General features: G+C 44.1%; 43 protein-coding genes and 4 tRNA genes. 21 read left to right on the forward strand and 26 right to left on the reverse strand.

Annotated elements, in window-relative coordinates; all coding sequences use genetic code 11:
* From N483_RS27275 to N483_RS14065, 3 genes are all read left to right on the forward strand, one after another.
* On the forward strand, positions 1-380 hold a 380-nt coding region (locus tag N483_RS27275), incomplete at its 5' end, for a hypothetical protein (protein ID WP_196764407.1).
* A gap of 301 nt (positions 381-681) precedes the next feature.
* On the forward strand, positions 682-2,748 hold the full coding sequence (locus tag N483_RS14060) for a S9 family peptidase (RefSeq protein WP_023400248.1): 2,067 nt from the start codon (positions 682-684) through the stop codon (positions 2,746-2,748).
* Positions 2,749-2,796: 48 nt separating this feature from the next.
* Positions 2,797-3,198, forward strand: coding sequence for a hypothetical protein (locus tag N483_RS14065; RefSeq protein ID WP_023400247.1), 402 nt, complete (start codon positions 2,797-2,799; stop codon positions 3,196-3,198).
* Here the strand turns inward: N483_RS14065 and N483_RS14070 are convergent.
* Positions 3,195-3,662 carry a Dps family protein gene (locus N483_RS14070; RefSeq protein ID WP_023400246.1) on the reverse strand — a complete coding sequence of 156 codons (468 nt, stop codon included), beginning with the start codon at positions 3,660-3,662 and terminating at the stop codon, positions 3,195-3,197. The two genes, N483_RS14065 and N483_RS14070, sit on opposite strands and share 4 nt — an antisense overlap.
* A 353-nt stretch (positions 3,663-4,015) precedes the next feature.
* On the opposite strand from N483_RS14070, the gene N483_RS14075 reads away from it, so the two are divergent.
* The gene (locus tag N483_RS14075) at positions 4,016-4,225 is read left to right on the forward strand and encodes a hypothetical protein (protein WP_023400245.1); all 210 of its coding nucleotides are present in this window, start codon (positions 4,016-4,018) and stop codon (positions 4,223-4,225) included.
* 1 nt (position 4,226) lies between these two features.
* Here the strand turns inward: N483_RS14075 and N483_RS14080 are convergent, their stop codons facing one another.
* Positions 4,227-4,832 carry an alpha/beta hydrolase gene (locus N483_RS14080; protein WP_023400244.1) on the reverse strand — a complete coding sequence of 202 codons (606 nt, stop codon included), beginning with the start codon at positions 4,830-4,832 and terminating at the stop codon, positions 4,227-4,229.
* An 8-nt stretch (positions 4,833-4,840) separates the two neighbouring features.
* On the reverse strand, positions 4,841-5,377 hold the full coding sequence (locus N483_RS14085; RefSeq protein ID WP_023400243.1) for a YaeQ family protein: 537 nt from the start codon (positions 5,375-5,377) through the stop codon (positions 4,841-4,843).
* A 103-nt stretch (positions 5,378-5,480) separates the two neighbouring features.
* On the opposite strand from N483_RS14085, the gene ylqF reads away from it, so the two are divergent.
* Positions 5,481-6,425, forward strand: coding sequence for a ribosome biogenesis GTPase YlqF (ylqF, locus tag N483_RS14090; protein WP_023400242.1), 945 nt, complete (start codon positions 5,481-5,483; stop codon positions 6,423-6,425).
* Here ylqF and N483_RS14095 read toward each other — a convergent pair whose 3' ends face one another.
* Positions 6,426-7,835, reverse strand: coding sequence for a sensor domain-containing diguanylate cyclase (locus N483_RS14095; protein ID WP_036976682.1), 1,410 nt, complete (start codon positions 7,833-7,835; stop codon positions 6,426-6,428).
* 1,507 nt (positions 7,836-9,342) lie between these two features.
* On the opposite strand from N483_RS14095, the gene N483_RS14100 reads away from it, so the two are divergent.
* The 4 genes from N483_RS14100 to N483_RS14115 all read left to right on the forward strand — a co-directional run bounded on the left by N483_RS14100 (position 9,343) and on the right by N483_RS14115 (position 14,631).
* Entirely contained in the window at positions 9,343-10,644 is a 1,302-nt protein-coding gene (locus N483_RS14100) for a GntP family permease (RefSeq protein ID WP_023400240.1), read from the forward strand.
* Positions 10,645-10,762: 118 nt separating this feature from the next.
* Positions 10,763-11,551: a TIGR00266 family protein gene (locus N483_RS14105; RefSeq protein WP_023400239.1), complete on the forward strand. Its 789-nt coding sequence runs from the start codon at positions 10,763-10,765 to the stop codon at positions 11,549-11,551.
* Between the two features lie 163 nt (positions 11,552-11,714).
* On the forward strand, positions 11,715-13,802 hold the full coding sequence (fusA, locus tag N483_RS14110) for an elongation factor G (protein ID WP_023400238.1): 2,088 nt from the start codon (positions 11,715-11,717) through the stop codon (positions 13,800-13,802).
* A gap of 403 nt (positions 13,803-14,205) precedes the next feature.
* Complete coding sequence (locus N483_RS14115; protein WP_023400237.1) at positions 14,206-14,631, forward strand: hypothetical protein; 426 nt, start codon at positions 14,206-14,208, stop codon at positions 14,629-14,631.
* Positions 14,632-14,666: 35 nt separating this feature from the next.
* Here N483_RS14115 and N483_RS14120 read toward each other — a convergent pair whose 3' ends face one another.
* From N483_RS14120 to N483_RS14175, 12 genes are all read right to left on the reverse strand, one after another.
* On the reverse strand, positions 14,667-17,396 hold the full coding sequence (locus N483_RS14120) for an ExeM/NucH family extracellular endonuclease (RefSeq protein WP_036976669.1): 2,730 nt from the start codon (positions 17,394-17,396) through the stop codon (positions 14,667-14,669).
* 145 nt (positions 17,397-17,541) lie between these two features.
* Positions 17,542-18,549 carry a porphobilinogen synthase gene (gene hemB / locus N483_RS14125; RefSeq protein WP_023400235.1) on the reverse strand — a complete coding sequence of 336 codons (1,008 nt, stop codon included), beginning with the start codon at positions 18,547-18,549 and terminating at the stop codon, positions 17,542-17,544.
* Between the two features lies 1 nt (position 18,550).
* Positions 18,551-20,437 carry a sensor domain-containing diguanylate cyclase gene (locus N483_RS14130; RefSeq protein WP_023400234.1) on the reverse strand — a complete coding sequence of 629 codons (1,887 nt, stop codon included), beginning with the start codon at positions 20,435-20,437 and terminating at the stop codon, positions 18,551-18,553.
* Positions 20,434-21,225 carry a TatD family hydrolase gene (locus N483_RS14135; protein WP_036976667.1) on the reverse strand — a complete coding sequence of 264 codons (792 nt, stop codon included), beginning with the start codon at positions 21,223-21,225 and terminating at the stop codon, positions 20,434-20,436. Before N483_RS14135 ends, N483_RS14130 begins: the two co-directional genes overlap by 4 nt.
* Positions 21,226-21,726, reverse strand: coding sequence for a protein of unknown function (DUF3121) (locus N483_RS14140; RefSeq protein WP_023400232.1), 501 nt, complete (start codon positions 21,724-21,726; stop codon positions 21,226-21,228).
* A complete protein-coding gene (tatC, locus tag N483_RS14145; protein WP_023400231.1) occupies positions 21,719-22,465 on the reverse strand; it encodes a twin-arginine translocase subunit TatC in 747 nt (248 codons plus the stop codon). Before tatC ends, N483_RS14140 begins: the two co-directional genes overlap by 8 nt.
* Positions 22,466-22,491: 26 nt before the next feature.
* Positions 22,492-22,809 carry a Sec-independent protein translocase protein TatB gene (gene tatB / locus N483_RS14150; RefSeq protein WP_023400230.1) on the reverse strand — a complete coding sequence of 106 codons (318 nt, stop codon included), beginning with the start codon at positions 22,807-22,809 and terminating at the stop codon, positions 22,492-22,494.
* A gap of 5 nt (positions 22,810-22,814) precedes the next feature.
* A complete protein-coding gene (tatA, locus tag N483_RS14155; RefSeq protein WP_023400229.1) occupies positions 22,815-23,051 on the reverse strand; it encodes a Sec-independent protein translocase subunit TatA in 237 nt (78 codons plus the stop codon).
* Positions 23,052-23,114: 63 nt separating this feature from the next.
* Positions 23,115-24,728: a ubiquinone biosynthesis regulatory protein kinase UbiB gene (ubiB, locus tag N483_RS14160; RefSeq protein ID WP_023400228.1), complete on the reverse strand. Its 1,614-nt coding sequence runs from the start codon at positions 24,726-24,728 to the stop codon at positions 23,115-23,117.
* 16 nt (positions 24,729-24,744) lie between these two features.
* Positions 24,745-25,344, reverse strand: a complete 600-nt coding sequence (locus N483_RS14165; RefSeq protein ID WP_023400227.1) for a ubiquinone biosynthesis accessory factor UbiJ — start codon at positions 25,342-25,344, stop codon at positions 24,745-24,747.
* Positions 25,345-25,364: 20 nt separating this feature from the next.
* Positions 25,365-26,120 (reverse strand): bifunctional demethylmenaquinone methyltransferase/2-methoxy-6-polyprenyl-1,4-benzoquinol methylase UbiE, encoded by a 756-nt coding sequence (ubiE, locus tag N483_RS14170; protein WP_023400226.1) that lies wholly within the window; start codon positions 26,118-26,120, stop codon positions 25,365-25,367.
* Between the two features lie 107 nt (positions 26,121-26,227).
* Positions 26,228-27,235, reverse strand: coding sequence for a GGDEF domain-containing protein (locus N483_RS14175; RefSeq protein WP_023400225.1), 1,008 nt, complete (start codon positions 27,233-27,235; stop codon positions 26,228-26,230).
* 310 nt (positions 27,236-27,545) lie between these two features.
* On the opposite strand from N483_RS14175, the gene N483_RS14185 reads away from it, so the two are divergent.
* Complete coding sequence (locus N483_RS14185; protein WP_023400224.1) at positions 27,546-29,312, forward strand: DUF885 domain-containing protein; 1,767 nt, start codon at positions 27,546-27,548, stop codon at positions 29,310-29,312.
* Positions 29,313-29,348: 36 nt separating this feature from the next.
* Here N483_RS14185 and mtnK read toward each other — a convergent pair whose 3' ends face one another.
* Complete coding sequence (mtnK, locus tag N483_RS14190) at positions 29,349-30,551, reverse strand: S-methyl-5-thioribose kinase (protein WP_023400223.1); 1,203 nt, start codon at positions 30,549-30,551, stop codon at positions 29,349-29,351.
* 124 nt (positions 30,552-30,675) lie between these two features.
* Between mtnK and mtnA the strand changes: the two genes are divergently transcribed.
* Positions 30,676-31,683, forward strand: coding sequence for an S-methyl-5-thioribose-1-phosphate isomerase (mtnA, locus tag N483_RS14195; RefSeq protein WP_023400222.1), 1,008 nt, complete (start codon positions 30,676-30,678; stop codon positions 31,681-31,683).
* Between the two features lie 55 nt (positions 31,684-31,738).
* Here mtnA and N483_RS14200 read toward each other — a convergent pair whose 3' ends face one another.
* Genes N483_RS14200 through N483_RS14210 form a run of 3 tightly spaced genes read right to left on the reverse strand, consistent with a single transcriptional unit; the run spans position 31,739 to position 33,578 of the window.
* Positions 31,739-32,281, reverse strand: coding sequence for a 1,2-dihydroxy-3-keto-5-methylthiopentene dioxygenase (locus N483_RS14200; RefSeq protein WP_023400221.1), 543 nt, complete (start codon positions 32,279-32,281; stop codon positions 31,739-31,741).
* Entirely contained in the window at positions 32,278-32,964 is a 687-nt protein-coding gene (gene mtnC, locus N483_RS14205; protein ID WP_023400220.1) for an acireductone synthase, read from the reverse strand. The genes N483_RS14200 and mtnC overlap by 4 nt, the downstream gene beginning before the upstream one ends.
* Positions 32,961-33,578, reverse strand: a complete 618-nt coding sequence (locus N483_RS14210; protein ID WP_023400219.1) for a methylthioribulose 1-phosphate dehydratase — start codon at positions 33,576-33,578, stop codon at positions 32,961-32,963. Before N483_RS14210 ends, mtnC begins: the two co-directional genes overlap by 4 nt.
* Positions 33,579-33,675: 97 nt before the next feature.
* Here N483_RS14210 and N483_RS14215 point away from each other — a divergent pair, with 97 nt between their 5' ends.
* Positions 33,676-34,815 carry a methionine aminotransferase gene (locus N483_RS14215; protein ID WP_023400218.1) on the forward strand — a complete coding sequence of 380 codons (1,140 nt, stop codon included), beginning with the start codon at positions 33,676-33,678 and terminating at the stop codon, positions 34,813-34,815.
* Positions 34,803-35,573, forward strand: a complete 771-nt coding sequence (locus N483_RS14220; protein ID WP_023400217.1) for a nitrilase-related carbon-nitrogen hydrolase — start codon at positions 34,803-34,805, stop codon at positions 35,571-35,573. Before N483_RS14215 ends, N483_RS14220 begins: the two co-directional genes overlap by 13 nt.
* 35 nt (positions 35,574-35,608) lie before the next feature.
* Here the strand turns inward: N483_RS14220 and N483_RS14225 are convergent, their stop codons facing one another.
* From N483_RS14225 to N483_RS14245, 5 genes are all read right to left on the reverse strand, one after another.
* A complete protein-coding gene (locus N483_RS14225) occupies positions 35,609-38,917 on the reverse strand; it encodes a methyl-accepting chemotaxis protein (RefSeq protein ID WP_023400216.1) in 3,309 nt (1,102 codons plus the stop codon).
* Between the two features lie 351 nt (positions 38,918-39,268).
* Positions 39,269-42,589 (reverse strand): amidohydrolase family protein, encoded by a 3,321-nt coding sequence (locus N483_RS14230; protein WP_023400215.1) that lies wholly within the window; start codon positions 42,587-42,589, stop codon positions 39,269-39,271.
* A gap of 276 nt (positions 42,590-42,865) precedes the next feature.
* Positions 42,866-45,025 (reverse strand): ATP-binding protein, encoded by a 2,160-nt coding sequence (locus N483_RS14235; protein ID WP_023400214.1) that lies wholly within the window; start codon positions 45,023-45,025, stop codon positions 42,866-42,868.
* 178 nt (positions 45,026-45,203) lie between these two features.
* A complete protein-coding gene (locus tag N483_RS14240; protein ID WP_023400213.1) occupies positions 45,204-45,860 on the reverse strand; it encodes a helix-turn-helix transcriptional regulator in 657 nt (218 codons plus the stop codon).
* A 227-nt stretch (positions 45,861-46,087) separates the two neighbouring features.
* Complete coding sequence (locus N483_RS14245) at positions 46,088-46,459, reverse strand: histidine triad nucleotide-binding protein (protein ID WP_023400212.1); 372 nt, start codon at positions 46,457-46,459, stop codon at positions 46,088-46,090.
* A 155-nt stretch (positions 46,460-46,614) separates the two neighbouring features.
* Here N483_RS14245 and N483_RS14250 point away from each other — a divergent pair, with 155 nt between their 5' ends.
* On the forward strand, positions 46,615-47,202 hold the full coding sequence (locus N483_RS14250) for a DUF2057 domain-containing protein (RefSeq protein ID WP_023400211.1): 588 nt from the start codon (positions 46,615-46,617) through the stop codon (positions 47,200-47,202).
* 64 nt (positions 47,203-47,266) lie between these two features.
* Here the strand turns inward: N483_RS14250 and N483_RS14255 are convergent, their stop codons facing one another.
* On the reverse strand, positions 47,267-49,111 hold the full coding sequence (locus N483_RS14255) for a M1 family metallopeptidase (RefSeq protein WP_023400210.1): 1,845 nt from the start codon (positions 49,109-49,111) through the stop codon (positions 47,267-47,269).
* A 130-nt stretch (positions 49,112-49,241) separates the two neighbouring features.
* Between N483_RS14255 and murB the strand changes: the two genes are divergently transcribed.
* From murB to N483_RS14290, 7 genes are all read left to right on the forward strand, one after another.
* Complete coding sequence (gene murB / locus N483_RS14260; protein ID WP_023400209.1) at positions 49,242-50,252, forward strand: UDP-N-acetylmuramate dehydrogenase; 1,011 nt, start codon at positions 49,242-49,244, stop codon at positions 50,250-50,252.
* On the forward strand, positions 50,245-51,240 hold the full coding sequence (gene birA / locus N483_RS14265) for a bifunctional biotin--[acetyl-CoA-carboxylase] ligase/biotin operon repressor BirA (RefSeq protein ID WP_023400208.1): 996 nt from the start codon (positions 50,245-50,247) through the stop codon (positions 51,238-51,240). Before murB ends, birA begins: the two co-directional genes overlap by 8 nt.
* Positions 51,240-51,947 carry a type III pantothenate kinase gene (locus tag N483_RS14270; RefSeq protein WP_023400207.1) on the forward strand — a complete coding sequence of 236 codons (708 nt, stop codon included), beginning with the start codon at positions 51,240-51,242 and terminating at the stop codon, positions 51,945-51,947. Before birA ends, N483_RS14270 begins: the two co-directional genes overlap by 1 nt.
* A gap of 117 nt (positions 51,948-52,064) precedes the next feature.
* Positions 52,065-52,140: transfer RNA gene (locus N483_RS14275), tRNA-Thr, on the forward strand.
* 44 nt (positions 52,141-52,184) lie between these two features.
* Positions 52,185-52,269: transfer RNA gene (locus N483_RS14280), tRNA-Tyr, on the forward strand.
* A gap of 45 nt (positions 52,270-52,314) precedes the next feature.
* Positions 52,315-52,389 (forward strand) — tRNA-Gly (locus N483_RS14285).
* 12 nt (positions 52,390-52,401) lie between these two features.
* Positions 52,402-52,477 (forward strand) — tRNA-Thr (locus N483_RS14290).
* The last annotated feature ends 156 nt before the right edge of the window (positions 52,478-52,633 follow it).

Genomic DNA, 52,633 nt, shown 5'->3' on the forward strand with positions numbered 1-52,633 from the left:
AAGCAGAAGCAGAAGCAGAAGTCGAGGACGCAACATCTGTGAGTGCAGTGGCTGATTACTTAAAAGCAGAAAGTGGTAAACCTAATGGGAGGGTGAGCATGTTCTTTGTTACTACCCGTCTAGAAGGTGGAAAACAGGTGCCTGTAGGGGCATGTAAATTTTGTCAGATGCAGTATGACGTCAATTTTAGAGAGTTAGTAAATGGAGACACTGCGGTTTCCATGCCTGTGGGTGACGGCTCTAGTACCGTTGAAAATGCTGAATATAGAAACAGAGAGAATTCTATTCGTAATTTATTAGGTGAGCTTGAATTCAAGTGTATCCCTACGTACACCAATTCAGGAAGTGGCCTGATTTTAAAATGGTATGCTCGTATATGAAGCAACACAGAGAATATACGCGTTAGTAGCGCCGTGATGGCAGGCCCAGTCTAGTGCTGGGCTTGTCTGGTTGTCATACCGCTGGCTTATACCTTAACTTAGTTTTGTAGATTAAAGTTATAAAGTAACACTTTTCAAGTTCGTCTCATGCTTTATCAATATTTTTAAATTCACCGATATGACGTATGTCGCACATGTGTAATTTGCCATTTATATATCTGTGTAAGTTAATGGCACAACACTGTACCTCACCTTGAGCTATGTTAAACTGGATGAATAATAACAAATCAGGAACAGATATATGACCAAAGCGCTTACCCCGCCAGTGGCTAAAAAAGTACCACATGAAATGGAAATTCATGGGCATCAAAGGACAGATAATTATTACTGGATGCGTGATGATAAGCGTCAAAATGACGAGATATTAGCCCACTTAAAAGCTGAAAATGACTACTGTGAAGCGGTGATGGCACCGCAAAAAAGTCTTCAAGACCAGCTGTTTGAAGAAATGAAAGGGCGTATCGTCAAAGATGATTCATCCGTGCCAGTAAAAGATGGTCGCTATTGGTATACCAATGAGGTAAGTGGTGAGGAAGAGTATGGCCGTCACTATCGTGCGTTGAATGAAGCGATGGAAGACAAAAGCTTATTGCTCGATGTCAATGAGTTGGCCAAAGAGTTTGAATACTATGAATTGGCAGACTTGACAGTAAGTCCAGATGATAACTTACTGGCGTATAGCGAAGACACCGATGGCCGCCGCATTTATACCGTGAAGTTTAAAGATTTAACCACAGGTCAAATGTTGGAAGATTGCCTCCTTGAAACGGAAGGTGAAGTGATCTGGGCCAATGACAATCGTACTTTATTTTACGTAAAAAAAGACCTTCAAACCCTACTTGGGTTTCAAGTCTATCGTCATGTTCTAGGTACGCCACAAAGTGAAGATGTACTTGTTTACGAAGAGCAAGACAGTCAATATTACATGGGCTTAGGTAAAAGCCGCGACGACAGCCAAATCTTTATTTACTTATCTGCGACAGAAACCAGTGATGTTCTTTATCTTGATGCTGAGCAGCCTATGGGCGATTTCCAGCGACTGTTAGCACGTCAAGAGGGCCATGAATATGGCTTAGATAAGTTTGGCGAATATTATTACCTACTGACCAATAGTGATGCGAAAAACTTTCGCATGATACGTGTTGCATTAGATGCGGTAAATGACCCTAGTCAATGGCAGGAATTAATCGCACATCGTAAACATGTGTTGTTGGAAGGTTTAGAGCTGTTTGACTCGCACTTTGTGATCACGGAACGGGAAATGGGTCAGATCCGCTTTGTGGTCCACGATTACGCGGGGGCGAGCTATCAGCTGGGTTTTGCCGATGAGTGTTATTACGCTGGCTTAGGGTATAACCCGGAGCCGAGTTCCTCGTCGGTGCGCATTACTTATTCAAGTCTAACGACGCCAAGCAGCGTTTATGAGTGTGATTTGGCTACGGGACAAAAAACACTGAAGAAGCAAATAAAAGTACTAGGAGACTTTAAGCCACAGGACTATGCATCTGAGCGTCTACATATCACGGCCCGCGATGGTGAAAAAGTACCTGTTTCTATTGTGTATCGTAAATCTCTTTTCAATAAAGATGGTACCAACCCGTTGTTGCAATATGGTTATGGTGCCTACGGTTATACCATAGATCCGCTGTTTTCCAGCTCGACACTGAGTTTATTAGATAGAGGGTTTGTCTATGTAATTGCGCATATTCGCGGCTCGGAAATGCTCGGTCGCCAGTGGTATGACAATGGTAAAAAGGCCAATAAAGAAAATAGCTTCAATGACTTTGTGGATGTGACGCGTGCTTTAATTACGCAACAGTACGGCGCGACAGATAAGATCTTTGCATCTGGTGGCAGTGCAGGTGGATTATTAATGGGGGCGGTGATGAATCAGGCGCCAGAGCTGTATTTAGGTGTTGGTTGTCATGTGCCATTTTTGGATGTATTGACCACCATGCTTGATGAATCTATTCCTTTAACGACCAATGAATATGACGAGTGGGGCAATCCTAATCAGTTAGCCGATTACGAGACAATTTTATCCTATTCTCCCTATGACAATTTAGCGGCGAAGGACTATCCTAATACTTTGGTCACTACTGGTCTACATGACTCGCAAGTCCAATACTGGGAGCCAATGAAATGGGTTGCCAAGCTCAGAGAACTTAAAACTGACGACAACCTATTGGTATTTAAAACAGATATGGATGCGGGGCACGGTGGTGCTTCAGGCAGATTTAAGAGCTTACATGAAAAAGCGTTAGAAATGGCGTTTTTCATATCTTTGCTGCCACAACCAACTGACTAATTAACCATTGCGTTGTGCAGGCATCGCGACCTTGGTTTAGGAGGGGGGATGTTTTCAGCACACGGTCAATGGCAAATTGATATTGCTCCGCCTACGGTGTTTGTCAAATTAGTTGGCGCATTTAACTGTGAGGGAGTGATAGCGCTAGAGCAGGACGCACTTAAACGTTGGCAAGCATTTAAACCGGGCCAATTACAATGTGCAGTGGTCAATTTGAGTGATTTTGAAATGACCACGCTGGACAGTATGTCGGCCCTCAAAACATATTGTAAAGATATGGAAGTACGTGGCTATCGCAGGATTGACTATATAGGTATCGATGCATTGTCACGTAAAGTCATTCGTGAGCTATGGGCTGACAGCAACATCAAGATACAGCTATACCTTGATGTTGCAGCATATCTGAGTCAGCACCCGGCATACCGAGGTGCTGCGCCTTGGTTGGACTAACCTAGGTAAGCTTTGAGCATCCACACCAGTTTTTCTTGTTCGGTAATGTAATCACTCATCAAAGAGGCTGTGCCTTCGTCTTCTGCATCTGCGGCTTGAGCCAGAATTTGACGCTGTGACTTAATCAATTGTGTAAAACCAGCAAGGAGTGTTGCAACCGCTTCAGGACCATTTTGGATATCTTTTGCTTCAACAATTTCACTGGCGCTTAAGTAGTCGCTAAAAGCATGTAATGGCGTACCTTCAATGGTGAGAATGCGCTCCGCTAACTCATCCACTTTCAACAGCAATTGATTATAAATTTCTTCAAACTTCACATGTAGTTCAAAAAATTCACGGCCTTTGATATTCCAATGAAAGCTGCGGGCATTCATATATTGGATCTGGTAGCTGCTCAATAATATGTTTAATGCTGCAACCAGTTGTTCACTTTTTTGTTCATCTAAACCGATACTGTTCGTCATAATTTGCTACCTTGTATTTTTAATCCGTGTACTTCACGGCGCTTTAAAAAGTGTGTCACTGTGTGACCTTGTATGCTTTACAGTGTGGCTGAATGACAGGTAAAAGACTAACGATTAAAACCGATTATCGCCATCGAAAAAGCGGGTTGAGCTTGCTTAAACCTTGCCAATGTGTTCAATCATTCATCAACTTTTTGATCCACAACAAACTCAACTTAGTGTCTATTTAGAGTGATTTTACTGCTTGATGTAGGTCAAAAATCATACTTTTATTCAAGCCATAATGATTATGCAAAGCGCCCATTTTGTTTTATTTGAGCCATTTTCAGGGCGTTATTTTTAAGGAGAGCACTATGAAAGGTAAAACAGAATCACAACATAAAGGTGAGCTTACCGTGGTTGTCATTGCGCTGGTGACTTTTGTGGTCGGGTTGGTAGGTCATTTGGCTGGTGCAAGTTATGCCAACTCTGACAGCTTTGGATACTTGGCGGCACCTGTTCCACTGATCACAGGTATCATTGCCCTAGTTGCATATAAAGTGGCACAAAAAGCCGATAAATAGTTTAAGTATCGCGACTGATGACCTCAATAATATAGTCCATCACGCTGCGAGAGTAGATTAACGTGGTATGGCTGCGGTGGAAGATTTTGTGCTCGGCCATACCTTTTAATTTGGTTTCATCCAATAAAACTGTGCCATCTGAGCGACTGCCTTTTTGTAACAATGGCATTAAGCCGAGCGGCAGATCGCCTGCAATGCTGTAAAGGCGTGCAGAAAATGGCCAGGTATTGGTTTCACTCAACAAATATTCGACACTATTTTTTAGCAAGCCATCAAGGCCTTTGTCATGCATATGTTTTGCAATGGCGCTGCCCTTATGTGGCGTGCCAAGCGTGATGACTTTTTTGACGTACTGACTTTGCTGGGACGCATTGGTTAAGTAATCTCTGGCTACCAAGCCCCCCATTGAATGGCAGACAAAAGCAGTGGGTTTATCACCGATAAACTGATCTATTTGATTGAAGATTGCCTGTCTGTTCGGGTCGAGCGTGTTGTAACTTAAATTTAGAATCTCACATCCGGTTTTTTCTAACCGAGTACAAAGCGGCTGCATCACAAAACCTGACATATAGAGCCCGTGAAGGACGACGATCCGCTTTATTTTCATGTTGAACCTTACTTAAGTTGTTGTGGCACTATTTGCACACTATGAGATGAGTCGCTGAGCCATATTTCGCCATCTTGGATGGTGGCTGTCAAATCCATGGAGCGGGCGAAAAGCTCAGTCATTTGTGAAGTCGCAGAATAAGGCAAGCTGTATACGGTCAAATTACTATATTGATTTGCAGCTGATTGATTTTTCTTCCACCAAATCTCTTGGGTATTCTCGCCATAAGTGTATAGCACCACTTGCTGTGAACGCACAGCCGCTTTTTTAAGCCGCTTCTCATCAGGTAAACCAACATCAATCCACAGCTCAATATCATCGGTCAGGTTTTTCTGCCATGCCGCAGGCTCATCATCTACACACAGCCCCTTGGTAAAGCTCAACTCTTCGGTGTACTGCAAAATATAGGCAAGCAAACGCACCATCAATCGCTGTTCATTTTCAGAGGGATGCTGTGCCAAAGTTAGTGACTTATCGGTATAGACATGCCTATCCATATCACTGATATTTAGGTGTGCTTTTAGAATTGTAGATTTTAGGGCCATGTTAATATGCTGAGAGTTTTTAAAGGCCCAGTATATCAAGATTTATCTATCTGGTGCGTTTTACGTTAAAATAGTCACAGATTTTAGTTTTGGAGAGATTTTTATGGCCATCCAATGGTTTCCTGGACATATGAATAAGGCGCGCAATGAGATCAAAGAGATCATGCCGCAAATGGATGTCATTATTGAAGTACTTGATGCGCGTATTCCGTATAGCAGTGAAAACCCAATGGTTGCGCAATTACGCGGTGACAAGCCGGTCATCAAAATCTTAAACAAAGCGGACTTAGCAGATCCCGAGATGACTAAAGCTTGGATGGCTTATTTTGAGCAAGAGGATGGGGTGAAAACCTTATCATTTGGTCATGACAAAGCGGCTGAAGTACATCGCATTAATGCACTGTGTAAAAAGTTGGCGCCACATAAGGTGGGTCAAGATAAGCAGTTAAAAGCCATGATCATGGGTATTCCTAATGTTGGCAAATCAACACTTATCAATATATTAGCTGGCCGCATTGTGGCAAAAACAGGTAATGAGCCGGCGGTAACCAAGGCGCAGCAACGTATTCGCTTAGAAGACGGTATTATGCTGTATGACACACCGGGCATGTTGTGGCCAAAAGTAGAAAACGAAAACTCGGGCTATCGCCTAGCCGCAACGGGTGCTATTCGTGATACCGCCATTAACTATGAAGAAGTGGCGAGTTATACCGCTGAGTATCTACTTAATGCATACCCTGAATTATTAAAGAGCCGCTATAAAATAGATGAGCTGCCAGACTGCGACTGGACATTCATTGAAATGGCCGGGCGTAAACGCGGCTGTATTCGCGGTGGTAATCAGGTGGACACCCATAAAATGTCAGAGATCCTCATCAATGAGTTGCGTGATGCGGTGCTTGGCCATGTGACGATGGAAACGCCGCAAATGCGTGAAGAAGAAGAACAGATGGTCGCTGAGATCCGCGCCGCAGCTGAAGCTAAAAAAGCGGCTCGCGAAGAAGAGAAGCGTCAGCGCCGCGCGCGCGCGAGAAAAAACCGCCGCTAATTAAGCGGCTTCAGCCAGCACTGAGCGATTTCGTCCAGTGCTTTTTGCCTGATACAAAGCGGCATCAGCGCGTTTGAGCAGACCATCTTCTGATTCGTCAATATGATATTGTGCAATGCCGATACTGGCGGTGACCTTGACTTCACAGTGGCTCACTTTGAGCTCCTGATGGATGGCATCGCCGACTTCGCGTCCTTGAGCTAAATCTGTTTTTGGTAATAAGACAACAAACTCCTCTCCACCCCAACGACATACCGTACCTCGTTCACCTACAACTGTTTTACAGATATGTGCAACGTGCTCCAGTACTTTGTCTCCGACAAGGTGTCCATGGCGGTCATTGACCTGTTTAAAGTGATCAATATCCAGCATCATCATCACTAGGGGTGAAAACTGGTTACGCGCTTTTTGTAATTCAAGTTGCAGCTTTGGCTCAAAAGCTTGGCGGTTGTAAGTACTCGTCAGCTTGTCGTAGGTCGCCATTTTTTCAAGGCGTTTTTGGTAATGATTAAAAGTGAGTTGAGCACTAAATAAAATGACGCTGGTTATGACTATGCCCATCAGCAAGTTGATATATAGGCTTTCTGAGACGGAATTATCCTGATCCAGTGATTGTTCGACAATGAGATACCAGCCGAAATGCTCCAAATAGCGAGAATTAATAAATAGCGTCGTGTTTTCTTGTTCTAGACGTAATTTATAGTTTTTATTGTCCAACAACTTAGCGCCGTGGTGACCAAACTTATCAGCGAGGGAGTAGTGGGTAAAGGTTGTGTCGTTATAAAACAATAGGCGGCCTTTGTGATCGATAAAATAGATTTTTCTATCGTAAGTATGCTGATATTTATCGATTAAACGCTTTAAATGGTCAAGCTTGATGCCAACACCTGTGATCCCCTTCACTTTCTTGTCGACCATAATTTTGTGGTTCACGAATATTGTCGCCTGGTGGTCGTCTCTTGGGTCTAAGTCAACATTGAGGGTGTAAGGTGCTGCGTTGTCCATGGTTTCTTGGTACCACTCATCTCGTGTATCAAGTGTGGTGTATTTACCATCATAGCGGTAGTAGGTTTTGTCATCACTGGTAACTAAAAAGCTGGTTACCGCATTAAAATCACTGCGTGTTTGGCGTAAATACTGAAATAAAACGTCCGGTTTTTTATCAGGTTCAGCTAACCAGGTGTGCAAAAAAGTATTGTTGGCCATTTGAGAGGAGATAATGATCGGAGCTTGCAACTGTTTTTGCAGATCGGTGTGGATCAGGTGACTGGTCAATGGCAGTGCGTCATTTTCAATACCGCGAAACAGTGATTGTTTGGCAATGAGTAAACTAAACCAGCTGGTAAATATGAATCCGGCTAATAAAAGCACCGTCAATATGCAGTTATATCGGTATCGTGTGTTAGTCATTGCACTAGATATTGGAACAAAGAGGTCGAGACTGTAGCAGTCAGGGTGAAACCATTCCATTACACTAGATTACAGCTGTTTTTTGCCTGTAATAAAAAAGGCCCTGTAAGGGCCTTTTAGGTTCATATCTACCGTCACCGATATGAGCAATGTAGCAAGTAAAATAGTAAGTTGGTTGTTAGTGACTCACGTTAAGGGGCGTTAATGCTCATCACTGACAACCTGTGGCTGTTTACGTGCGCCACACGTGTTTTTCGGGGTCGAGAAACAAAATCTGAGTACGTCAACAAAGTGAGAGGTTGTTCGCTTTGTTGAGATTGATTATCAATTAGATTTGGACCGGTGTCAATACATATTTGAAAATAATTCTCATTTGTATTTTTGGGGCTGAATTTGGGGTGTACTTTGTGCGTCGTTGGAAGTGATGTGGCTTTCGGTAAAGCAGGCCTTGTAGTGTGGCATTTATATTGAGTGGTTAACAACTGATAAGAATGGCAAGTAATAAAAAAGCCCGCAATCGCGGGCCTTTTTTGATCATATCTACCGTCACCGATATGAGCAATGTAGCAAGTAAAATAGTAAGTGGGTTGAGTGTGCTTTACTTAAGGGGCGTTAAGGTAAAGCACATGCAACCTATGCATTTTACGTGTGCACCACGTGTTTCAGGGTCTTGAAACAATTTAGCGTACTTAACAAAATGAGCCGTCTACTCGTTTTGTTGAGATTGATTATCAATTGTATTTTGATCTATGTCAATATTATTTTGAAAATAATTCTCATTTAGATCTTGGTGGCTGAAAACCTTGGTCAGTGCTGTAAATACGAGCAGGTGAGATTATGTAATGCTCAATAGTGTTGGGTAATAGAGTGGTGTGTTGATCTTGCTCTGAATATAGAAAAGCCCGCGGGTCAAGCGGGCTTTTTGTGTTCATATCTACCGTCACTGATATGAGCAATGTAGCAAGTAAAATAGTCGGTCTTTACAGGTTGCTTTAGGGGCGTAAAGCAACGCGTTATTACCTAGCGTGTTACGTTCGCTCAACGTGTTTCAGGGTCGAGAAACAAAATTAGAGTACTTCAACAAAATAAACCGTCACTTACTTTGTTGAGATTGATTATCAATAACATTTGACTTGGTGTCAATACTTATTTGCAAATAATTCTCATTTATTTTTTGTGTTATCAACGCATGTGTCAGATGGCATATTGCCCATTGGTATAATGTGCATGGATATGTGTTGAAAAGTGGAGCTACGCAATCGCTCTTTTTACAAGGAGGTGATATACGTAATTTGGACTACTTACATACTATCTTGCTTTTTGTGTACGAATATTAGCGGGCTTTTCTGAATAGAGCGGCTCAAAAACGAATATCTCAATCCAGACTGTGTGACTCAGAGTACATTTTTCAATACAGCGCCATAGAGTTTAGCAACCTAACTATGCTGTATTTTATCTATAGAACGAGGTATAAAAGTTACATAAAAATAACAAAAGAGGTGGTTTCATGGTCAGTACTTTGGGGTTGATCTTTGCATTAGGTGCGCTGATCTGGCTGACATTACGGGGAATGAACCTGTTTATTACGGCGCCTTTGTGTGCTGTGCTGGTGGCGCTTAGCAGTAATATTGCGCTGTTTAATGGTGCTGAGGGAGGCAATTTTGTTTCCTTATATATGGCGGGGTTTGGCGGTTTTATTCAAGCTTGGTTTTTTATGTTTTTACTGGGGTCACTGTTCGGTAAATTTATGGAGGACACAGGGGCAGCAGACGCCATAGCGCGTTACATCACTGACAAAATAGGTATGAAACATGCCGTTTTTGCGATAGTGCTGGCCTGTGCACTGCTTACCTATGGTGGTGTTAGCGTATTTATTGTGGCCTTCTCCGTGTATCCAATGGCACTGAGCTTATTTAAAGATGCAAACTTACCCCGGCGGTTTATTCCTGCTGTACTGGCATTTGGTTCGGTCACTTTTACAATGACCTCCGCGGGGTCGCCCGAAATACAAAATTGGATCCCGATTAAGTATTTAGGGACCTCCCCTTATGCGGCCTGGCAGGAGAGCTTGGTTGTCGCAGTTTTTATGGCAGTTTTGGGTTACTTTTTACTCGTTAAAATGATTAAAAAAGCAGTGGCAAATGGTGAGCAATTTGTCGCAAGGCACGATGACCCCATCGAAGACAGCCGTCACCTTCCTCATCCAATCACCGGTCTTTTACCGCTGTTTGTGGTACTGGCTTTGTCATTTTTTCTGCATGAGAAATTACAGCAAAGTGCGTTGATTGTGGCATTACTTGGCGGTGTTTTGACGATCTTGGCAGTGAATTTTAGATATTTTAAAGACATCTCTAAAGCCATTAATTTGGGGACCACGGGGGCGCTAGTGGCGATTGGCAATACCGCTGCTGTGGTGGGTTTCGGCGCAGTGGCCAAGGGCACCCCAGCATTTCAAGAAGCCGTTGCTTTGATGACTTCTATTCCTGGCAATGAGCTGCTTGGCGCCGCCATTGCGATCAGTGTAATTGCCGCACTGACCGGTTCAGCATCTGGTGGGCAAGCAATTGCATTACCGCTGGTCGCGCCACACTATCTGGATCTGGGTGTAGACGAAAATCAATTGCACCGGGTGGTGGCAATTAGTTCCGGAGCTTTGGATACCTTACCGCACAATGGCTACGTTGTGACAACAGTCCGCGCGATTTGTGGCGAAAAGCATCAGGACGCCTATTGGCCATTAGCTGTTTTAACAGTATGTGTTCCTTTATTGGGCGTGGCCTTGATACTTGGATTGTTCATTTGGTTTTAATCGCAAGGTAGTACGTTAGCTTAACGGTTGTCATGCAAAATTCATTGCGTTGTACTAACTTTGACAAACACAAGGGCTGAGTCATATCAGCAAACAGAGCACATAAAAGGAGAAAAATATGCATTGTCATGAAATTGATTACGAAATCATTGGCGAATCTATGCAAATGGTTGAAGTGGAGCTCGATCCAAATGAAACGGTGATAGCGGAAGCTGGCGCCATGAACTATATGCAAGATGGCATTAGCTTTGAGGCTAAAATGGGTGATGGCTCGGATGTCGACCAAGGGTTTATGGGGAAGTTATTTAGTGCAGGCAAGCGTTTAATAAGTGGTGAGTCGCTATTTATGACGCATTTCACCAATGAAGGCAGTGGCAAAAAACGCGTGGCTTTTGCAGCGCCTTTTCCAGGCTCTATCTTGGCGTTAGATATGGCGACGTTAGGTCAGTCAGTTTACTTGCAAAAAGATTCATTTTTATGTGCGGCACTGGGGACCAAAGTTGATATTGCATTTCAGCGCAAACTCGGCGCCGGTTTTTTTGGTGGTGAAGGGTTTATTTTGGAGCACTTACAAGGTGACGGAATGGCATTTGCCCACGCCGGTGGCACCGTTGTAGAAAAGCAGCTCAACGGAGAAACCCTCAGAGTGGACACAGGCTGTGTGGTTGGTTTTAGTGAAGGCATAGAGTTTGATATCGAGCGTGTCAAAGGTCTAAAAAGTATGTTCTTTGGAGGAGAAGGCCTCTTTTTGGCAACTTTGCGTGGTCATGGCACTGTTTGGATCCAAAGTTTACCATTCTCGAGGTTGGCGGATCGTGTACTTGAACATGCGCCAAAACATGGCGGCAGCAGGCAGGGTGAAGGCTCTGTGTTAGGCAGTGTTGGCGATATTATTGACGGTGATTAAGCTCAAACACGGCTTATTTAATGCAGTTCAACAATGCAATATCGCAGCGAATGCGTTTTAATTGCAAATTGGCTGCATTTTAATCGACTTCAAGGATGATGTTCGCCTAAAGAGGTGATATACTCCCGCCGAATAATTTTTCTACTTTAAATAGAGTAAAACAATGGCAGATTTATCGAAATACAGAAACATTGGTATTTTCGCGCACGTTGATGCGGGTAAAACTACTACCACTGAGCGTATTCTTAAGCTTACTGGTAAGATTCACAAAACTGGTGAAGTACACGATGGTGAGTCAACTACTGACTTCATGGAACAGGAAGCAGAGCGTGGTATTACTATCCAGTCAGCAGCTGTTACTTGTGAGTGGAAAGGCCACCGTTTAAACGTTATCGATACTCCTGGACACGTTGACTTCACAGTTGAAGTATACCGTTCACTTAAAGTTCTTGACGGCGGTATCGGTGTATTCTGTGGTTCTGGTGGTGTTGAGCCTCAGTCAGAAACTAACTGGCGTTATGCGAACGAATCAGAAGTTGCACGTTGTATCTTCGTAAACAAACTAGACCGTATGGGTGCTGACTTCTACCGCGTAGTAGGTCAAGTAGAGAAGGTACTTGGCGCAAACCCACTAGTTATGACTCTTCCTATCGGTATCGAAGATCAGTTCACAGGTGTTGTTGACGTACTAACGAAAAAAGCATACATCTGGGACGAGACTGGCCTTCCAGAAAACTACGAAATCACTGACGTTCCAGCTGACATGGTTGAGAAAGTTGAAGAGTACCATGAGATGCTAGTTGAGTCTGCTGTTGAGCAAGACGACGACCTAATGGAAGCATACATGGAAGGTGAAACTCCTTCACTAGAGCAAATCAAAGCTTGTATCCGTAAAGGTACACGTGACCTTGCTTTCTTCCCAACTTTCTGTGGTTCTGCATTCAAAAACAAAGGTATGCAGCTAGTACTAGACGCAGTTGTTGATTACCTACCTTCTCCAACAGAAGTTGATCCTCAGCCTCTAACTGATCCTGAAACTGGTGAGCCTACTGGTGACGTTGCGACAGTTGACGCAGAAGAGCCACTTAAAGCGCTTGCGTTCAAAATCATGGACGACCGTTTCGGTGCACTTACGTTCATCCGTATCTACGCTGGTCGCATGAAGAAAGGTGACACGATCCTTAACTCTGCAACTGGTAAAACTGAGCGTATCGGCCGTATGGTTGAGATGCAAGCAGACGAGCGTAACGAACTTACTGAAGCACAAGCTGGTGACATCATCGCAGTTGTAGGTATGAAGAACGTTCAAACTGGTCACACGCTATGTGATCCTAAGCACGAATGTACTCTAGAAGCGATGATCTTCCCTGATCCGGTAATCTCTATCGCTGTTGCACCTAAAGATAAAGGTGGTAACGAGAAGATGGGTATCGCTATCGGTAAGATGGTTGCAGAAGATCCGTCATTCCAGGTTGAGACTGATGAAGATTCAGGTGAAACTATCCTTAAAGGTATGGGTGAGCTTCACCTAGACATCAAGGTAGACATCCTTAAGCGTACTTACGGCGTTGAGCTAGTTGTTGGTCAGCCTCAGGTTGCTTACCGTGAAACTATCACGCAAGAAGTTGAAGACAGCTACACGCACAAGAAGCAGTCTGGTGGTTCTGGTCAGTTCGGTAAGATCGACTACCGCATCAAGCCAGGTGAAGTTGGTTCTGGTTTCACGTTCTCATCTTCAGTTGTTGGTGGTAACGTACCTAAAGAATTCTGGCCTGCAGTTGAGAAAGGCTTCGCGTCAATGATGGAAGAAGGTGTTCTAGCTGGCTTCCCTGTACTAGACGTTGAAGTTGAGCTATTCGACGGTGGTTTCCACGCAGTTGACTCATCAGCAATCGCTTTCGAAATCGCTGCTAAAGGCGCTTTCCGTCAGTCTATCCCTAAAGCGGGTGCACAACTTCTTGAGCCAATCATGAAAGTTGACGTGTTCACGCCAGATGACAACGTAGGTGACGTAATCGGTGACCTTAACCGTCGTCGTGGTATGATCAAAGACCAAGAAGCTGGCGCAATGGGCGTTCGTATCAAGGGTGAAGTACCTCTATCTGAAATGTTCGGATACATTGGTCACCTACGTACTATCACGTCTGGTCGTGGTCAGTTCTCAATGGAATTCTCTCACTATGCACCATGTCCGCAAAACGTTGCTGACGCGGTAATCGCTGCAGAGAAAGAAAAGAAAGCTGCTAAGTAATTAGCCCATTACTTTCTTTTTATAAAAACCGCCTTAGGGCGGTTTTTTTATATCACCTCTTTATCAACCTACTTAGTAAATTGGTTCATTTGGTACTTTCAAACCTCATTTAATGAATTTATTTATTTGTAAAATGTAAATAATTGTCAAGGGATAATTCCAATCCTTTTGGATTCAATCCAATTTAAAAGATACATCTTTATTATTAAGTAAAACTATTTATCAATAGGTTAAGTTGACTTATTTTTCTGTTCAAACATATCAAGCATAATTCTGCTGTTTAAATTAACACCGTATTGTTGAAAAAAACTATCAAGCGAACTTGATTTAGGGACATGGCGTATTTATCATGTGCGGCTTGTAGTCTTTCGGTGAGTGAATTGAGTAAAATTTGGAGGTACTCATGAAAACAATCAACTTGCAAATCAACTGGTACGTGTATTCATTACAGTTGCTGGTGTTTGTTCTACTGTACGTAATGTTTTTGAAGTTTGAGCTCGCAATGATGGCAAAACTGATCGGTGGTGTCGGTAGTATTGCAACTATGCTGTCAGTGGTTAGTGTTATCTTTGGGAAAAAATACGTTCACATTGATAAGGCAGGTTTTAGTTATCGGATTTTTTCTAAAACATGTTATTTGCATTCCGATGATATTAAAGCGTTAAAAGTCACTAAAATAGCTGGTTCATACATACTCACGGTGCAGTTAAAGTCAAATAAGCAAACTTATTTTCCATATTGGATGGCGGATCAAGATGAGGTGCAAAGAGCTGCGAAGCAGTTTGGTTGTGCACTTGTCGGTGCGTCGCTCTCAGAAGTTAAAGCTTAATAAAAAAGCGCCGTAAGGCGCTTTTTTATTGCATGCTATTTATGTGTACGACGTCTGAAAGCGAAAGGAAGCGCGAGTAGGCTTAACCAGCCAAAGCTACCACTTTGCTCTTCATCGGTGTCATCGACATTTTCAATATGAATAATAACTTCAACTTGTTCAGAAAGGTTCCCTGCAGAGTCCTGTGCTTGAACAAGTAAATTTAGACGATTATCAAATTCATAATCGAGTTCACCTGTGGTAACGATCTGTCCATTGGCATTAATTCGCACCGCAGTACTGCCGGAAACAATGAATTTCTCAACGGGTGTCTCTTCTGCATCTCTATCAATAAAGTCAAGTATGCCGATCACAGAGTTGATTGGCGTGTCTTCTTTGACTGAAAAGCTTTGGCCTGTTGTGATCTCTGGAACCGGGTTCACTGGTGGTATTGGTGCTTGAGTTTTAAACTCAACAATCACTGGATCGTGATCTGATGCACGATACATGTGCTCAGCATATAAGGCGGCAACATGATGCTCTGATTTGAATTCCGTATTGTAATCGAGCGCGATAGGCTCATCCGCACTGATATGCCAATCTGTTGCATCAGTCACTTTATCTAGTAGAGATTGACTTGCCAGAGCATGGTCTAAGCTCCCGATACGAGCGCCGTAGCTATATGAGTAGCTGTGTGTATTGCCATCAATATGGTGGATCACATTGTGCAAGCCTTGGGTAGCAAACTCAGAGATTGGGTCTTCTTTCGCATAGGCATTCATATCACCAACGAGTAGGATATCTGCATCTTGGTTGCCTGTCGGCTTGCTGTTTAACCACTCAGTAAAAAGAGCTGCAGCTTGTGTGCGTGTCGCGTTCCAGCAACCTTGACCATCATTTTGGTCTTTATCTAGCCCCTCAGCCTTACTACAGCTTCCTTTGGAGCGAAGGTGACCTACCGCAAAAGTAAACTCTTCACCTGTGCTGATAGCGCGGAAACTTTGGGCAATTGGTGGACGGTTCCCATAGTCGAACGGCTCTGCTGTGGTAAAGCTTGCAACGCCTGCTTCTGCCACTTTATCTGCACGATAAATAATGGCTGAAGTGATGGCATCTGTCCCAATCTGGTCTGTATTGAAATTCACAAATGCATATTGTTTGCTGGTGTCTGCTGCATTGAGTGCATTGACCAAAGATGCAATTGCGCTGAGTTCGCCAAAGCCGTCATTTTCTACTTCCATTAAACCGAGTACGTCAGCATCTAATGCTGTGATTGCCGATACCAGTTTAGCTTGTTGGCGCTGTAGCTCTGCCTCGTTGTCTGCGCCACGCGGTGTTGGGAAGCCACCACCTTGGCCATCACCATTGAAGTAATTTAAGACATTGAAACTTGCAATACGTAGATCGCCTTCTTCACTTAGCTCAGGCGCATCAGTGCGCGGATTGGTATTGACGAACTCGGGCGCTGTAGTTGGGTGAATACGATATTTGCTAAAGCTGTATGCTACGACACCGGTTACGCTGTTCGTACTGTCACCTAAACGCAGTGTGTTATATGCATCAAAGCCTGTGCTAGGGTAAGGAACTGTTTCTGGGTTTTGCGTTGTGGAGCCGTCATCAAGCGTGATTGCTTTTAATTTGTTGGCGGCTTCTACTGCATTGGCGGCTTCACCTGGCTCAGCAACTTGGGTGCTTTGATACAGTCTTTCAGACGCAAGGCCTAGTTCGCCGTAGCGAGAAAGGCCATAATTATCTGTAACATAAAGCGGCTGGTTGATGGTAACTAACATGCCTTCAATTGCTTCAAAATCACTGAGATCACTGACCGGTAGTGTCAGTTGGGTTGCTTTGAATTCAGCACTACCACAGATTTCAACTTGCTCTATATTGCCCAGTTGTGTTGAATTGTAGAACTCCTGAACTGTGCCTTTAACACGTACGGTATCACCAACGTTTACGTCTGAATTTGCATCGTAAATAAATAGACCTTCAGACGTGCTTGGGTCGGTATCCATATGAGCAGATAGAGACTGTACAAAGAACCCCTTAAGCTGGTTGTCTGCTTGCAAATCAGCAGTTACAACGCCCTCTAAGGTAACGACTTGATCTTTAAGCGGGCTAATTTCACCGCTACCCTGAATCGCGTTAATTGTGGTGATCGGATCGCCGCACACTAAAGGCTCTGCTGGCGGCTCGATTGGTTCTTCACCACCGTCGTCTGTACTGCTCTGGCCGTGCACTCCTAACCCAGAAAAGTCGTCTTTGTCGAATTGTAACCATTGTTCACTCGGGTCAAAAGCAGCGTCAGCGGTATTTCGGCCGGTCGTGATTTCAGATTTACGACGCAGTGTTTTATCTTTTGTAATTACACCGCCGCCCTCCCAGTTGGAGCCTGGATCTGTGCCCAATTGACCGAAACTGTCAACAATGGCATCTCCTTTATGCAGTACGACCGCATCATCACCATTAAACCAGCTACCGCCGACATCTAAATCGGCTTTATCTTTGATTAGCGCCACGGCATTGCTATTGGCAATGACAAAAGTACCTTTGGCTGCGATTGAACCACTCAAAGAGATATTGTTAGATGCACTGGTATTGCCGTTAGAGTAGTAACTCAAGGTGTAGTCTGACAGAGAAATCGTTTCATCAGATGTGTTGTATAGCTCTATCGCCTTATTATTCGAGCTACCCTCAATATACTCTGAAATAATGACTTGAGCTTGCGCAGATGCGGTTGTTGCAGCGATTAGCATCGCCAGTGGTGTTAGTTTTGTTTTTATCATAGTTGTCCCGTGTAGTGTATTTAGGCCCAAAAGGGGCCGACAGCTTACGGGGAGTATGTTACACATTAATGAATAAATGTTAATAATCAAGATAAAAAAAAGGAGCAATTTATTGCTCCTTTATAAAATATTCTTTAATTTTTAATTATTCATTGAGCCAGATCGCGACTTGTTTGGCAAAGTAGGTCAAAATACCATCAGCACCAGCGCGCTTAAATGCTAAAAGAGATTCCATGACGACAGGTTTTTCTGCGAGCCAACCATTGTCAATGGCCGCCTTATGCATTGCATACTCACCACTGACTTGATAGGCAAATGTTGGTACACCAAATTCGTCTTTCACTCTTCTGACTACGTCGAGATAGGGCATACCTGGTTTTACCATCACCATGTCAGCACCTTCTTGCAGATCTAGCGCAACTTCACGCAGTGCTTCATCCGAGTTTGCAGGATCCATTTGATAGGTTTTTTTGTCAGCGCCTTTCAAATTGCCTGCTGAACCAACCGCATCTCTGAATGGGCCGTAGTAACTTGACGCATACTTAGCTGAGTAGGCCATGATACGTGTATGAATATGACCAGCTTCTTCTAGGGCGTCGCGGATGGCTCCGATACGACCATCCATCATGTCTGACGGTGCCACAACATCCGCTCCAGCTTCTGCATGAGAAAGCGCTTGCTTAATTAAGATTTCAGTCGTGACATCATTTATTACATACCCACTGTCATCTATGATGCCGTCTTGGCCATGAACTGTGAATGGATCTAGTGCTACATCAGTGATCACACCTAGTTCAGGACAGGCAGCCTTGAGTGCTTGAATAGTGCGCTGTGCGAGGCCTTCAGGGTTATATGCCTCTTCCGCCATGAGAGATTTCTTATCCGCTGGTGTAACTGGAAAGATAGCGATAGCTGGCACGCCTAATGTGTGAAGCTGTATTGCTTCTTCTACGAGTAAATCGATGGACAAACGCTCGATCCCCGGCATTGAGGGAATGGCTTCACGGCGGTTTTTCCCTTCTAAGACGAAGACAGGATAAATTAGATCGGCAACGGTTAAAGTGTTTTCACACATTAAACGGCGAGAGAAGCCGTCACGACGCATACGTCGCATACGTGTGTAAGGAAATAGATCTAGTCCTGATTGAGCCACATTAAGTCTCCTGCTTATGTTGATAAATACAAACCTGATTGCGCCCTTGTTGTTTAGCTTCATAAAGTGCTTTGTCAGCGAAATCAGTGAATAGGGTCGGGTTTTGTGTATCTTGTGCGATGGCGCTGTAAAGACCAGCGCTGGCTGTGAACTGAATGCTTTGATCCGCGATATTGACCGTGCAAGTTGCCGTTGCTTGACGAATTTTTTCAGCAAGCTCCTGTGCGCCAGTTGCATCAGTATTAGGTAATAAAATCACAAACTCTTCACCGCCATAACGAAAGACTTCATCATGAGGTCGTTTCAAATGTTGTTGAATGGTATTGGCAAAAGCACAAATGGTTTGATCCCCAGCTAAGTGACCGTATACATCGTTGACTCGCTTAAAGTGATCAATATCGAGCATAATCACACTTAAGGTGGTTTGTTCTCGGCGAGAGCGCCTGACTTCCATCATTAGGCGTTTATCGAAATAACGGCGGTTTTTCACTTTGGTTAATGGATCTTCCATATTGAGCCGCTCAAGTTCTCGATTTTTTTCTTCTAATTCACGCAGTGTGACTTGCAGCTCAAATGTGCGCTCATCAATACTGCTTTCTAGGTCTTGTTGTGCCTGTTCATGGATCATCAGTTTTTCTTTAAGAAGCGCATCTTCTGCACGTGTTTTAGCCAATTTCTGCTCTTGTTGTTTGATATGGCTTTCACGTTCGAAAATGTACTGTTTGGCCAGTGCATAACTAATATAGATACACACAAATAGCGAACACACATAGGTTACTGGACGTTCAAGCAAAGCGCCCGAAAGGAGTCCGAGCTCAAAACCAAATTGATAGCATAAAGATATCATCAAACTTAGGTATACAGTTAGCGCAGGTATTCTTTGACTGAGTTTTTGTAACGGCGACTTGATGGTGATCACAAAAAAGTATACTACCGAGGTGATGGCAAAGGCATAAGCCACTTTAAGTGCCATGGTGATGGGTAAAAATGTGCACAACAAAGTGATAACAAGGCCACCCGCAAGCAGGTATTTTAACCAGCTATCTACATTGGGAGCTGTGCTAATCGGCAATATTCGGCTGCGTAAAATTGGAATAATCGCTAACGTTGACAGGAGAACTAGAATGCTTTGTCCGTATTGTTGCATCCATTGCCAGTCTGCATACAGGTACCTATAGCCAAAGCCATACAAATGCACTAGCAACAGCCATACACTAGACAGCAATAAAGTACCGTGAAGGAAGTACTTGCGGCGTGTAAAGCTGTACATGGTAAAGTTTGTCGCGATCATTGCCAGCAAGAAACCAGCTAAAATACCATAAATAAGATTAAACTTACTTTTATACTTTAAGTATTCCACCGGGTGCCACAAACTGAGTGGGATATTGAGGGCGCCATGGTGTTTGACTTTGAGGTAGAGCGTTGTCTGGCGCTTGCCGAGGAGCTCAAGGGGGATCAATTGTGCTTCGTGCTTAATTGGACGTTGCATCAAGGGCCTGCTGTCACCCAGATCTAGCGTCAATATGGCATGGTTCGGCTGCATGATATAAGCCGTGATATTGTCCAGTAGATTATTATTCACGCTGAGCAGCAGTGGTAATTCTATAAGGCTATCATTTCGAAGAACTACTTTGAGCCATACTTGTTGTTCAACTTCGCCTAAGTTAAGCGCCCCAGAATCATGATATTGCCATTTAGGGCGGCTGTTGAGTAAGTCTTGAATATTGTCAATCGTGGTTACTGTGTAGCTGAAAGGCATTGAGGCTTCATGCATAAATTGAGCATGGAGCTTGTAGGTGTTTGCTTGTGCCTCAGGGTTAAACTCGATGCTGGCAAACGCCTGATAAACGTTCAAAAGAAGAACTAGCAGCAACCATACCTTCATCATACAGTACTCTGTTTTTGCGCCATAAACAGCGCATTGAAGTTATCACGGCTATGGGCTGCAATGGTATCGACATCGGTGTTTTTTAGTAAGGCGATTTGCTCGGCAACAGCGTGTAAATAAGCTGGCTCATTGCGTCTAGATTTGGGTTTAGGCGACAGCGTACGTGGTAATAAATACGGGGCATCAGTTTCAATTAACAGCCTATCACTGGGAATATATTGAATCAATTCGCGCAATTGCTGGCCTCGTCTTTCGTCGCATACCCATCCCGTCACACCGATCATCAAGCCATAATCGAGATAAAACTTCAGTGCTTGGCGATCTCCTGTAAAACAGTGCAGCACCCCTTTGATGCGATGCTCCAAGAGCAAAGCGCGCATGCGCTCATAGGCATCGCGCTCATGAAGGTATGCTGGCATGTTCAATTGCTGTGCAAGCGCCAATTGGGCTCGACAGATCTTTTCTTGTTGGTCACGTGGTGAAAAGTCACGATTAAAGTCGAGGCCACATTCGCCAATGGCTACTACCTGTGGTGCACGTGCAAGCTGGGTTATTTGTGCAATATAATCTTCCGGCGCGTCTTTCGCATCGTGTGGATGGATCCCCGCCGTACTCACAAATTGGTGAGTTTTTGCCAAGTCGAGACTTTCGTGGCTAGTGATCAAATCACAGCCAATTAAGAGCATGTTATTGATTTTTGCGTCTTTGGCTCTTTGAATGACGTCGGCGCGATCTTTATCAAATTGCGCACTGGTTAAATTGACCCCTGCGTCGATCATTGTGTGCATTTATTTTATTCTTTTTACGCGAATTGTCCGGCTAGAACCCGATTTACTCATTAGAAAGGAGCTAAACGAGCCTCGTTTGATGGTGACAGAGTCACCTTGTTTCGCAAAAAACGCATCGCTGCCGATTTGTTTCCAAACTTGTTGGTTTGACAATTCAAATGTGCGTACTCCATGTGCTGATTTGTTCACTTGGGTAACTTTTGCAGTGATGTTGTCTACGTAGTCTTTTTGCTGTGTGATTTTATTTTCTAAACCAAAGCGCTCTGGCTGGGTAGAATTCGTTTGTTCGACTGCGTTGTGTTGGTGTGGTAACGCGGTGTTCGCCTGGTTATTTTTTACAACTTGTTTGCTCTGATATTGATTCATAAATTGATCATAGCATTGCAGTCGCTGTTGATCTTGCTGAATATTTTGGCAAGCTGTTAGGTTTGCATCAATCGTCTCATGGGCATGCGCTGCAATAGACGCACACAAGGTCATTAAGGCAAACCAATTATTCATTATTCATTTCCTGTTGCTGAGATTTTTTGCTGTATACACCAGCGAGTATAATGCCCATTTCAAATAATAATAGCATTGGCACGGCAAGTAAGGTTTGTGACAGTACATCTGGCGGTGTCAAAAACATGGCCACGACAAATACGCCGACGACAATATAAGGGCGTTTATCTCTTAAGCTTTGGGTTGTTGTTACACCGCTCCAACATAGCAACATGATGGCGACCGGAATTTCAAATGCAATGCCAAAAGCAAAAAAGAGTTTCAGAATAAAAGCGAGATAGCTACTAATATCTGGGGACAGTGTCATCATTGTTGGGCCAACGGCGGTAAAAAAGCCTAAAATAATTGGCATAACAACGAAGTAACAGAATGCAATTCCCGCATAAAAAAGCACAATACTGGAGAGCAGTATCGGCATTAACATGCGCTTTTCATGCTGGTACAACCCCGGTGCTAAAAAGCCCCAGACTTGATGCAAAATAAAGGGTATCGCCAAAAACAAAGAGACAAACAAAGTGAGTTTGAAAGGGGCAAAAAACGGCGCTGTCACGTCAGTTGCTATCATTGTGGCGTTCTCTGGCAGGCTTAATACCAGAGGGTTGGCAACAAAAGCATAGATATCATTGGCAAAATAAACCAAAGATAAAAAGATAACCAATACGCTAAGCAGGGCTTTGATAATTCGGTCTCTCAGTTCAATGAGGTGACCTATAAAACCACTGTTCTCCGATTCTGACATGGTGATTCCTGTTACTTCTGACGGGGCTAGTCTTTTTTCGATGTTTGTGTTGTGGAGTCACTTTGATAACTGTGGCGCACAGACTCTGCCGCCTTTTTGAGTTCGTCAACGGACTCCTGTAACTCCGGCGCTAAGTCATTCATGTTTTGTTGCTCAGCTTTTTTCAAATTGGCATGAAGTTCATGAACTCTGAGTTCTTCATTTACCTCAGCTTTTACTGAGTTAGCGACTGATTTTACGGTACGTATCCAGCGACTGACTGTTCGAATGGCCACGGGTAAGCGTTCCGGCCCCAGCACCACTAAACCGACAATCAAAATGACGACGAGCTCCCACATGCCCATGTAAATTATACCTTTTCTTTATCTGTTTCGGTGCTAGCAGATTTAGTTTGTGCTTGGCTTTGAATCGCGTCTTTGGGTTTATCCGCTTCTTTATTGTCTTCATCAGACATTGCCTTTTTAAAGCCTTTTACTGCGTTACCGAGATCCCCACCCATACCGCGTAATTTTTTCGTGCCAAAAAGCAAGACAATGATTGCAAGGACAATCAACAATTGCCATATACTGATTCCACCTAATCCCATAACGACTCCATTTATGTGTTATTTGTATTTACTGAATTGATTATACGCCTAGCGTATAAAATATCACCCTGTTTTACGCCAAGCGCAAATAAATAGCAAGCTTGCCAGCACTGCACTACCAAGGCTTGCGCCGTTAAGTTCGGCGATAAAACAGAGCCCGGCAATAATTGCAAAGGTCGACGCCGCCATGCCGAGTAAAATGCTCTGCATTGTTTGTTTATTGAAGCTTGGTGAAGCTACTTGAGGGCGATGGTGTTGGCGCTTGAGGTTTTGATAGATCAAATCTGGCAGCTCGGGCATTTTTTCAGCCCAAAACGGCAAGTTTTGGTACAACTTTTTCGCGACTGCCATTGGCCCAACTTGCTCTTTAACCCAATGCTCTAAAAACGGTTTGGCCGTTTTCCACAGATCTAGTTGCGGGTATAGCTGACGGCCAAGCCCCTCAACATATAACAGCGTTTTTTGCAGTAGCACTAATTGAGGTTGAACCTCCATATTAAAGCGTCTTGCAGTATTGAATAGATTAACTAGCACATGGCCAAACGAAATTTCGGCAAGTGGTTTATTAAATATTGGCTCGCACACAGTGCGAATGGCAAACTCAAATTCTTCTACGCAGGTATCAGCGGGAACCCAACCTGAGTCGACATGCAGCTGGGCAACCTGACGGTAGTCACGGTTGAAAAAGGCAATGAAGTTTTCAGCTAAGTAGCGCTTATCTTCACGATTTAAGGTGCCGACGATACCGCAGTCAATACCAATATATTGTGGGTTGTCCGGGTGTTCATACGAGACAAAAATATTGCCAGGGTGCATATCGGCGTGGAAAAAGCTATCGCGGAAAACTTGGGTAAAAAAGACTTCTACACCGCGTTCAGCGAGCAGCTTCATGTCAGTACCTTGCGCTTCTAGAGTATCGGTATCAGATACTGGAATTCCATAGATGCGCTCCATCACTAAAACGTTTTGGCGTGAAAACTCACTATACACTTCTGGAATGTAAAGTGCTTCCGAGCCTTCAAAGTTGCGCCTAAGTTGAATGGCATTAGCCCCTTCGCGCATTAAATCAAGTTCGTCCAACAGTGTTTTACGGTATTCACGGACAACTTCAACAGGGCGAAGCCTGCGTCCTTCACTGACCAGCCAAGCTAGAATTTTGGCAAATTGCTCCATTAATGAGAGGTCGGCCAATATCTGTTTCTCAATGTCCGGGCGGATCACTTTGACCACGACATCCTTTAGACCATGTTCGGTTTGTAACTGCGCTGTGTGTACTTGCGCAATGGATGCAGATGCCAGTGGTTGCTGTTCGAAATGTTCGAACAAGTTGCTGATATGGGTTAGATCCAACGCCTGCTCGATGAGTTTTTGCGCTTCACCACCATCAAAAGGCTCTACGTTATCTTGCAACTGCGCTAACTCTTGGGCCATGTCATGAGGTAACAGATCACGTCGTGTTGACAGCATCTGGCCAAACTTGACCCAGACTGGTCCTAAAGTTTGAAGTGCTAGACGTAATCGCGCACCTGCTGACTTATCTTGGTGCTTGTTTGGCAGCCAAAATACGCTTTTTCTAAGGAGCTTTGCATACCAAGGTTGTAGTTGCTGAGGTAGCAGTTCATCTAGGCCGTAGTTTAGAAATGTTTTACCAATTTGATATAGGCGAGCGATGGACAATTCCAGCTCCTTAAAGTCAGTCAGTTAGTGCATTAATGCGTTGTTCAAGCGCAGCCAGTTGCGATGAAAGCGCTCTGGTTTGAGCTTTAAATTGTTGTAATTCCAAAGGGTGGACGGTCACATTCAATTCATCCTGACACAGCTGAGTTACCACCTGTTGCCAAGATTTTGAATGTTGCTGTGCGCTGTTAGCGCACTGTTTGACGCTACTCACCAAATGCTCGGCGCCGGCATCGCCAAGATAACGAGACAGGTGTTCTGCCCAATCGATGTTTAGATTGGCAAACGCTTTACTGTAGGACTGTGCAAGGTGAAGGTCGCCTTCTAAGTCCAGCTTACCGGAGCGGATCAAACGTGTCAGTTGGCTGGGGTCCTTTAATTCACCCAGAGAATCAACAGAGGTGGTAATATGACAGTCTGCACTGTCGTGGTAATTACCATAGACAAAACAATGTTTGCCGTTGTAGTGCAGTGCACAGGATAAGTTTAAGTCTGTTAGCGTCAACGCGAGTACTTTATGCGCTGAACTTTGCAGATCGCTGGCAAGATTTGGTTCAAGCGTTAAAAGACGATTAACAGCTTGTTCGGCAACAGCCGTCAATACAGAAACCCACATAAACTTATCCTTACTAAACTTTAGTATTTGAACCCTCTATGCAGCGCAACGATGCCGCCAGTGAAGTTTTGATAGCTGGTTTGTTCAAAACCTGCATCTTCCATCATACTTTTTAAGGTTTCTTGGTCCGGGTGCATACGGATTGATTCCGCCAAATAGCGGTAAGACTCGCTGTCATTGGCGACCAGCTTACCAACGTTTGGCAGTATGTTGAATGAATAGAAATCATACAGCTTTGACAGTGCTTCGCTTTCGGTTTTTGAAAACTCTAAAACCAACAGGCGTCCACCCGGTTTTAGTACTCGATACATCGAGCGCAGGGCTTCGTCTTTATCTGTTACGTTGCGTAGTCCGAATGCGATGGTGATGACGTCAAGACTGTTATCTGGAAAAGGCAACGCCTGAGCATTCATTTGCACATATTCAATGTTGTTTACTAAACCTAGATCACGCAGTTTGTCACGGCCAACTTTCAACATTGAGTCATTGATATCGCCCAGGATCACTTGGCCTGTATCGCCAACTAATTGGCTAAACTTGGCAGTTAAATCACCTGTACCACCGGCAAGGTCTAACACTCGATGACCTTTGCGTACACCAGAGCAAGCAATGGTTTGACGTTTCCATAGACGGTGTATTCCAAACGATAAAAAGTCATTCATGATGTCGTATTTAGCTGCGACAGAGTGAAAAACATCTGCAACCAGCGACTCTTTTTGATTGGACTCTACAGTTTTATAACCAAAGTGTGTGGTATCGCGATTTTCTTCTTTCATGTTGGCCTTGGTGACACAGTTTAGATGGGTATAGTGTACTTGATAGCGACACTTAGGTGCAATTTATAGTGGCAGCTAATCGCAAAATTTTTATAGGCAAAGGGTGGTTAGATGGCGCCTGAAATGTAGCAGTCACGGCCCAAAGCATGTGCCTTTTGAGCTGCGTACGACGCTTGGCCTGCCAATTCATTAAAATCGCGTTCAGTTTGTCTTTTTGCAATCCCTATCGCCAGTTGAACTTCTGGAAATTGTACATTGCCTTTATTGCTGATAAATTTTAGCTTTTCAACACCTTTGCGGATTTTAGCGGCAATGACTTTGGCTGTTTCGGGTTCAATATCTGCAAGCAAAATGGTGAACTCTTGCTTACCTGTACGCCCGGGTACGCCACTTTCTAACACATATTTTTTGATTTTGTTCGCGACGCGTTGCAATACCGTTTCACCGATCATATCCCCAAACCTAGCAGTGAAATCGCTGAGGTTATCTACTTGAATAGAGATAGCGCACAGGGTTTTATCTTGATCTAACCAAAGCTGTGTCTTTTGATTAAGATAGTGTCGTTTATACAAGCCTGTATGTGGGTCGATCAAACGTTGTTTTCGAATTCGATTGAGCGCAATGTACTGCTGGTTTTGCGATGCTCTGGCTTTTTGTAAGCCGTTTTTAAAACGCTGTTGCTGTTCGAGAAAACGCTCAGTTTGATTGGCAAACTCACCGAGTACTTTTTTACTTTTGGCGATATCTTGAGTATCTAACTCGCTGGTGTATTTGCGAATATTTTGTGTAAATTGCGAAATACTGTGCTGAGCGCGCGCCGAGGATGTAGATAGCTCATCAATGACATTATCAACTTCTTTCAGTACTGCGAGTTCTTCTTGGTGCTCAGTGTATATAAATTCGAAATACAGCTGCTCTATATATACCGTATCGATAGTAGTGCTGTTGCGCAGATCCCGCTCCAAACGAGAGGTGAGAGGTTCGTTGCTACGACTGATAAAGGTATAGGCCACTTGATAATTGAGTGGTGTTGGCGGTAGAGAGTGTAGCTCCAAAAAATGACATACTTTGGTCATCTTTTCTTGGGCTATCGCCATTGGATCATGGAACGTCATCTACTTATACACCACACATTAAAGTTATTTTTAAAGCCTTAATGTCCTTCGGCACAAGTCATGATTTCATCCTATCTGAAGCCCCGCTACATTAATCGTAAATGCGACTTTTTGAAAGTAAAATTTGCCTCTTAAACGGTAAAAAGTTACCCGTTTATGTTCTTTAGGTGATTTTATCAACAACTTTATACTATCCTCCCTGTAGAGAGGTTTTGGAGAGCGCACTTGCTGATCTTTGGTCGAATATACTTGCATCCAGATAGGAGCCTTCGTTATGGTGCGCTATCCCAGCGAACGTTAAGGAACCCCTGTGTTAAACGCCATTGTTAAACCACTCAGTGCCATTGCACTGGCATTAAGTCTGTCAGCGTGTCAGACGACATCAACTAATCCAGATCAAACTTTTGTGGCATTGTCCGAGCAGGTAATGGCGTTTCGTGCTGAGATAGATAGCTCTGCCATTACATCGCTGGACGCGGAATTTTTGTTGGAAGATATGTCAGCACAAGGCTTGGCCAACAAAAATCAGCGCAGGTTGGCTTTGTTAGCACAGTTCGATGCAATTGATGAATCTCAGCTTAGTGCTGAAAATCAGATCAATTTTGCGATTTTACGGGCACAGGTACAAAATAAAGTCGATTTGTATCACTATAAACATCACTATGTACCGCTGTTGTCTGAATCTGGATTTCACACCTCGCTGATGTTTAAGATCAGAGAGCATGACTTTACCACAGCCCTTGGTTATCAGCTGTTGATTGAACGCATCAAACAATTACCAAGGTACTTTTCTCAGCAAATGGCATGGATGCGAGAGGGCATGAAAATAGGTTTAACCCAACCTAAAGTGGTGTTGAAAGGGTTTGAGTCTTCTATAACCGCTTATATAGCAGTGGAGGATGTTGAGCGTTCACCATTTTATGCGCCATTTAAAGTTAACCAAGCGGGTTTGCCTGATGCCGAATTTAAGCAGCTGCAGCAGCAAGCAAAAACGGCCATTCTCCAATATGCAAATCCAGCTTATCAGTCCTACTATGACTTTTTCGTCAATGAGTATCGACCTGCTGCGAAGGATGATATTGCTTGGTCTACCTCTCCAAATGGCAAGGCATTTTATATAAATCGCGCTAAGCATTTCACCACAACTTCTATGACACCCAAGCAGATCCATGAGCTGGGACTGCAAGAAGTGAAGCGCATTCGTACTGAAATGGATAAAATCATCAAAAAGGTCGGTTTTGACGGCACTTTTGCGGAATTTGTCGAATTTTTGCGAACAGATCCACAATTTTATGCCAAGACTCCGGAAGAATTGTTAAAAGAAGCTTCATTTATCGCGAAAAAGATGGATGCGCAGTTACCAAAGTTCTTCTATACATCCACTTTGCCGCGCGTGCCATATGGGGTTGCGCCAGTGCCAGACAGCTTAGCACCTAAGTACACCACGGGTCGCTATCTCAGCCCATCAACGGAAACGGATGCGGGTTATTACTGGGTAAATACTTATGCACTGGATAAAAGGCCTTTGTATGTATTAGAAGCGTTGACCCTTCATGAAGGCGTGCCAGGGCACCATTTACAAATTTCCATGAATGACGAGTTAACTCAATTACCCGAATATCGAAGTGAATATATTTCGGCATTTGGTGAGGGGTGGGGACTTTATTCAGAATATCTAGGTATTGAAGCCGGGTTTTATCAAGATCCCTACAGTGATTTTGGTCGGCTAACCTATGAAATGTGGCGTGCAGCCCGTTTGGTTGTAGATACGGGAATACATATGTTTGGCTGGAGTCGTGAGCAAGCGATGCAGTTCATGCAAGATAACACGGCATTGTCGTTACATAACGTAAAAACAGAAACGGACCGCTATATTTCTTGGCCTGGGCAAGCCCTGTCATACAAGGTGGGAGAACTGACAATTAGACGTCTCAGAGCTGAGGCTGAGCAAGCACTAGGTGAGCGGTTTGAAATCCGCGAGTTCCATCATCAAATCTTGAAAAATGGCTCAGTACCGCTGTTTGTTCTTGAAGCACAAATTGCTAAGTATATTGAACAGGCGCAAATGCAAAAATAATCACAGTGAAAAGGCCGCCATTAGGCGGCTTTTTTATTAGTGGACAAAGCTGATAATGAGCTGATAAAAATCATCAGTAGAGCGACAGCTTTTTGCATTGAGGATTAATTGTTCCCCCAACAACAGAGTTTGTTTTTGAACCGCCAAGCGCTTGTCAGCGGCTTCGATTTCATCAATATCTGCCACATGCGCCAATCCGATGGTGCGGCGGATAAGCTCTGTCCCACAATAGCCCATAGCGTCTTGCAGTACTTCTTGTAAAAATTGCTCGCTGTAACCTGGTGCTTGCAACGCTAAATCTCGGCCTTCTTCTTTTGCCAGTGTTAGCCACTGCTGCTCAAATACTTGCAGGCAAGTAGAAATGGTATTGAGTAAATAGCTGTGCAAGTCACGGCGTTTGGGGGCTTCGGCAACACGGCCATTATGCGCGCAGTAATTGAGTAGTAAGTTTCCAATAAATGAACCCAAATCAAACCCAATAGGCCCAAAAAAACCAAATTCAGGATCGATAAACTTGGTTTGATTTTGTGCTACAAAGATACTTCCTGTATGAACGTCGCCATGCAGCAATGTCTGAGGCGAAGAAAAGAACTTACTTTTCAGTCGGGCGACATGGATCAGCAATGTGTTGTTTTGTCGCAGTAGGTGAACTTGCTCTGTTAATTCTGTTGGAAAGTTATTGCGCTCATTTACTCGGTAGGGGTCGTCGAAAAATAAATCTTCAGTGATAGAGCAAAGCTCTGGGTTGGTGAACTCTTGTACCAAGGCTTTTTTATCTGCTGGAGATAAGTAAAAGTCTGAGTGGTAAAAGCTCGTTCTTGCAAGATAAGTTGCGACATCCGAGCCCAGCTGGCGAAATGTTTGCCCTTGGTTAAGTTCGCCACGCAAGATAGCCAAATCGCCGAGATCTTCCAAAATAGTCACTGCCAGTTCGCTATCGTGGTGAAGCACCTTTGCTGTTAACTCAGGGCAGACCTTACCATGTTTTTGCAAAACACTTGCTTCAATCCTAGCCCTATCTAAGGTTAGAGGCCAGCTTTCACCAACACAACGTGCATAGGGCAGGGCTTGCTTCAAAATGATGCTTCGCTGGTTTGTATCTTGGATACGGAACACCAAATTGAGATTGCCATCACCAAACTCATAGCAAGAAAGCACAGAGTCTGTAGGAAAGAATTGCCCCAGTTCTTGGACGTAACTTAAGGCGGTGTCGTTATTAAAGGCAACGTATTTGCTCACTGTTATTCACCAAAAATTAAAGTAACTTTTGGCATTCTATATTTTTAAATGTTTAGATGTCTATACATCTTTAGATCTTTATGTAGAATGAGTAACAATATTAACTGCCTATCCTTTAAACAAAATGAAAGACTTAATCGCTCAAAGTTTGAAATATCAAGATGGTAAAGTGCAGGTGCTTGACCAATATTTATTGCCACATCAGGAGGTTTGGCATGTATGTCAAACTGTCAGTGAGATGCAGGGTCTGATCAATAACCTTCAAGTACGAGGCGCGCCTTTAATTGGCCTAGCGGCAACGTTACTGGTGGCATATCTGGCTGAGCAGGGCGGATCACAGCAAGAATTAGGTCAGGCGATAGATGATTTAGAAGCTACGCGTCCAACGGCGGTGAATCTCAAACACTGTATGGATAGATTGAGAGCGGTAGTAAACAATGAGCGATATGTTGAGTCAGTTGTTGCCGTCGCTGAACAATTATTTGAAGAAGATATTGCTCTGTGTAAACGTATTGCGGAGCATGGTGTTGAGCTAGTCAATGCTGGGGATAACATTCTAACCCACTGCAATACAGGAGCACTGGCTACAGCGGGAATTGGCACTGCACTTGGCGTGATTTATCAAGCAGCACAGCGCCATGGCAATATTCATGTCTGGGTAGATGAAACGCGCCCTTTATTACAAGGTGGGCGGTTGACTGCGTATGAGCTTGCTCGCTGGCAGATCCCGTACACTTTATTGTGCGATAGCATGGCAGCTTCTTTGATGGCTGCAGGCAAGGTGGACAAAATATTTGTCGGTGCGGATAGGGTGGCGGCAAATGGTGATTTTGCAAATAAGGTCGGCACGTATAACCTAGCTGTGTTAGCACATTTTCATCAGATACCTTTTTATGTGGTGGCGCCAAAAACGACTTTCGATCCACTGTGTGCCAGCGGACAAGACATTGAAATAGAGCAGCGCAGTGCACTTGAAGTGACAGGTGTGAGTGGCAGTTTTGGTGACTGTCAGTGGGCACCCAAGCAAGCTGATGTTTATAATCCTGCTTTTGATGTGACACCGGCAAGGTTGGTAACTGGCTGGGTATTTGACAGCGGTGTATATACCAAACCCGTGTTTTCAGCGCTGTAATGTGAAGTGACACGGTAGGTTATGTCTGTCCAATGTGTCACTGTGAGATTAGAATTTAGTCTAAAATTGGAAATTGCTTTGCAATGTTCGACCCTGTTTCTTTGGCAACCCAACCTTCGGTGTTATTGAATAGGCGAATGGCTGTGAACTCAGGATCACTGCCCATATCAAACCAATGAGGTGTGTTTTCTGGCACGGAGATCAAGTCGCCTTGTTGACACAGCACTTGATACACTTTGTCTTGAATATGTAGGCAAAATAAACCTTGTCCTGCGACAAAAAAACGTACTTCATCTTCACTGTGGGTGTGCTCAAAAAGAAATTTCTCGCGTAATTGTGCCGCATTCGGATTACCTTTTTGCAGCGCGATCACATCAACAGTTTGATATCCACCCTGTGCTTTTAAGCGTGTGATATCTTGCTGGTACGCATCTATGATGTCTGCTTCTGCAGCATCATGTGCCAGTATTTGTGTTGCTTGCCACTGTTCAAAGCGCACCCCAACTTCAGCAAGTTGCTGGGAAATTTTTATGGCATCGTCACTTTGAAACGTTGCCGTATTTGGCTGATGTTCTTGGTAGATATGTAAGTAACTCATGACGGTTTCTCATCTTTTATTTGTTCAAAGTCGGTTATGAAGTCATGTTGGGGGCTTGTTGTTTGCCCATCGCGCCACAACTGTAATGTCTGCATTCCCGCTTCTTTCGCTGCATCAAGCTCTGCGACTACATCACTTAAAAAAAGGATTTCGTGTGCAGCAAAGGGGACACTTTGAAGGATGTTGTGATATGACTGGGTTTGCTGCTTAGCTCCTACTCGGGTATCAAAATAGTCGCTAAATAACGGTCGCATATCACCAAAATCTGAATGCGCGAAAAGTAGTTGTTGCGCTTTGACTGAGCCAGATGAATAGACGTACAGTACGATTCCTGACTGCTGCTGGTCGGTTAAATAGGTGTAAGCATCCGGGTAGATATGGCCCGTAAAGTCTCCTTGTTGATAGCCATTTTGCCAGATCAAACCTTGCAACTGTTTAAGTGGGGTGATTTTTTTATCGGCTGCAATCCAGCCGAGCAAAGTATCTATGACGGTTTCTAAGCTCGCATTCGGTTGATTTATCTCTGCTCTAACCGCTTCTATTTGAGCGCTTACCTGTGGCTCATGCTGCGCATTTATAACAAAGTCAGTGAGGTGTTTTGCAGCATAAGGAAAAAGAATGTCTTTAACGAATGATATGCGAGTAATTGTGCCTTCAATATCTGTGAGTATGGCTTTTATCATTTTACTGCTCCTTCTAGTTTTATCCGCTCCAACTCACAAGCAAATAAAAACTCTAACCCTTCAATGTGTCGGCGTGTTTCAAAAATACTGTTGCCAAGCGCGTACAGGCCGTGACCACGGATCAAGACACCGTGGGTAATTGGGTATGATTGATGGTGTTTAGCTACGCGCTCTGCCAAGGCTGGAATATCCTGATCATTATCAAAAATGGCAATGGAAAGTGTATCGAGATGACTTTGAATACCGGATAGTGATTTTTGCATTTCATATCCTGTAACCGCAAAGTTGTCGCTGCGTATAAAGCGCGAAAGTACCGTAGCTGCAACAGAATGTGTATGTAAAATACAACCAGATTGAGGTTGCAACTCATACAGTTTTAAGTGTAAGGCGGTTTCAGCGGAAGGCTTGCCTTCACCAGAGACAATATTACCTTGTTGGTCTAATTCTAAAAATTGCTCAGGGGTTAGGTGCCCTTTATCAAAGCCACTGGCGGTGACGACAAAGCCATCATCGGTCTTCATCGAAAAATTACCACCCGTTGCAGGGACCCAACCTTGTTGGCTTACCCAGCGTCCAGCGTCAATCAGTGCTTGTTTTGCTGCCTTTGTTTGCATATTCGATCTACCTTAAGAGGTTTGGACGGCTATACTTCTATCTTTGGCAATGATAGCATCGCTTTATCGCCTACGCCATAACCAAAAGAGTTACAATATGGAAAGTAAATTACCAGATGTCGGTACCAGTATCTTTACTAAGATGACGGGTCTTGCCAATGCACATGGTGCGCTTAACTTGTCGCAAGGATTTCCAGAGTTTGATACTCCGACTAAGCTAAAGCAAGCACTGGCCGAGCAAACGCTCGCAGGCAACAATCAATATGCACCTTCACCAGGCGTTGCTGCGCTACAACAAGAGATTGCTGCACTAGTGGCGCGTCGATATCAGCAAGACATTGATGCCAGCGCGCAGGTGACGGTGACCGCAGGCGCGACAGAGGCCTTGTTTGTCGCTATTCAAGCACTGGTCCGCGACGGTGATGAAGTTATCGTCTTTGACCCCGCTTATGACTCTTATCGACCTGCTGTAGAATTGGCGAGGGGCAAAACTGTACACATTCCATTAAGTGCGCCGGATTATGAGATAGATTGGACTTTGGTGAGCAACAAAATTACCGAGAAAACTCGTGCGATCATCATAAACTCTCCACACAACCCCAGTGCAAAAACACTCAAGCAAGTTGATTTAGACTCGCTGAAAACGCTTTTGGATCAGCATGATATATACCTTATCAGTGATGAAGTGTACGAGCATATTACATTTGATGGCGCATCGCATCTAAGTGTATTGCGTGACCCAGCGCTATCTGAGCGCGCTTTTGTGATCTCGAGTTTCGGTAAAACCTTCCATTGTACGGGATGGAAAATGGGCTACTGCGTGGCTCCGCCTGCACTGTCGAGTGAGTTCAGAAAAATTCACCAGTTTGTCAACTTCTCTAGTTTTACACCAGCACAGTTTGCCTTGGCTGAAATGTTGCGTGACGCGCCTGAGCATGTCGATGAGTTATCTGACTTCTATCAGCAAAAACGCGATGTGTTAGTGCAAGCGCTCGCCCCAAGTCGATTCAAGGTTTTACCTAGTGAAGGCACGTACTTTTTATTACTAGATTACAGTGATATTTCAATGCTGGATGATGTTACATTTTGCCAGCAATTGGTTGAGCAAAGTGGTGTAGCCGCTATTCCGTTAAGTGTGTTTTATGAAAAACCAACACAGGATAAAATTATTCGTCTGTGTTTTGCAAAAGAGACCGATACACTTATCGCAGCGGCGGAGAAACTATGTCAACTTTAACGGTTAGTTTGGTGCAGTACGACATTGCCTGGCTGTCACCAGAGCAAAATTTTACTACTATTGAGCAGCTGACAGCAGCACCCACAGGGTGTGATCTATTGCTGTTGCCTGAGACCTTTGCCACAGGCTTTGCGCTGCAACAAGCCACCGCAGAGCAGGCCGCACTGGCGCTGAGTTTTATGCAGCAACTAGCTGAGCGTTTGCAATGTGTGGTGGCAGGTTCCGTGCTGGTCCCCAACGGTGATAAGAAAGCGAACCGCTTTTATTGGGTTTGGCCTGATGGGTCGCAGCAAACATACGATAAACGCCATTTATTTTGTCTCGGCAATGAAGGCCAGTATGTGACGCAGGGCTGTGAAAGAAAAATTTTTGAAATCAACGGTTTTAAGCTCTTGCCTCAAGTGTGTTATGACTTGCGCTTTCCTGTCTTTCAACGCAGTAAAAACGACTATGATGTGATGGTAAATGTTGCAAACTGGCCATCCGCAAGGCGCTTTGCTTGGGATACCTTGTTACGTGCCCGTGCTATCGAAAATCAGTGTTTTGTATTGGCTACAAACCGAATAGGTCCAGATGGCAAAGGTGTTGCCCACGATGGGGGAACCATAGCACTGGACTATTTAGGTCAGACTATTGAGCAGGTGGATGACAATCTGACGGGCGTTGTGACGGTCTCTCTGGATAAAGGTAAACTGGCTGAATACAAAAGCCAATTCCCAGCACACCTAGATGCTGATGGGTTTGAGATTACATTATAAAGATTAGTGGAGCAGCCAGTGCCGCTCCACTGAGTTTAAACATTGTATTGATGTACGAGTAGGGCTTGATTGGACTCTGTCATATCTTGAGATTGTGTGCGTGGTTCATCGGCCAGCGTAAAGTAGTTCAGTAAGTTTTTCATCTCCATTGCTTGAGTTGCCATTCGCTTTGCTGCGGACATGGTTTCTTCTGTGATTGCGGAGTTTTCCTGAATTAAATCTGTCAGTCGCTGAACGACCACATCTACTTCTTCGATAGCTTGCTTCTGAGTTATCGTCGAGCGATTAATACTGACAATATTGTCGTTTACATCGGCCACGGCTTGAACAATATGATCCAGCTTTTCACCTGAGCTGTTAGCCAAAGTGGTGCCCTGTTGGACCTTATCGTTACTATTGCTGATAATGTCTTTAATTTGTTTTGCTGAAGCGGCGCTTCGCCCGGCAAGCTCTCGCACTTCATTGGCAACCACAGCGAAGCCTCGACCGTTTTCACCTGCACGCGCAGCTTCCACAGCTGCGTTTAAGGCCAAGAGATTCGTTTGAAAAGCTAGCTCGTCGATGACTGAAACGATTTCATTAATATCTTTGCTGGCGGTGTTTACTTCATCAATGGCGCGTACTGTATCTTGCGAAAGTGTGCCTCCTTCTTTGGCAATGTGTTCTGCATTATGGGACTTTTCAACGGCGGTTTCAGATTGCTGTACGACTAGGGTGAGCTCTTCTAACATGTGGCCTGTACTGGCACTGGCCTCTTCCAAGTTGGCTGCCTGCTCCTCGGTGCGTCGACTTATCTCCGCATTACTGGCGGCTATCTCTTCGGTACTGTGAGCAACCAAGCTGGCGGCACTTTGAATACTCTCGATCACGTGGGTGAGCTTTTGTGTGGTAGTGTTTACGTCTTGTTGCAGTGTGGCAAAGACACCTTGATAGTTGCCTTGAATGTGGCTGTTTAAGTTACCTTTAGCAATGGCGCTGAGACTATCGGTCACGGCGTGTATTGCATCTGAAACCGCGTCAATGGAGCTGTTAACATCCTCTTTCAAGCACAGCAGTTGCCCTTGTAATGAAGACTCTATCTTGTGAGAAAAGTCGCCTTCACTCATCGCTGCCATAACACTGACAAGCTCCTCGATGACCTGATCAAGGTTATTGACGGTATTATTGATATCATTTTTTAGGGTTGATAACTGTCCTTTAAGCGGAGAGTTAATAGTGCGGTCAAAGCGGCCATGGCTAATCGCCATCATGACAGATGAAATTTCTCCGATGGCTTGATCTAATCCGGAGATTGAGAGGTTTATATTACTTTTTAATTGCCCGAGTTGGCCATGGGCGGGGGTAGAAATAGTATGTTTAAAATCTCCCTCGCTGACAGCCTCCATGGTGTTGCCGATATCTTGAATAATGGCTTCAAGGTTGTCCATGCTTTGATTTGTATCGACTTTGAGCTGTGCTAATTGTCCAGATAAAGGGTGTGTGATCCGTTTAGAAAAGTCTCCATTGCTAATTGCGCTCATGGTACAACTGAGTTCGTCAATTGCACCACTTAAACTGCGGATCGAATTATTCACACAATCTTTAAGCCGCGCCAAACTACCACTGGCAGCGACTTCGACTTGCATCTTGAATTGGCCTTGCTCAACAGAAGTCATAACGGTCACAATGTCATTCATGGTGTCATCAATGGAGGTAACTGAGCGGTTAATATTGGATTTCAATGTGTTTAAGTCGCCACTTAACTGAGCTTCGATCTGCTGATCAAATTGTCCTTTTGCCATCGCTTTCATCACAAAGTTGATCTCGCCCAGCGCAGTTTCTAAGCAGCCAGCACATTCGTTTGTGGCATCTTTTAATTCTTTTAGCTCGCCATTGCATGGCGCGCTGATACGATCGTTGAATTTCCCTTTGGCCATTTGATTTAATACGCGATTGGCTTCTGATATCGATAGTTGCAGTGCATCGAGCAAGGAATTGAATGCTTGGGCGCATTGCCCTATTTCGTCTCTTGAGCTGATCTCAGCGCGGAGCGAGAAGTCACCGCGAGATTGCACTGCGCGCATAGTATTAACTAAATTGTGGACAGGCCGAGATAGGCTTCTGGCAAACCACAGTGCTGTAAAAAGAATCACTACAATACTGATGACCATAACAATTGCCATAGTTTGTCGCAGCGATACAACGGGAGCAAAGGCCTCTGCCTCATCAATTTCGGCCAGCAGTGCCCAGCGTACATCAAAGACTTGAAGATCACTGTATGCGGATAACACTGGGTTACCATTGTAGTCGATAACGACCTTTTGCCCTTGCTGGCCCTGCATGGCCAGTTTGTAAGATTCAGTGGCTATGGCACCAGTTTCGGGGTTTGCAAAAGATGCCTTCACGGAGTGATTGACCGGATCTAAATATGAGTCTGAGCGCATTAAACCATCTGGGCCGACTAAATATGTTTCGCCACTTTGGCCGAGCCCATGACGTTCGCTCATGATTTCATTGAGGGCATCAATAGAAAGCTGAAATATTAAAGTTGCTTGGGAAATACCTTCGAAGTCCAATGGCATGGCAACAAAACTGGCTGGTGTATTGTAGGAAGGTAGATACGGCTCATAGTCGGCAAACAGCATTTGATCTTGCTCTATCAGCGCCCGAGTGAATACATCGGCGATGCTACTATTGGCATAAGGACCTGTTTTGAGCGAGGTTGCAAAATCCACTTCTTTAAACACAGAATAGACAATATTGCCGCTGTAGTTATCCACGATGAAGATATCGTAAAGTTGGTAAACTTCAGTGAGTTTTCGGAAAAATTCATGATGGCGCTGGTGGGCTTTGTCATAAGCATCGAGGTGACCAGTCGCTTTCAATGTGTCTTTTTCTCCGATGGGGTTGGGGTTGTCGGCAATATAGCGGGTTTGCAGTGTCACCCCTTGTCCTGACAATGAATCTAATAGTGAGTTGAGCGCGACCTTGCTATTAGTTTGCTGCTCGAAACGAGGCAAAAACTCTTGCTGGTAAAAGCGTTGTAAATTATTGGGTAGGTTGTCGGTTGATTCTATTTCATCAAATCCATCTAGCAAGTCTTGTGTTGCTTCAAGCAGATAAGGGTTGATGGCTAGTGCCTGGAGTTTATCCTCGACGGTTTTAAAGTGTCTTTCGATGGCGCGTTTTTTCACCTTCCCGACAGCGCCCAACTGTGCATATACCTGTTCGCTAATTGTGTTGGACGCTTGGATCAACGAAAAGGTAATAATGACAGCTGTGGGGATGAGGGCGACCAGTAAAAAAGCGATCATCAGCTTTTTTGCTAAATCGAGAGATTTTAAGAAGTGACGAATACGAGACATAAGTGGCCCTCCGATCCTTGTATTCTGGCATTTGTACGACGCAAGTGTTGCTACATGATTCTGCCTACTGATTGTTTACCAACGGCTTTCAATCAGCATAAACCATACAAAAAGTGTGGCTAATAAACGTACAGAATTAACGTTAGTGTAGATCACTTCCCGATAAGATCTAGCGTTGGGAAGTTGCAAAAATTGCTACTTTTTTGATTTTTGAATGCGTTGCTTGGTAACTCTGAATATCGCAATAATGAGAGGTGAGCGAATTGTGATGTGAATTTTTGATGACTTATGAGCAGAAATAAAAAAGAAGCAGCGTATGCTGCTTCCTTTTTCTGATTTATAGCTTAGCTATTAGTGCTTCCAGTGATACTTGTGTGCTTTTTCTTCCATGTACGCTTCCGTGTCAGGGTGCATTGGCGTCTTATTTCCATTTTCAAAGAAGAATGGCTGACGCTTACGCGTGTCGTTACCGATTTCGTTCATGGTCGCCGCATCATATACACGGCCATTTAGAATGGTATAGGTCACTTTTTCTGACTCGCGAATGTCGTTTAGAACATCGCCATCAATAATGACTAAATCCGCAAGCTTACCTTTTTCAATGGTGCCAATGTCGTGGTCCATCGCAAGGTATCTGGCACCATCAATGGTACCGCTGCGCAGCGCTTCCCAAGCACTAAAGCCACCTTGTGCCATTGACCATAGTTCCCAGTGTGCGCCTAAACCTTCTCGCTGGCCGTGTGCACCAATATGAACCGTTACACCTTTGTCGCGCAATTGTTTTGCTGATTTTGCAGCATCGATGTGGTTGTAGTGGTGTTCAGGTGCCTTTTCACGACGGATAGACATAGGTTTAACCACATATTCAGGCACAAAGCTCATTAGTCGCTCGTTTTCCCAAACATTAGTGGTGTTGTAGAAATAGTCTTCACCCTTGATCCCGCCGTACGCTACGTTGAAAGTTGGCGTGAAGCCCGCTTCCGTTTGACTCCACATTTGCGTGACGTCTGAGTAGATATTCGGGATAGGCAGAGCATGTTCAAGGCCAGTATGACCATCGATGATCATGTTCATGTTTTGCTGGAACTTCGAACCGCCCTCTGGCACCACCATTATTTCCATTTGTTTTGCCGCTTCAAGTACTTGTTGGCGAGTATCACGGCGAGGGTGGTTGTAACTCTTAACTGAGATTGCACCGGCATCTTTGAGGCGCTTAACATGGAATTGAGCATCTTCTAAATTGTTGATTGGCGTTTTATAACCTGGGGCTTCACCTGCGTATAAAATACGGCCTACAGAGTAAATACGCGGAGCAACGGTTAAACCAGCACGCTGTAGCTCAGCCATAGAGAATACTTCGTTAGAGTTGTTAGATGGATCGTGAATAGTGGTTACACCAAAGCTTACATTTGAGAATTGGTTCCAGTTTTGCTCAGGCTGTAGTTCGCGACTACCGTAGCTACCGTGTGCGTGTGCATCAACAAGACCTGGAATAACCGTTTTACCCTTGATATCCATCACTTTTGCAGAGTTCGGAATGGTGACATCGCCACGCGCGCCCACTGCGATAATGCGGTTGTCTTCGATAAGTACCACACCGTCTTCGATAACTTCTTGTTGGTTCTCTGCATCACGCATCGTTACAACTTTACCACCAACCAACGCCAATAAACCTTTTGGCTTGTCTGAAGGTTGCTCGAAGCTTAAATCGATACCTTCTGCGGTTAACTCATCTAGGTTATCTGCAGCATTCTCTACAAACGAGAAAGTATCAGTCAGTTTACGTTGGTATAAGTTTGGACCAAATGCCCAAGTCAGAGCACTGCTGTCTGCCTTCCAGTTTAGGAAGTCACCAGAGTACTTAGATACTTGCTTTACAGGGAAAGACTTACCGCCTTTGTTGATCGATAGTGTTTTACCTGTGCTAGTAAATGGGGCAACGAATGTATTGAAGTGCTCAATAAAAGCGACATAGTTGCCATCAGGAGAGACCTTGTAATCAAAGATGTATTCGCCTTTGAAATGGCTGCGCTCTTCATGACCGTTTAAGTCGACACTTTTCAACTCTCGACTGGTTTCGCTGCTGGCAACTGAGAAATAAATGCGCTTGGGATCGGCACCAAAGTGTGGGTTGTCACCGCTTTTTACAACGCGCTTGGCTTCGCCACCTTTTGCATCGACTAGGTAAATGCCCGGGTGCATTGACCAATCACCACTCAATAGGTAACCCCCAGTTACTTTCTTGAACAAGATCTTTTTACCATCTGGCGAGAAGCTAGGTGAAATGTAGTGACCTGGGTCTTGGGTAATGACACGGCCTTTGCCGCCTTTGGCTGAAACAACACGGATACTACCTAGTTCCTGATCATCCCATGTCGTATAGACAATGTATTTACCATCGCGTGAGTAGCTTGGGTAAAATTCAAAGTGGTCATTTTGTTTGGTCACTCGACGCACTTTGCCAGATTCAATGTCTTTGACATAAAGGTGACCCAAAGCTTGGAACAATGCTGTTTCGCCGTTTGGTGAGATCTGTGACCAACGTGCCAGCTTGACTTTAAAGTTGTCAGGCGCCACATTAACCGCAAATTTTAATGCTGGCGTGATTTCTTTTTCCGTTACGACGCGAGTTGGAATAACTTGCGCTTGTTTTGTAGCAATATCCACTTTGTGGAATACACCACCTGACCAAAATACTAAAGCTTTGCCATCTGGTGTATAGGCAAACGCCGGTGTATTACCTTGTGCACCGTTGGCTTCTTGCAGGTCTCGATCTAGGCCTGTGAAGATCTGTGTTTCGATACCAGACTTTAAATCTTTGATATACAGTGCACTGATCATTTTCTCGCCATTGTCTTCACGCTTTACAAACGCCAGAGACTTGCCATCAGGACTTGGCGTTGGACGGATCGCACCACCTGCACCGCGAATAACTGTTTCTTCTTCGCCAGTTGCTAGATCCCAAGAGCGAACTTCAAATACCGAAGTAAGAGCATTTTTGTTGTATTGCCAGCGTACACCAGGTGTGGCGTCCACTGAGTAGTATATTTTTTTGCCATCAGTTGAGAACGCAGGCTCTGCAATATTCTTTTGTGATTTGGCTCCGTGCAATCTCTCACGTACTAGCACGCCTTTACCACCTGAAATGTGGTACATGCGAATAGAACCACCCGGGATAGTACGGCCAGTTACTTGCCCTTGTTTTACCGCGATATACTGACCATCAGGTGACCATGATGGATTGTGCAGTAGGTTGTGTGACTCATCAGATACTTGACGCATATTGCTGCCATCAATACCCATTACCCATAGGTTTTCAGCACCCGCGCGATCGGAAATAAACGCGATATGTTTGCCATCAGGTGAGAATTTTGGTTGGAAGTTCCAAGCACGATCACTGGTAATGGCCTTCGCTTTACCGCCTGAAATTGGCATAACGTAAATATCACCTAGCATGTCGAAGATCACGTGTTGGCCATCTGGGCTAACATCCACGTTACTCCAAGTTGTTTCGTTGGTATCTATGGTGATTGTTTGTTTTTCACCTGGTGGGTTGAGTACATCCCACTTTGCGGTGTTTTCTTCTGCGCCTGAGGCGGCAAGAGAAGGAGTGCTTAGTCCGATCAATGCGGCACCTATCGCAGCGGCAATAGGTGATTTAAATAGTGCCATGGTGTATTCCTATGTGTTGTCAAGCCAAGTCTCAGTCTATTGCTGAGTTTTGGTTTCTTGTCTTGTTGTGAGCTTATTTTCTATTTACCCGGGTAGGATGGCGAATTTTTTAACTAAAGTCGATAATGTGTCGATAAAAGTGCGCTCATTTGCGGCAACTTTGCATTATTTTTATACAGCTCATGAGGCGTTTGTATTAATTCTTGAGCAAATAGAAAAGTAACTTTGTCAGTAAGGCAAGATCGCAGCTCCCAAAGGAAGCTGCAATTTTCACTGTTAGCTCAATGTTTGTTGGCGAACAAATTGTAAATAGGCCTCTAAACTTTTTTGCCACAGTGCCATCGCCTGTGTTAAATCATCGTCGCACTGTTTGCCATCTAGCAGGCGGCGTTCTATTTTTTTCAAAGCGAGGCCATAGCGGTTAAAACCTAATTGCAAGGCGGTACTGGCTTGGCGGTGGAGGGACTTAATACATTGTTCTTCATCTTCACTTAAGAGCTGTTGAATATGGATCAGTTTATTTCGGGCAGATAACACAAACTCATTGTATATTGACGATACTTCATCTTCACTAAAGCCACTTTTAAGGGAATTAACCGCCGTATCATCATATAAAGTGTCGCTTAACTCTACACGCATATCCGGTTTTTGGGCTTTTTGTGAGTCACTGATCGCCTGACGTAGTTTTTCTTGTTTGATGGGCTTACCCACCACGTCTTTGATCCCTAGAGAAAGGTATTCTTTGATCTCTTCAGGGCTTAAGCTCGCGGTGAAAGCTAAAAATGGCGTGCGTTTGTTTTTGTGTTCAATGGTTTGCAGATGTCTAAGTACCTCTTGTCCAGTAAAATCAGGCAAATTCATATCTAGCAATACCACGTCAAACACATGCTCTTTGAGGTGTTCAATGGCACTTGAACCATCGTAAGCCAACTTGATTTTATGTTCGTCCGCAGCCATAAATTCGATGGCGATCTTACGGTTTAAATCTAGGTCTTCGACCAATAACACAGACAGTCCGGTGGGGTATTCTGGGTTGTGATGGCGCTGCTCAACCAAACTTAGTTCGCCGACAGGCAGGCTGACGTCAAAGCTAAATGAACTGCCTTTACCCAATTCACTTATGATTTCAAGTTGGCTACCCAGCTTACTAAGAAGGCGTGCTGTTATCGCTAAACCTAGACCTGTTCCCCCTTTGGTTTTACCTGCATTACTTTGCACGTAAGGTTCGGTCAGTTTGTCGATGTCTTCCTCTTCAATACCTGGGCCTGAGTCGACCACGCTAAATCGAACAATATGTGACATATTGGCCTCTTCGAGCAGCTCAACACGCAGTTTTACTTCGCCTTTGTCGGTAAATTTAATGGCGTTGCCGACGAGGTTGAGTAAAATTTGCCGCAGTTTTTGTTGGTCGCAGTAGTAGCACACTTGATCGGGCAAGTCGTAGAGTAGGGTAAAGGTGAGTTTCTTTTGCTCGGCCAAAGGGCTCATCAATAAACACAAGTTATCTAGCCAGCTTTTAAGTTCAACGTCTTCAGACGACAGCACCTCGTCGCTCTGATCTAAACTAGCGTAGTCTAGGACTTTATCAATCAATAAGTTGAGTGACTCAGCTGAATTAATAATGGCCTCACAATAGGCCTTGCTGTGTTGATCGTGGCTGCGATTTAGGACCAATTGCGCACTGCCTAAAATGCCATTGAGTGGCGTGCGGATCTCATGGCTGATGGTAGATAAAAACAAGCCGCGAATTTCGAGGTCTTTTTGCGCTTTTTCTGTGAGCTTGTTGAGGTTGAGCTCGCGTCTTTCATTACAGAGTAGCGCCATACCGGTTGCATAGAATATAGGAGCCAGTACACCGTTGAAAAATATGGCAATAGAAAACCAAGGATCAGCAAAAAGAGAAACTTGGTCAACTTCGCCCATGAATACCGTGCGACCAATGAATGCAGTAAAGATAAACCCCAGTACGATTAAATAGACGATGCTACCGTTGGGGTATTGCTTACGGGCATAACGAATAAAGTAATAGCTGAGAAGAATTGCCTCGACAATATGCTGAAGGTCAGAGATCAAGATCCGCTTTCGCAAATTGTCATCCACCATCGCATAATAGATTAATGCTGACAGTAGCGCTAAGGTAGCAAAAAGATAACTTCTAAATTCAACGCCCCGCTGTCCGAGGAACTGACTTATTGCCCAACAATGTATGATTGAAGCGAGAAACAGTAAGGTGTTGGCAATGCCGATGGTTTGCCACTGCGAGAGAAAGCTATGCAGTGCGAACATGGATATGGCGGCAAACAAAATTAATGGATAGAAAATATACAGCAATACACCGGGTGTATTTTTATTTGCACGCCACGTTAAATAATTAATGAGCGTCATCATTGCCGTCATCGCTGCACTGGCTACATACAGGGTTTTGTGGTCCAACATAGGGGCTTTGTTAACAATTAAAAGACGTACCTAGGATAGAGCGAAGACTCAGCGCAGTAAAGCGATGCACCGAGAAATTAATGAGATGGCTTGTCGAGCTGTTACATGATAAGTCTAAAAAACAAAAAGCATGCTAACAGCATGCTTTTTGACAGAACAGGGAAGTGTACGTTGTGTATTAACGTATCTCGTCAGGGATATTTTGCTGTGCCCATGACAAAAGTTCGATACGGTTACGGCACTTAGTTTTACGAAATGCACTATATAGGTGGGTTTTCACCGTATGTGGGCTGATATTTAAATCTTCCGCAATTTCTTTATTTTTAGCGCCTTTACTCATCAGGGAAATGATCGCTTTTTCACGCTTAGTGAGTTTTACTGGCTCGATATCACCTTCAGTCAGTTTATGAAGCGCATCTTTGTTAAATTGCAGCATGCGATTTAACGCATTACACATGATCTCACGACGATACCAAAGCTGATCTTCCATCAGTAGGCGGATGCCTTTCATCAATACATCTGCATTATCTGTGGTATAAAATACACCGCGAATGCCGCTGAGTAATGCACGATTAGCCAATTCTGGGTTTTCATCTAAGTTGAACAGCACGATGTCGCAACTGACTTTGAGGTTAACTAACTGCTCTTTCAGCTTGCCCCATGCATCATTGACTGCTGTCTCAATAAAAAGCAACCGAGTATCTTCTGGTACTTCGGAAATATCAGTTCCTGTGACGACGTCTAGCCCTTGTGTTTTTAACAGGGGTTGCAAAACGTTTATTCCTATCGTGTTGATAGGCTCTTTATCTAGCAATAAAAATGCAGTACTGCTCATTTGAAAAACACTCTCATTCTGTCTGATAACGCAATGCTAACACGTGAATCAGACCTTTTGTATTAGAAATTTCATCAATAAAAAGAAGTTTACGATATAAAGTGTGGCACGATAGCCTATTTTGTAAACGACCAAATTCAGATAAAGCTTCAACTGGTTGATTAAATTATAAATTTTTTTTCGTAGAGTAATAGCTTAGTTAATTACATTCTTTAACAAAGAATAATTTAAGATACTACTTTTTTCCTACTTTGGTACGGAGGCCAACCCATTTCCAGTCCTGCTAGAACATGTAAGTGAATGTGGTATACGGTTTGTCCACCATCATTATTGCAATTCATAACAACGCGATAACCATCCTCAGCAAATCCGTGCTCTTTCGCAAGTTTAGCTGCTACTAAATGTAAGTGCCCAACTAAGTGCGCATTTTCTTCGTTCACGTCGTTAATTGTTGCGATCGGCTGCTTTGGGATCACCAAAACATGAAATGGAGCCTGTGGACTAATATCCTTAAATGCAAGCGCCTTATCGTCTTCGTACACAATATCTGCAGGTATTTCACGATTAATTATTTTTGTAAAAATCGTCTCTTGGCTCATTACTTTTATCCTTATATACGTTAGTTTAGCTGTTCAGCATAGCGCGGACTCAACAAGATACAAGGGAAATTACAATTCATGCTTATTCATAATTGTAACTAAATTTGGCACAAATACCTTACCCCACAAAGGTAGCAATCAAATAAAGAGGAAATATGAAGAAAAATAGTATATTTGGAATTTTTATAGCACTTTATAGTGGTATTTCTGTTGCTGGGGAAGTTAATTTCCCAGAAGAATTGCTGCCTTTACAAGTTAATGACCGAGAAATTGAACATTCATTTTTTAACAAAGTGCGCACGTTAGAATTGCCGGCAGGTGTTCACCGGATCAAGGTGAAGTATTCAGATTTATTTGAGCTGGACTACGACGAACATGAGGTGGTTGACTCAAAGCCATTTTGGGTGGAAGTAGACATTAAGGAAAGTGATTATCAAGTGCGCTTTAAATCCATAGAAACGGTAGAGCAAGCTCGTGCTTTTGCAAAGTCACCTACTATTTGGCTACAAGCTAAGCAAGGAAACAAAGTGTCGGCTAGTCGTGTGAGCGAAGCGACAAAGCCGGTTGCTGCGCCAGTACATGTGTCTGTGACAAATGATACAACTGCCGCAAAAATAGATAACGATAAGCCAGCGCCGAGTGCAGGAAAACCCGATGCTGTATCAATGCTTGAATTTTGGTGGCAACAGGCTACACCGGAGCAACGCGCGGCATTTTTAGCTTCCATTGAAGCACAGCATTGATTGTGTATCCTAATGTGGAAATTTGTCAGAGATAAAGCAATGTGCTTTATCTCTGAGGGCGTGTTTATTTGAAAATAGCGTCAACAGTTCCCTGCGCCAGTGGGTGGTAACCTGCTCGAGCATTCTGATAAACGCGATATGCCCACTCACGCTTATCCGTCTTAGCCAATGCTTTATATAGTGGAACAATCAATTTACGTCGGCCAATTCCTGTTAGGTGCTTGTCCAGTGCTGGGTAGATAGCTTGGTAGCCATTGCCGACTGCGAGCATATACCAAGCAAATGCTAATTCGGCATTGCTTGAATTTGTTAGGTTAAAGGCTTTGTCCAGTGCCTGCATCTTGTCCAACGACAGATCCCTTGGCAAATTATTTAAAAAGTGTAGCCACTCATGTACCGTCCAGTTTTGTGTCGGCAGGGTGTCGAGTTGCTTGCTTCCACTTAGCCAAGCCTGCATGTGCGCATCAACTTGATTAAATGCGTTGGAGGTTGGGGTAGGGGCATCTGCAGGGAGTCCTGGTTGGTATATCCACTCTTTGGCTTTGTCCAGAGATACGACACCCGGATGCTTTTTCAGTAGGTGCTTATCCAAATACTGCACAAATTCAGCGGTAGTCAGTGATTTAAAAGCGTAAGCATCAAAGTAACCTTTGACAAACACGTCGAATTTTTCGCGGCCAAACTTTTCTTCAAGGTAAATGAGAAATAACTGGCCTTTAATATAGGGCACTTTGCTGAACGCATCATCAGGATCGCGGCCATTGAGCTTTAAGTTTAGACGTGTATCGGGTGCTGGAATGTTGTTGAGCTGCGCGCGCAGTCCTGCGGCATCCAATGCTTGTTCCATAACTGCACGATCACGGCCAAACACTTCTTCCATGATCCGGTTTTCAACATAAGAGGTGAATCCTTCATTGAGCCACAAGTCTTCCCAAGTAGCATTGGTAACAAGGTTACCTGACCAAGAATGTGCAAGCTCATGTGCGATCAAGTTTACTAAGCTTTTATCTCCCGCAACAACAGTTGGTGTGATAAAAGATAAACGCGGGTTTTCCATACCGCCAAATGGGAAGCTTGGTGGCAACATTAATAAGTCATATCTACCCCATGCATATTCACCATACATGGCATTGGTTTTGTCTATCATCGCCTGCGTATCGTTAAACTCAGCCACAGACGCTTCGAGGATTTGTGGCTCTGCGAAAATAGCTGTTTGGTGAGACATTTCTTTGTATTCAAGATTACCGGCACCAATGGCGATTAAATAAGGTGGAATAGCTTGGGGCATATCAAACCAATAATCGCCGTCTTTTACAAAAGCTTCTGAATTATCGGCACTCATCACAGCGCGTACATCTTTGGGTGTTTGGATACGGGCGGTATAAGTGGTGCGCATCGCTGGGGTATCTTGTACAGGGATCCAACTTCTGGCATGAATAGCTTGAGACTGGCTATACATAAATGGGTGTGTTTTGCTGGCAGTTTGCATCGGTGTTAACCACTGTAAGCCAGAAGCTTGAGGCAAGCTATTGTAGTAAATACGCGCTTTGGTCGCTTGTTGTTTAAACTTAATTGTTAGCTTAGCGCCTTTTACCCCATTGCGAGGTGCCAATGTGAACTGGGCTGGGTGCCACTTTCCCTGAGGTGTTTGGTACATTACGCGATCAATCTCAAGATCGCGTGTATCTAACACTAATGTACGGGCGTGTTTGTTTTGCCACTTTAATGTGTGCTCGACAAACCCTTCTAGCTGTTTGTCATCAAAGTCAATATCTAAATCTAAGTGTAAGTGTGTGCTCACTACATCATCTAGATTGGCAAAAGTGTGTTCATCGACGGCTTTTGCCGCCAAAACAGTGTGAGAGAGGCCCGCCAGTGCGAGGCCAAATGTTAAGGCTGAGAGTTTCATTTTTATCCTTGCTCATGATTGAGAGTTATCTCTGTTATACCACTTCAGTATATAAATGACACTCGGATGCGTTGGAGACATCAATCGGGTAAACTAGGGAAAATAGTTGGTATTTTGAAAGGCGCTGCCAGTGCACTCTTTACAGTCCTTACATACATTTGCTTTGCCCACTCGCTGCCGTGAATTGTTGCGCATAGAAGTGCCAGAGCAGTTAACTTGCATCGATTTTGACCCCCCCTTTTTCATTTTGGGAGAAGGCAGTAACTGTATTTTTCTAGAAGATTTTCACGGTAAGGTCGTACTGATGGCCAATCGTGGTATTGAAGTCACAGAAACCGAACAACACTATGTGGTGAAAGCTAGTGCTGGAGAAAATTGGCATCAACTGGTGCTCAAACTTCTGGACATGGGTATTGGTGGATTGGAAAACCTTGCTTTGATCCCAGGTACTGTGGGGGCCGCTCCGGTGCAAAATATAGGTGCTTATGGTGTCGAATTGGCAGATGTGTTTGACTCTCTCACGGGGTATAACATAGAAACAAAGATGTTTGAGGAGCTAGACAAGGCTGCTTGTCATTTTGGCTATCGAGATTCGATCTTCAAAGGGGCGTTGCAAGGGCGCTTTGTTATCACTCAGGTGGTGCTTAAATTACCCAAACAGTGGCGACCAGTATTAAATTATGGGCCATTACAAGATCTTGTTGGACAGACTGTGAATGCAAAGGACATCGCAGAGCGGGTGATGCAGATCCGATGCAGTAAATTACCAGATCCTAGCGTGTGTGCCAATGCCGGAAGTTTTTTCAAAAACCCAGTAGTTAGCAAAGAAGTTGCGTGTAAATTGCGTGAGCAGTATGCAGATATGCCCGTTTATCCGGTGAGTGATCTCACGGTTAAACTCGCTGCGGGTTGGCTCATTGAGCAAGCGGGGCTGAAAGGGCACCGAATAGGGGGGATCAGTGTCTATGACAAACAAGCACTGGTCTTGGTCAATGATCAACAAGGGCAGGGGGCAGAACTGTTAAATATGATTGCACACATTCAGCAGGCTGTATCAGAAAAGTTTGCCATAGCATTGACACCTGAGGTGAGGTTGATTGCCCAGCAAGGTGAGTGGGTTCAAGGAGATAACCATGGTTAAAGCTCCCGTCGGCAACAAACTTGCTATATTGAGTGCATTGAGCCGCGACCATTTTATTTCCGGTCAAGCACTGGGTGAGGATCTCGGTATTAGCCGAGCAGCCGTCTCTAAGCATATCAAATCATTACAAGATATGGGCATTGATATTTTTAAGGTATCGGGAAAAGGCTATCGACTCAATCACAGTTTACCGCTGTTAGACCAAAATAAAATTTTGCCTGTTTGGCAAGCGCTCAGTGATAACCCTTGTCGTATAGAAGTACAGCCTATAATCGACTCAACCAACAGCGAGTTGATGCGCCGCATCCAAACTAATGTCGATGATTTAAACTCGGGACATGTACTCGTTGCTGAAATGCAGCAGGCGGGCAGGGGCCGTCGCGGAAGGCAATGGCAGTCACCATTTGGGGCAAATTTATATTATAGCTATTACTGGCATTTTGAAGAGGGTATGCAAGCCGCTATGGGGGTGTCGGTTGCTGTTGGCCTAGCCGTTTACGATGCCCTAAAAGCACTATATGAAATAGACGTCCAGTTAAAATGGCCAAATGATATTTATATTAATGAACACAAATTAGCGGGTGTGCTGGTGGAGTTAGATGGCCAAATGGAGGGTCCATGTCATTTAGTGATTGGTATTGGGCTAAATGTGGCGATGCCGAATACCGCTGCGCAATACATTGACCAAGCATGGACTGACTTAAGCCAACACATTACTGATATTGATAAAAATCAGCTTGTGGTGGTACTGACATTATGTTTGCAAAAGCGCCTCCACATGTACCAAAAGAATGGACTGAGCGAGATGGTAGCACAGTGGAATGAACTCAATGCATTTCGCGATCAGGCTGTCAGTTTGAGTACAGGGCAACGGCAATGGCGCGGGATCTGTGAAGGAATTGACCAACAGGGTGGATTGATATTGCGCCAAGATGGCGAGTGCAAAACCTATTATGGTGGCGAACTATCACTGCGTAAGGAAGGCTAATGCGATTACTTGTTGATGTCGGCAATACGGCTGTAAAAGTTGCGCTAGAGCGCGGTGGTAATATCTCGGTTATCAGTGAGGTACATATACCTTGGCAAAAGATAGAGGAGGTATTGATAGCTCAGGTGGGTGGCAATGAAGGTCTTGAACCGATATTGCACAATGCCCAATTACACCAAATCCCTCATTATTTTGCGTCCGTTTCAGCTTCGCTGGGGGGGCTCAAGTGCGCCTATCCTGAATTTAAAAATTTAGGGATCGACAGATGGTTGACTGTGGTGGCGAGCTATCATTTATTTCCTAATAAAGCTTGTATTATTGTCGATTCAGGCACGGCAACTAAAGTGGATGTTCTCGGAGCCGATGGTCAGCATCAAGGTGGATGGATATTACCGGGTTTAGACATGATGATTGAAAGCTTGGTTGCCAATACGCAAAAAGTATTCAGCGATTCAACTACCTCGTTTGATACAGTGCTTGGGATCAATACGCCCAATGCTGTAAAAAATGCAGCCTTAAGCGCCACTGTCGCACTGGCTAAACAAGCTGTGGAACAAACCGAGCATGTGGGCAATGAAATACAGCTGATTTATGCGGGTGGATACGGTGAGTTGATACAGCAACACCTTGATCCATCAGGAATCTATTTTGATGACTTGGTAATGCAAGGGCTGGTGTTTTGGCGTAAATATCAGCAAAACGTTTAAATAATGAATGTTTTGTCGTAAATATGAGCATTTAAACAAGAAATTGCGATTTTTTTTGATTTAACTGTTGCATAGTGTCATCGGTTGCTCTAATATCTCGCCCCGTACTAAAGCAGTGCCGACTTAGCTCAGTTGGTAGAGCAACTGACTTGTAATCAGTAGGTCATCCGTTCGACTCGGATAGTCGGCACCATCTTTATAAGATTTAGAACACGCTTTAGAAAAGAATTTTTATGTGGAGGGGTTCCCGAGCGGCCAAAGGGATCAGACTGTAAATCTGACGGCTCAGCCTTCGCTGGTTCGAATCCAGCTCCCTCCACCACTTTATTCTTGACGGTTCTGAGGTAGTTAAGAACAGGTTCCTAAAGCGGGCATCGTATAATGGCTATTACCTCAGCCTTCCAAGCTGATGATGCGGGTTCGATTCCCGCTGCCCGCTCCAGATTTCTGGTGTGCTGATATAGCTCAGTTGGTAGAGCGCACCCTTGGTAAGGGTGAGGTCGGCAGTTCAAATCTGCCTATCAGCACCAGTCTCCGGATCTTCCCAAATACTTCCTTTGATTTGTCACAAAAACATTTATAATTGTAAAGAATAAACCTAATCCGCGCGCGCGTGGATTATTTTTATATGTAATCTAGATACACAAAAACTTATAGGTTCCGTCATGGCAAAAGAAAAGTTTGAA

This window comes from Pseudoalteromonas luteoviolacea NCIMB 1944, assembly GCF_001625565.1.
Lineage (GTDB): Bacteria > Pseudomonadota > Gammaproteobacteria > Enterobacterales > Alteromonadaceae > Pseudoalteromonas > Pseudoalteromonas luteoviolacea_F.

What these genes read in the sequence shown, in the direction of transcription:
- N483_RS14060 (WP_023400248.1), top strand. Translation starts at nt 682, where the DNA reads ATGACCAAAGCGCTTACCCCGCCAGTGGCTAAAAAAGTACCACATGAA.
- N483_RS14065 (WP_023400247.1), top strand. Translation starts at nt 2,797, where the DNA reads ATGTTTTCAGCACACGGTCAATGGCAAATTGATATTGCTCCGCCTACG.
- N483_RS14070 (WP_023400246.1), bottom strand. Translation starts at nt 3,662, where the DNA reads ATGACGAACAGTATCGGTTTAGATGAACAAAAAAGTGAACAACTGGTT.
- N483_RS14075 (WP_023400245.1), top strand. Translation starts at nt 4,016, where the DNA reads ATGAAAGGTAAAACAGAATCACAACATAAAGGTGAGCTTACCGTGGTT.
- N483_RS14080 (WP_023400244.1), bottom strand. Translation starts at nt 4,832, where the DNA reads ATGAAAATAAAGCGGATCGTCGTCCTTCACGGGCTCTATATGTCAGGT.
- N483_RS14085 (WP_023400243.1), bottom strand. Translation starts at nt 5,377, where the DNA reads ATGGCCCTAAAATCTACAATTCTAAAAGCACACCTAAATATCAGTGAT.
- ylqF (WP_023400242.1), top strand. Translation starts at nt 5,481, where the DNA reads ATGGCCATCCAATGGTTTCCTGGACATATGAATAAGGCGCGCAATGAG.
- N483_RS14095 (WP_036976682.1), bottom strand. Translation starts at nt 7,835, where the DNA reads ATGACTAACACACGATACCGATATAACTGCATATTGACGGTGCTTTTA.
- N483_RS14100 (WP_023400240.1), top strand. Translation starts at nt 9,343, where the DNA reads ATGGTCAGTACTTTGGGGTTGATCTTTGCATTAGGTGCGCTGATCTGG.
- N483_RS14105 (WP_023400239.1), top strand. Translation starts at nt 10,763, where the DNA reads ATGCATTGTCATGAAATTGATTACGAAATCATTGGCGAATCTATGCAA.
- fusA (WP_023400238.1), top strand. Translation starts at nt 11,715, where the DNA reads ATGGCAGATTTATCGAAATACAGAAACATTGGTATTTTCGCGCACGTT.
- N483_RS14115 (WP_023400237.1), top strand. Translation starts at nt 14,206, where the DNA reads ATGAAAACAATCAACTTGCAAATCAACTGGTACGTGTATTCATTACAG.
- N483_RS14120 (WP_036976669.1), bottom strand. Translation starts at nt 17,396, where the DNA reads ATGATAAAAACAAAACTAACACCACTGGCGATGCTAATCGCTGCAACA.
- N483_RS14130 (WP_023400234.1), bottom strand. Translation starts at nt 20,437, where the DNA reads ATGATGAAGGTATGGTTGCTGCTAGTTCTTCTTTTGAACGTTTATCAG.
- N483_RS14135 (WP_036976667.1), bottom strand. Translation starts at nt 21,225, where the DNA reads ATGCACACAATGATCGACGCAGGGGTCAATTTAACCAGTGCGCAATTT.
- N483_RS14140 (WP_023400232.1), bottom strand. Translation starts at nt 21,726, where the DNA reads ATGAATAATTGGTTTGCCTTAATGACCTTGTGTGCGTCTATTGCAGCG.
- tatC (WP_023400231.1), bottom strand. Translation starts at nt 22,465, where the DNA reads ATGTCAGAATCGGAGAACAGTGGTTTTATAGGTCACCTCATTGAACTG.
- tatB (WP_023400230.1), bottom strand. Translation starts at nt 22,809, where the DNA reads ATGGGCATGTGGGAGCTCGTCGTCATTTTGATTGTCGGTTTAGTGGTG.
- tatA (WP_023400229.1), bottom strand. Translation starts at nt 23,051, where the DNA reads ATGGGATTAGGTGGAATCAGTATATGGCAATTGTTGATTGTCCTTGCA.
- N483_RS14165 (WP_023400227.1), bottom strand. Translation starts at nt 25,344, where the DNA reads ATGTGGGTTTCTGTATTGACGGCTGTTGCCGAACAAGCTGTTAATCGT.
- ubiE (WP_023400226.1), bottom strand. Translation starts at nt 26,120, where the DNA reads ATGAAAGAAGAAAATCGCGATACCACACACTTTGGTTATAAAACTGTA.
- N483_RS14175 (WP_023400225.1), bottom strand. Translation starts at nt 27,235, where the DNA reads ATGACGTTCCATGATCCAATGGCGATAGCCCAAGAAAAGATGACCAAA.
- mtnA (WP_023400222.1), top strand. Translation starts at nt 30,676, where the DNA reads ATGAAAGACTTAATCGCTCAAAGTTTGAAATATCAAGATGGTAAAGTG.
- N483_RS14200 (WP_023400221.1), bottom strand. Translation starts at nt 32,281, where the DNA reads ATGAGTTACTTACATATCTACCAAGAACATCAGCCAAATACGGCAACG.
- mtnC (WP_023400220.1), bottom strand. Translation starts at nt 32,964, where the DNA reads ATGATAAAAGCCATACTCACAGATATTGAAGGCACAATTACTCGCATA.
- N483_RS14210 (WP_023400219.1), bottom strand. Translation starts at nt 33,578, where the DNA reads ATGCAAACAAAGGCAGCAAAACAAGCACTGATTGACGCTGGACGCTGG.
- N483_RS14215 (WP_023400218.1), top strand. Translation starts at nt 33,676, where the DNA reads ATGGAAAGTAAATTACCAGATGTCGGTACCAGTATCTTTACTAAGATG.
- N483_RS14220 (WP_023400217.1), top strand. Translation starts at nt 34,803, where the DNA reads ATGTCAACTTTAACGGTTAGTTTGGTGCAGTACGACATTGCCTGGCTG.
- N483_RS14225 (WP_023400216.1), bottom strand. Translation starts at nt 38,917, where the DNA reads ATGTCTCGTATTCGTCACTTCTTAAAATCTCTCGATTTAGCAAAAAAG.
- N483_RS14230 (WP_023400215.1), bottom strand. Translation starts at nt 42,589, where the DNA reads ATGGCACTATTTAAATCACCTATTGCCGCTGCGATAGGTGCCGCATTG.
- N483_RS14235 (WP_023400214.1), bottom strand. Translation starts at nt 45,025, where the DNA reads ATGTTGGACCACAAAACCCTGTATGTAGCCAGTGCAGCGATGACGGCA.
- N483_RS14240 (WP_023400213.1), bottom strand. Translation starts at nt 45,860, where the DNA reads ATGAGCAGTACTGCATTTTTATTGCTAGATAAAGAGCCTATCAACACG.
- N483_RS14245 (WP_023400212.1), bottom strand. Translation starts at nt 46,459, where the DNA reads ATGAGCCAAGAGACGATTTTTACAAAAATAATTAATCGTGAAATACCT.
- N483_RS14250 (WP_023400211.1), top strand. Translation starts at nt 46,615, where the DNA reads ATGAAGAAAAATAGTATATTTGGAATTTTTATAGCACTTTATAGTGGT.
- N483_RS14255 (WP_023400210.1), bottom strand. Translation starts at nt 49,111, where the DNA reads ATGAAACTCTCAGCCTTAACATTTGGCCTCGCACTGGCGGGCCTCTCT.
- birA (WP_023400208.1), top strand. Translation starts at nt 50,245, where the DNA reads ATGGTTAAAGCTCCCGTCGGCAACAAACTTGCTATATTGAGTGCATTG.
- N483_RS14270 (WP_023400207.1), top strand. Translation starts at nt 51,240, where the DNA reads ATGCGATTACTTGTTGATGTCGGCAATACGGCTGTAAAAGTTGCGCTA.